54 protein-coding genes, 2 tRNA genes and 1 pseudogene (2 of these 57 only partly in view) are annotated in these 56,458 nt (G+C 61.0%); 41 read left to right on the top strand and 16 right to left on the bottom strand.

What is annotated here, in order from left to right; genetic code table 11:
* Window positions 1-1,594: the 5' portion of a methionine--tRNA ligase gene (gene metG / locus ACUN9V_RS09845; protein ID WP_445511266.1), read on the bottom strand. The gene continues 470 nt to the left of window position 1, outside the view; only the first 1,594 of its 2,064 coding nucleotides appear in the window; its start codon is at window positions 1,592-1,594; the stop codon falls past the left edge of the window.
* Between the two features lie 292 nt (window positions 1,595-1,886).
* On the opposite strand from metG, the gene ACUN9V_RS09850 reads away from it, so the two are divergent.
* From ACUN9V_RS09850 to dcd, 9 genes and pseudogenes are all read left to right on the top strand, one after another.
* A complete protein-coding gene (locus ACUN9V_RS09850; RefSeq protein WP_247643204.1) occupies window positions 1,887-2,120 on the top strand; it encodes a DUF2845 domain-containing protein in 234 nt (77 codons plus the stop codon).
* A gap of 109 nt (window positions 2,121-2,229) precedes the next feature.
* Window positions 2,230-3,159, top strand: coding sequence for an AEC family transporter (locus ACUN9V_RS09855; RefSeq protein WP_445511267.1), 930 nt, complete (start codon window positions 2,230-2,232; stop codon window positions 3,157-3,159).
* Between the two features lie 41 nt (window positions 3,160-3,200).
* Window positions 3,201-5,600, top strand: coding sequence for a DNA polymerase II (locus ACUN9V_RS09860; protein WP_445511268.1), 2,400 nt, complete (start codon window positions 3,201-3,203; stop codon window positions 5,598-5,600).
* Between the two features lie 168 nt (window positions 5,601-5,768).
* The gene (locus ACUN9V_RS09865; protein ID WP_110691654.1) at window positions 5,769-6,038 is read left to right on the top strand and encodes a hypothetical protein; all 270 of its coding nucleotides are present in this window, start codon (window positions 5,769-5,771) and stop codon (window positions 6,036-6,038) included.
* A 229-nt stretch (window positions 6,039-6,267) separates the two neighbouring features.
* Complete coding sequence (locus ACUN9V_RS09870) at window positions 6,268-6,996, top strand: glutathione S-transferase (RefSeq protein WP_445511269.1); 729 nt, start codon at window positions 6,268-6,270, stop codon at window positions 6,994-6,996.
* A gap of 103 nt (window positions 6,997-7,099) precedes the next feature.
* Window positions 7,100-7,615 carry an S-ribosylhomocysteine lyase gene (luxS, locus tag ACUN9V_RS09875; RefSeq protein ID WP_075561992.1) on the top strand — a complete coding sequence of 172 codons (516 nt, stop codon included), beginning with the start codon at window positions 7,100-7,102 and terminating at the stop codon, window positions 7,613-7,615.
* A gap of 181 nt (window positions 7,616-7,796) precedes the next feature.
* Window positions 7,797-8,258 carry a tellurite resistance TerB family protein gene (locus ACUN9V_RS09880; RefSeq protein ID WP_445511270.1) on the top strand — a complete coding sequence of 154 codons (462 nt, stop codon included), beginning with the start codon at window positions 7,797-7,799 and terminating at the stop codon, window positions 8,256-8,258.
* Between the two features lie 170 nt (window positions 8,259-8,428).
* A pseudogene (apbC, locus tag ACUN9V_RS09885) lies at window positions 8,429-9,244 on the top strand (iron-sulfur cluster carrier protein ApbC); the annotation flags it as partial.
* 252 nt (window positions 9,245-9,496) lie between these two features.
* A complete protein-coding gene (gene dcd, locus ACUN9V_RS09890) occupies window positions 9,497-10,063 on the top strand; it encodes a dCTP deaminase (protein ID WP_075561995.1) in 567 nt (188 codons plus the stop codon).
* Between the two features lie 138 nt (window positions 10,064-10,201).
* On the opposite strand, the gene ACUN9V_RS09895 is transcribed toward dcd, so the two are convergent.
* The 3 genes from ACUN9V_RS09895 to purM form a co-directional block, all read right to left on the bottom strand.
* Window positions 10,202-11,290: an aldo/keto reductase gene (locus ACUN9V_RS09895; RefSeq protein WP_075561996.1), complete on the bottom strand. Its 1,089-nt coding sequence runs from the start codon at window positions 11,288-11,290 to the stop codon at window positions 10,202-10,204.
* A gap of 196 nt (window positions 11,291-11,486) precedes the next feature.
* Window positions 11,487-12,251, bottom strand: a complete 765-nt coding sequence (gene purN, locus ACUN9V_RS09900) for a phosphoribosylglycinamide formyltransferase (RefSeq protein ID WP_445511271.1) — start codon at window positions 12,249-12,251, stop codon at window positions 11,487-11,489.
* Window positions 12,248-13,342 carry a phosphoribosylformylglycinamidine cyclo-ligase gene (gene purM / locus ACUN9V_RS09905; RefSeq protein WP_445511272.1) on the bottom strand — a complete coding sequence of 365 codons (1,095 nt, stop codon included), beginning with the start codon at window positions 13,340-13,342 and terminating at the stop codon, window positions 12,248-12,250. Before purM ends, purN begins: the two co-directional genes overlap by 4 nt.
* A gap of 104 nt (window positions 13,343-13,446) precedes the next feature.
* Between purM and ACUN9V_RS09910 the strand changes: the two genes are divergently transcribed.
* Complete coding sequence (locus tag ACUN9V_RS09910) at window positions 13,447-13,698, top strand: hypothetical protein (protein ID WP_445511273.1); 252 nt, start codon at window positions 13,447-13,449, stop codon at window positions 13,696-13,698.
* Window positions 13,695-14,396 carry a DnaA regulatory inactivator Hda gene (gene hda / locus ACUN9V_RS09915; protein WP_445511274.1) on the top strand — a complete coding sequence of 234 codons (702 nt, stop codon included), beginning with the start codon at window positions 13,695-13,697 and terminating at the stop codon, window positions 14,394-14,396. The genes ACUN9V_RS09910 and hda overlap by 4 nt, the downstream gene beginning before the upstream one ends.
* A gap of 54 nt (window positions 14,397-14,450) precedes the next feature.
* Here hda and ACUN9V_RS09920 read toward each other — a convergent pair whose 3' ends face one another.
* On the bottom strand, window positions 14,451-15,464 hold the full coding sequence (locus ACUN9V_RS09920; protein ID WP_083627756.1) for a LysR substrate-binding domain-containing protein: 1,014 nt from the start codon (window positions 15,462-15,464) through the stop codon (window positions 14,451-14,453).
* A 186-nt stretch (window positions 15,465-15,650) separates the two neighbouring features.
* On the opposite strand from ACUN9V_RS09920, the gene ACUN9V_RS09925 reads away from it, so the two are divergent.
* The 6 genes from ACUN9V_RS09925 to ACUN9V_RS09950 all read left to right on the top strand — a co-directional run bounded on the left by ACUN9V_RS09925 (window position 15,651) and on the right by ACUN9V_RS09950 (window position 24,436).
* Entirely contained in the window at window positions 15,651-16,907 is a 1,257-nt protein-coding gene (locus ACUN9V_RS09925) for an aldose epimerase family protein (RefSeq protein WP_445511275.1), read from the top strand.
* Between the two features lie 437 nt (window positions 16,908-17,344).
* Window positions 17,345-18,289 carry an arabinose ABC transporter substrate-binding protein gene (locus ACUN9V_RS09930; RefSeq protein WP_245392121.1) on the top strand — a complete coding sequence of 315 codons (945 nt, stop codon included), beginning with the start codon at window positions 17,345-17,347 and terminating at the stop codon, window positions 18,287-18,289.
* A gap of 48 nt (window positions 18,290-18,337) precedes the next feature.
* Window positions 18,338-19,831: an L-arabinose ABC transporter ATP-binding protein AraG gene (gene araG, locus ACUN9V_RS09935; protein WP_110691662.1), complete on the top strand. Its 1,494-nt coding sequence runs from the start codon at window positions 18,338-18,340 to the stop codon at window positions 19,829-19,831.
* Between the two features lie 68 nt (window positions 19,832-19,899).
* The gene (araH, locus tag ACUN9V_RS09940) at window positions 19,900-20,901 is read left to right on the top strand and encodes an L-arabinose ABC transporter permease AraH (protein ID WP_075562002.1); all 1,002 of its coding nucleotides are present in this window, start codon (window positions 19,900-19,902) and stop codon (window positions 20,899-20,901) included.
* A 220-nt stretch (window positions 20,902-21,121) separates the two neighbouring features.
* Window positions 21,122-22,522, top strand: coding sequence for a GntP family permease (locus ACUN9V_RS09945; RefSeq protein ID WP_445511276.1), 1,401 nt, complete (start codon window positions 21,122-21,124; stop codon window positions 22,520-22,522).
* Window positions 22,523-22,642: 120 nt separating this feature from the next.
* Window positions 22,643-24,436: an IlvD/Edd family dehydratase gene (locus ACUN9V_RS09950; RefSeq protein WP_075562004.1), complete on the top strand. Its 1,794-nt coding sequence runs from the start codon at window positions 22,643-22,645 to the stop codon at window positions 24,434-24,436.
* 35 nt (window positions 24,437-24,471) lie between these two features.
* Here ACUN9V_RS09950 and ACUN9V_RS09955 read toward each other — a convergent pair whose 3' ends face one another.
* Window positions 24,472-24,891: a secondary thiamine-phosphate synthase enzyme YjbQ gene (locus ACUN9V_RS09955; protein ID WP_110691665.1), complete on the bottom strand. Its 420-nt coding sequence runs from the start codon at window positions 24,889-24,891 to the stop codon at window positions 24,472-24,474.
* Between the two features lie 254 nt (window positions 24,892-25,145).
* Here ACUN9V_RS09955 and ACUN9V_RS09960 point away from each other — a divergent pair, with 254 nt between their 5' ends.
* Together ACUN9V_RS09960 and ACUN9V_RS09965 are read left to right on the top strand one after the other, a co-directional pair.
* Entirely contained in the window at window positions 25,146-26,273 is a 1,128-nt protein-coding gene (locus tag ACUN9V_RS09960; protein WP_110691666.1) for a zinc-dependent alcohol dehydrogenase family protein, read from the top strand.
* 114 nt (window positions 26,274-26,387) lie between these two features.
* The gene (locus tag ACUN9V_RS09965; RefSeq protein ID WP_445511277.1) at window positions 26,388-27,767 is read left to right on the top strand and encodes a class II fumarate hydratase; all 1,380 of its coding nucleotides are present in this window, start codon (window positions 26,388-26,390) and stop codon (window positions 27,765-27,767) included.
* A 164-nt stretch (window positions 27,768-27,931) separates the two neighbouring features.
* On the opposite strand, the gene ACUN9V_RS09970 is transcribed toward ACUN9V_RS09965, so the two are convergent.
* The 3 genes from ACUN9V_RS09970 to ACUN9V_RS09980 all read right to left on the bottom strand — a co-directional run bounded on the left by ACUN9V_RS09970 (window position 27,932) and on the right by ACUN9V_RS09980 (window position 31,739).
* Complete coding sequence (locus ACUN9V_RS09970; RefSeq protein WP_075562008.1) at window positions 27,932-29,008, bottom strand: endonuclease/exonuclease/phosphatase family protein; 1,077 nt, start codon at window positions 29,006-29,008, stop codon at window positions 27,932-27,934.
* Between the two features lie 125 nt (window positions 29,009-29,133).
* Window positions 29,134-30,660: a glycerol-3-phosphate dehydrogenase gene (glpD, locus tag ACUN9V_RS09975; protein ID WP_083627758.1), complete on the bottom strand. Its 1,527-nt coding sequence runs from the start codon at window positions 30,658-30,660 to the stop codon at window positions 29,134-29,136.
* A gap of 272 nt (window positions 30,661-30,932) precedes the next feature.
* Window positions 30,933-31,739 carry a DeoR/GlpR family transcriptional regulator gene (locus ACUN9V_RS09980; RefSeq protein ID WP_075562010.1) on the bottom strand — a complete coding sequence of 269 codons (807 nt, stop codon included), beginning with the start codon at window positions 31,737-31,739 and terminating at the stop codon, window positions 30,933-30,935.
* Between the two features lie 331 nt (window positions 31,740-32,070).
* Between ACUN9V_RS09980 and ACUN9V_RS09985 the strand changes: the two genes are divergently transcribed.
* The 9 genes from ACUN9V_RS09985 (at window position 32,071) to ACUN9V_RS10025 (ending at window position 39,784) form a co-directional block, all read left to right on the top strand.
* Window positions 32,071-32,147: transfer RNA gene (locus ACUN9V_RS09985), tRNA-Val, on the top strand.
* A 61-nt stretch (window positions 32,148-32,208) separates the two neighbouring features.
* Window positions 32,209-32,285, top strand: a tRNA-Val gene (locus ACUN9V_RS09990).
* A 475-nt stretch (window positions 32,286-32,760) separates the two neighbouring features.
* Window positions 32,761-33,870, top strand: a complete 1,110-nt coding sequence (locus ACUN9V_RS09995) for an ABC transporter ATP-binding protein (RefSeq protein ID WP_445511278.1) — start codon at window positions 32,761-32,763, stop codon at window positions 33,868-33,870.
* Entirely contained in the window at window positions 33,871-34,983 is a 1,113-nt protein-coding gene (locus ACUN9V_RS10000) for an ABC transporter ATP-binding protein (RefSeq protein ID WP_445511279.1), read from the top strand.
* Entirely contained in the window at window positions 34,970-35,833 is an 864-nt protein-coding gene (locus tag ACUN9V_RS10005) for a carbohydrate ABC transporter permease (RefSeq protein ID WP_445511280.1), read from the top strand. Before ACUN9V_RS10000 ends, ACUN9V_RS10005 begins: the two co-directional genes overlap by 14 nt.
* Window positions 35,834-35,840: 7 nt before the next feature.
* Window positions 35,841-36,641 (top strand): carbohydrate ABC transporter permease, encoded by an 801-nt coding sequence (locus ACUN9V_RS10010; RefSeq protein WP_075562014.1) that lies wholly within the window; start codon window positions 35,841-35,843, stop codon window positions 36,639-36,641.
* Window positions 36,642-36,669: 28 nt separating this feature from the next.
* On the top strand, window positions 36,670-36,942 hold the full coding sequence (locus tag ACUN9V_RS10015) for a DUF2160 domain-containing protein (protein ID WP_075562015.1): 273 nt from the start codon (window positions 36,670-36,672) through the stop codon (window positions 36,940-36,942).
* An 82-nt stretch (window positions 36,943-37,024) separates the two neighbouring features.
* A complete protein-coding gene (locus ACUN9V_RS10020; protein ID WP_075562016.1) occupies window positions 37,025-38,773 on the top strand; it encodes an ABC transporter substrate-binding protein in 1,749 nt (582 codons plus the stop codon).
* Window positions 38,774-38,950: 177 nt separating this feature from the next.
* Window positions 38,951-39,784: an HDOD domain-containing protein gene (locus ACUN9V_RS10025; protein ID WP_445511281.1), complete on the top strand. Its 834-nt coding sequence runs from the start codon at window positions 38,951-38,953 to the stop codon at window positions 39,782-39,784.
* A 44-nt stretch (window positions 39,785-39,828) separates the two neighbouring features.
* Here ACUN9V_RS10025 and ACUN9V_RS10030 read toward each other — a convergent pair whose 3' ends face one another.
* From ACUN9V_RS10030 to ACUN9V_RS10045, 4 genes are all read right to left on the bottom strand, one after another.
* Window positions 39,829-40,302, bottom strand: a complete 474-nt coding sequence (locus ACUN9V_RS10030) for a GAF domain-containing protein (RefSeq protein WP_075562104.1) — start codon at window positions 40,300-40,302, stop codon at window positions 39,829-39,831.
* A gap of 120 nt (window positions 40,303-40,422) precedes the next feature.
* Window positions 40,423-41,223, bottom strand: a complete 801-nt coding sequence (locus ACUN9V_RS10035) for a MetQ/NlpA family ABC transporter substrate-binding protein (protein ID WP_445511282.1) — start codon at window positions 41,221-41,223, stop codon at window positions 40,423-40,425.
* Between the two features lie 138 nt (window positions 41,224-41,361).
* Window positions 41,362-42,015, bottom strand: a complete 654-nt coding sequence (locus ACUN9V_RS10040) for a methionine ABC transporter permease (protein WP_075562019.1) — start codon at window positions 42,013-42,015, stop codon at window positions 41,362-41,364.
* Window positions 41,996-43,039, bottom strand: coding sequence for a methionine ABC transporter ATP-binding protein (locus tag ACUN9V_RS10045; RefSeq protein WP_439286638.1), 1,044 nt, complete (start codon window positions 43,037-43,039; stop codon window positions 41,996-41,998). Before ACUN9V_RS10045 ends, ACUN9V_RS10040 begins: the two co-directional genes overlap by 20 nt.
* 266 nt (window positions 43,040-43,305) lie before the next feature.
* Here ACUN9V_RS10045 and ACUN9V_RS10050 point away from each other — a divergent pair, with 266 nt between their 5' ends.
* From ACUN9V_RS10050 to ACUN9V_RS10100, 11 genes are all read left to right on the top strand, one after another.
* The gene (locus ACUN9V_RS10050) at window positions 43,306-43,914 is read left to right on the top strand and encodes a riboflavin synthase subunit alpha (protein ID WP_075562021.1); all 609 of its coding nucleotides are present in this window, start codon (window positions 43,306-43,308) and stop codon (window positions 43,912-43,914) included.
* 144 nt (window positions 43,915-44,058) lie between these two features.
* Window positions 44,059-44,610, top strand: a complete 552-nt coding sequence (locus ACUN9V_RS10055) for an adenine phosphoribosyltransferase (RefSeq protein WP_075562022.1) — start codon at window positions 44,059-44,061, stop codon at window positions 44,608-44,610.
* Window positions 44,611-44,713: 103 nt separating this feature from the next.
* Window positions 44,714-45,202, top strand: a complete 489-nt coding sequence (gene gpt, locus ACUN9V_RS10060; protein ID WP_075562023.1) for a xanthine phosphoribosyltransferase — start codon at window positions 44,714-44,716, stop codon at window positions 45,200-45,202.
* Window positions 45,203-45,220: 18 nt separating this feature from the next.
* Window positions 45,221-45,910, top strand: a complete 690-nt coding sequence (gene ung, locus ACUN9V_RS10065) for a uracil-DNA glycosylase (RefSeq protein WP_445511283.1) — start codon at window positions 45,221-45,223, stop codon at window positions 45,908-45,910.
* 57 nt (window positions 45,911-45,967) lie between these two features.
* Window positions 45,968-46,597 carry a uracil phosphoribosyltransferase gene (gene upp, locus ACUN9V_RS10070; protein ID WP_075562025.1) on the top strand — a complete coding sequence of 210 codons (630 nt, stop codon included), beginning with the start codon at window positions 45,968-45,970 and terminating at the stop codon, window positions 46,595-46,597.
* Window positions 46,594-47,223, top strand: a complete 630-nt coding sequence (mobA, locus tag ACUN9V_RS10075; protein WP_245392122.1) for a molybdenum cofactor guanylyltransferase MobA — start codon at window positions 46,594-46,596, stop codon at window positions 47,221-47,223. Before upp ends, mobA begins: the two co-directional genes overlap by 4 nt.
* Window positions 47,224-47,270: 47 nt before the next feature.
* Entirely contained in the window at window positions 47,271-47,846 is a 576-nt protein-coding gene (mobB, locus tag ACUN9V_RS10080) for a molybdopterin-guanine dinucleotide biosynthesis protein B (protein WP_445511341.1), read from the top strand.
* Between the two features lie 132 nt (window positions 47,847-47,978).
* Entirely contained in the window at window positions 47,979-48,761 is a 783-nt protein-coding gene (gene moaC / locus ACUN9V_RS10085) for a cyclic pyranopterin monophosphate synthase MoaC (protein ID WP_075562026.1), read from the top strand.
* A gap of 13 nt (window positions 48,762-48,774) precedes the next feature.
* Entirely contained in the window at window positions 48,775-49,236 is a 462-nt protein-coding gene (moaE, locus tag ACUN9V_RS10090) for a molybdopterin synthase catalytic subunit MoaE (protein ID WP_075562027.1), read from the top strand.
* Window positions 49,233-50,222 carry a GTP 3',8-cyclase MoaA gene (moaA, locus tag ACUN9V_RS10095; protein ID WP_075562028.1) on the top strand — a complete coding sequence of 330 codons (990 nt, stop codon included), beginning with the start codon at window positions 49,233-49,235 and terminating at the stop codon, window positions 50,220-50,222. The genes moaE and moaA overlap by 4 nt, the downstream gene beginning before the upstream one ends.
* Before the next feature lie 161 nt (window positions 50,223-50,383).
* On the top strand, window positions 50,384-50,674 hold the full coding sequence (locus ACUN9V_RS10100) for an H-NS family histone-like protein (protein ID WP_075562029.1): 291 nt from the start codon (window positions 50,384-50,386) through the stop codon (window positions 50,672-50,674).
* 135 nt (window positions 50,675-50,809) lie between these two features.
* Here ACUN9V_RS10100 and ACUN9V_RS10105 read toward each other — a convergent pair whose 3' ends face one another.
* Window positions 50,810-52,498, bottom strand: a complete 1,689-nt coding sequence (locus ACUN9V_RS10105) for a ribonuclease J (protein ID WP_445511284.1) — start codon at window positions 52,496-52,498, stop codon at window positions 50,810-50,812.
* Window positions 52,499-52,976: 478 nt separating this feature from the next.
* Between ACUN9V_RS10105 and purU the strand changes: the two genes are divergently transcribed.
* Window positions 52,977-53,825, top strand: coding sequence for a formyltetrahydrofolate deformylase (gene purU / locus ACUN9V_RS10110; RefSeq protein WP_110691680.1), 849 nt, complete (start codon window positions 52,977-52,979; stop codon window positions 53,823-53,825).
* 90 nt (window positions 53,826-53,915) lie between these two features.
* Here the strand turns inward: purU and dinB are convergent, their stop codons facing one another.
* Together dinB and lexA are read right to left on the bottom strand one after the other, a co-directional pair.
* Window positions 53,916-54,986, bottom strand: coding sequence for a DNA polymerase IV (dinB, locus tag ACUN9V_RS10115; RefSeq protein ID WP_445511285.1), 1,071 nt, complete (start codon window positions 54,984-54,986; stop codon window positions 53,916-53,918).
* 18 nt (window positions 54,987-55,004) lie between these two features.
* Entirely contained in the window at window positions 55,005-55,652 is a 648-nt protein-coding gene (gene lexA, locus ACUN9V_RS10120; RefSeq protein ID WP_075562032.1) for a transcriptional repressor LexA, read from the bottom strand.
* A gap of 347 nt (window positions 55,653-55,999) precedes the next feature.
* On the opposite strand from lexA, the gene ACUN9V_RS10125 reads away from it, so the two are divergent.
* Window positions 56,000-56,458, top strand: the 5' portion of a protein-coding gene (locus tag ACUN9V_RS10125) for a TetR/AcrR family transcriptional regulator (protein ID WP_445511286.1). The gene runs 210 nt beyond the window's last position; 459 of the gene's 669 nt are visible here — the first part of the coding sequence; it begins with the start codon at window positions 56,000-56,002; the stop codon falls past the right edge of the window.

Below are 56,458 nucleotides of genomic sequence, written 5' to 3' on the forward strand. Positions count from 1 at the left end.
GCTTGAACTTGCCGATGACGTGGCCTTCCAGCACGTGCTGACGGCTCTCCCAATCGAGGCTGTCGACCTGCAGGAAGACGCGCGCCTGCTCGGCCATGGCCGGCACCACCGGCTGCAGGTAGACCATCAGGGTGCGGAACAGGTTGATGCCCACCGAGCAGATGTCGATCACTTCCTGCTCGCGACCGCCTTCCTTCGCCAGCACCCACGGTGCCTTGTCGGCGATATAGGTGTTGGCTTCGTCGGCGAGTTCCATCACCTTGCGCATGGCGCGGCCGAACTCGCGCGCCTCGAAGTCCGCCGCGATCTCGTCACCGGCGTGGATGAATCTGGCGACCAGTTCCGGCTCGGTGCAGGTCGCGGAAAGCTGGCCGTCGGCGAGCTTCTTGATGAAGCCTGCACAGCGGCTGGCGATGTTGACCACCTTGCCGACCAGGTCCGAATTTACGCGGGCGGCGAAGTCCTCGAGGTTGAGATCGAGGTCGTCGACGCGCGAGGTCAGCTTGGCGGCGAAGTAGTAGCGCAGATACTCCGGGTTGAGATACTCGGCGTAGGTCTGGGCCTTGATGAAAGTACCGCGGGACTTGGACATCTTGGCGCCGTTGACGGTGACGAAGCCGTGGCAGTTGACGCCGGTCGGCGTGCGCATGTTGGCGCCTTCGAGCATCGCCGGCCAGAACAGCGCGTGGAAGTAGACGATGTCCTTGCCGATGAAGTGGTAGACCTCGGCGTCGGAGTCCGCCTTCCAGTAGCTGTCGAAATCGAGGCCTTCGCGGTCGCACAGGTTCTGGAAGCTCGCCAGATAGCCGATCGGCGCGTCCAGCCAGACATAGAAGTACTTGCCCGGCGCGTCGGGAATCTCGAAGCCGAAGTAGGGCGCATCGCGGGAGATGTCCCACTCGTTGAGACCGGCCTCGAACCACTCCTGCAGCTTGTTGGCGATCTGCGGCTGCACGCGGCCCGAGCGTGTCCACTGTTTGAGAAAATCCTCAAAATTGGGCAGCTTGAAGAAGTAGTGGGTCGAAGTCCGCACTTCCGGCGTGGCGCCGCTGATCGCCGAGACCGGGTTGATCAGTTCCGCCGGCGTGTAGGTTCCGCCGCACGCTTCGCAGTTGTCGCCGTACTGATCCTCGCTGCCGCACTTGGGGCAGGTGCCCTTGATGAAGCGGTCGGCCAGGAACAATCCCTTGACCGGATCGTACATCTGCTCGATGTCGCGGGTGCTGATATGGCCGGCATCGCGCAGCGCGGTGTAGATCCGCTCGCTGTGGATTCGGTTCTCTTCCGAATGGGTCGAATGGTAATTGTCGAACGCGACGCCGAACCGGGCGAAATCCGCCTGATGCTCTTCGCTGACCTTGGCAATCAACTGCTCCGACGTAATGCCTTCCTGCTCGGCACGCAGCATGATCGCGGTGCCGTGGGCGTCGTCGGCGCAGACGTAATGACATTCGTGGCCGCGACTTTTCTGGAAGCGCACCCAGATATCGGTCTGGATATACTCCAGCAGGTGACCCAGGTGGATCGAGCCGTTGGCATAAGGCAGAGCGCTGGTGACGAGGATCTGGCGCGAAAGCGAGGCGTTGTTCGACATGGCGACTGGAACATTCCCGTAACGGAACCCGAGGTGGCGCAGTATCGATGGCCCCACGGGATGGATAGGCTGAAAACGTTCGACACTGGGTCGACGATAAAACTTGGTCGACGATTGTAGCATCGCTGGGCTGGATTCGCGCTGATGTGTCCGCGTAAGCCAGGATAAGCGCATCATCGGTACGGGGATTTTATCCAAGGGAGGTACTGAAATGCGCATGTTGGCTCGAAGAAGCCATAGGGTATTGATAGGGACGCTGCTTCTTGTGAGTGTGGCAAACCCCGCTAATGCAATGCGTTGCGAAAATGGGCTCACCGCCAATGGCGATTCACCTGAGCAGGTGCTAAGAAAATGCGGCCCGCCCGACTCTCGAGTGGTCGAACTACCGCAGCGGCGCGGTGGTCATGTCATCGAGGGCGCCGTCACGGTCGAGCGCTGGATTTACAAGAGTGTCCATGGGGCTCGCTATCGTCTGCGTTTCGTGGCGGGGAAGCTGGTCGACGAAGATACGGAGCTATTCCCCTGATAGGTACGGAAGTCAAGTTGTCGGGGTTTGTAGAATACCGGCTAGTACCGTGTTCGGGTGTTACAGTTAGCGCCCAAATCACTACAACCTGTCGCTTTAGGAGCCCGAGATGGCCGATGTCGATCTTTCGCAGTCACTATGGATGCTGCTGTTCTTCGTGGCTCTGGGCTGGGTCGCATCGCGGCATCTCAAGATCGATCCGCGGCCGATCGCGACATTGCTCGTCTACATCATCTCTCCGCTGACCTTCTTCAACGGCCTCACCCAGGGGCATCCGACCCCCGACAAGCTTTTGTTGACGGGGAGCGTGCTGCTGCTGGCGGCGCTGCTCTGTCTGGCCGTCAATGCCCTGGCCGCACATTTCTTCGGTGATCAGGAACGGGCGCTACTTGCCTTTTCGGCGGGCACGGGCAATACCGGTTATTTCGGCTTTCCGATCGCGCTGGTGCTGCTGCCGCCGGAAGGCGTGACCCTCTATCTCTTCTGCATGTTGGGCATCTCGCTGTATGAATTCACGGTCGGCTTCTACGTCAGTGCCCGCGGACGTTTTTCGGTCAGGGAGAGCCTCGTCAGACTGGCGAAGTTGCCGCTGATCTACGCGTTCCTGGCCGGCATGCTGATCAGCGCACTCGATTGGCACGTTCCCGAGGTCGCCGCAGAGGGGCTCGACTACTTCAAGTACTGCTTCACCGTACTGGGCATGATGATCATCGGCATGACGCTGGGGCGGGTCACGTGGCGAGCGTTCGATGGCCGTTTCGTGGCCGGCTGCGTGCTGGTGCGTTTCGTCGTCTGGCCGCTGGCGACGCTGCTGATGGTGATTCTACTGCGAGCGAGCGTGGGCATTTCGGATTCGCTGGTGCTGGCGTTTCTGCTGATCGGCGCGGTACCGATGGCCGCCAACGTGGTGGTCATTGCCATGGAACTGGAGATTCGCCCCGAGAAAGGAGCCATCGCGGTTTTGATTACCACCCTGGCCGCGCCCTTGTTGATCCCGATCTACCTCGGGTACGTACTGCCCTGGGTGCTCACTTTCTGAAACGAGCGGGATGAGTGTCCACTATCGTGCAAGAGACTTCCGTGGAAAGGAATTTCGTCGAAAGGCAGGGCTTCATCTTGACCCGTCACTGGCAGGACACGCCGGCCGGTACGGATGTCTCGCTGTGGCTGGCTACCGACGATGGGCCGCGGCTGGCGCACTTGCCGCCTCAGGTTTCGGTGGCTTTCTTTCCGACAGATCAGCGCGAGGCCGTCGAGCGCCTGATCCGCGCCGAACGCGATGTCGAACTGCGTGAGCTGGAGCTGAAGGACTTCGATCAGCGGCCGGTGTCGGGGCTGTACTGTCGGTACCATCGTCAGCTGATGAATCTGGAACGGCGTCTCGGCGAGGCGGGTATCGACGTGTTCGAGGCCGATGTCCGGCCGCCGGAGCGCTACCTGATGGAGCGTTTCATTACCGCGCCGGTCACCGTCAGCGGCCGCGAGGGAATCGATGGCACGATCCTGGACGCACAGCTGAAACCGGCGCCGGACTATCGCCCGGCGCTGAAGCTCTGCTCGCTGGATATCGAGACCAGCGAGCGCGGCGAACTCTATTCGATCGGTCTGCACGGCTGCGGTCAGCGGATCGTCTACATGCTGGGGCCGCCGGCGGGAGAGGGCGGCAAGGCGGATCGCGAGCGCGACTTCGAGCTGGTCTACTGTGACTCTCGCGCCGAGCTGCTGCAGGCGCTCAACGCCTGGTTCGCTCGTTTCGACCCGGATGCGATCATCGGCTGGAGCGTGATCCAGTTCGATCTGCGTCAGTTGCAGCGTCACGCCGAGCGCTTGAACGTACCGCTGACGCTGGGCCGAGGCGGCGCGGCGATAGAGTGGCGTGCCCATGGCCGCAGTTCCGGCACCTCGTCCAGCCACCATTTCGTCACCATTCCCGGGCGACTGGCCATCGATGGCATCGAGGCGCTGCGCTCCGCGACCTGGCGCTTCTCGTCTTTCAGTCTGGAAAATGTGGCGCAGACGCTGCTCGGCGAGGGCAAGGCGATCGACAACCCCTACCAGCGCATGGCGGACATCAACCGCATGTTCGCCGAAGACAAGCCGGCGCTGGCGCGCTACAACCTGAAGGATTGCGAGCTGGTCACGCGGATCTTCGATCATGCCCGGATCATGGACTTCCTGCTCGAGCGGGCGAGCGTGACGGGCCTGGCCGCGGATCGCAGCGGCGGCTCGGTGGCGGCCTTCTCCCATCTCTACCTGCCACGCATGCATCGGCTCGGGTTCGTCGCCCCGACGCTGGGCAGTCGCGACGGCGAGGACAGCCCCGGCGGCTATGTCATGGACTCCCGTCCGGGGCTCTACGACTCGGTGCTGGTGCTCGATTTCAAGAGTCTGTATCCGTCGATCATTCGTTCGTTCCTGATCGACCCGGTGGGCCTGGTCGAGGGGTTGCGTCAGCCGGACGACGCGCACGCCGTGCCGGGTTTCCTGGGAGCGAGGTTCTCTCGCACGGCCCATGCATTGCCGGCGATCGTCGAGCAGGTCTGGAAGGGGCGCGAAGCCGCCAAGCGGGAAGGCAACGCGCCACTGGCCCAGGCGCTGAAGATCATCATGAACGCATTCTACGGCGTGCTTGGCTCGCGGGGTTGCCGCTTTTTCGATCCCCGCCTGGCTTCGTCGATCACCATGCGCGGTCACGAGATCATGCGCCGCACCCGCGAATTGATCGAAGCCGAAGGTTATACCGTTATCTACGGTGATACCGACTCGACTTTCGTGTGGTTGGGCGGGGCGCACGAGGCCGAGGCAGCGAATGCGATCGGGCAGCGGCTGGTGGCGCTCGTCAATGACTGGTGGCGCCGGCATCTGCGCGAGACGTTCGATCTGGAAAGCGCGCTGGAGTTGCAGTTCGAAACGCATTTCGCCCGCTTTCTGATGCCGACCATTCGCGGCGCGGAGGAGGGTAGCAAGAAGCGCTATGCGGGGCTGGTGCGAGGCGAGGACGGCAGCGAACGGCTGGTATTCAAGGGGCTGGAATCCGTACGGGCCGACTGGTCGCCGCTGGCGCAGCAGTTCCAGCGCGAGCTTTATCGCCGGATTTTTGCGGGTGAAGCCTATCGCGACTACGTGTGCGAGACCGTCCGGGATACGCTGGCGGGTGCGCATGACGACGATCTGGTTTACCGCAAGCGATTGCGCCGCAAGCTCGACGATTACCAGCGCAACGTGCCGCCCCACGTTCGCGCCGCGCGACTGGCCGACGACTTCAATCGACAGATGAAACGCCCGCTGCAGTACCAGAACGGTGGCTGGATTCGCTACGTGATGACCGTCGCCGGTCCCGAGCCGCTGGAAAATCGGCGCTCGGCGATCGATTACCAGCACTACGTAAGCCGCCAGCTGGCACCTGTCGCCGACGGCATTCTGCCGTTCGTGGGCGATGACTTCGCCAGATTGACCGATCAACAACTGGGGTTGTTCTGACACCTGTCGAGGTCGTCAGGACGACGCGGCCGGCCTGACGCGAAAAGGCGTTGACGCCCCATCGAAGCGGTGATATCTAGCCGCTGCCGGCAATCGTGCCGGTGTTGCGCCAGTGCGACCGGCCACGTTCGTGAGCGGTGTCAGGCGCTTTTCGAGGACTTATTCACGATGGCATTGCGCCGTATGCTGATGGTATCTGGTTTGGTCGTGGCGATGGCCGGCTGCGCCTCCAACACTTTTGCGCCCAATTACCAGTCGAACAACACCGATGTTCTGCGTATTGGCGGAGAGCGCCCGGAAGCGGCCGCGCCGGCGGTGGAGAATCTCGGTTCGTTCTGCGTCCAGACCACGCAGCAGTGGAATGATCAGGGTAGAACGCCGGATGATCAGCGGTTGTGGGTGAAGAGCACGCTGCGTCAGGCCGTGGCATGTCGGTGATTGAGCATCGGTGACCCACGCTTCACGCAGAATGGATCGAGCCGAACCGGCCATGGCCGGTTCGGCTTTTTGACGACCGCTAGGCTCACAAAAGCGGCAACGCGTCGATCCCGGGCGGACTCATCGCCACTCCCGACTGAACTGCTACGCTGAAACGAGTAGCAACCATTGCAAGGAACAGCAAGCAGGGAGTCTCCAGGACGAGTCTCATTCAACCAGGGAGAGAGCGATGCAATACGAACTTTATTACTGGCCAGGCATTCCCGGCCGCGGTGAATTCGTCCGTCTGGCGCTCGAGGATGCCGGGGCCGAGTATACCGATATCGGTAAAACGTCGGAGAGCAACGGTGGCGGTGCCGGCGCAGTCAGCGAATTTCTTCACGGGGGGGACATCGGCCAACCGCATTTCGCGCCGCCGATACTCAAGGCCGACGAATTCGTGGTCTCCCACGTTGCCAATATTCTGCAATTTCTCGGCCCCCGGTTAGGTCTGATACCGGAGGACGAGGGAAGTCGTGTGTGGGCCAACGGGTTGCAGCTGACGCTGACGGATTTCGTCGCCGAAATTCACGACACGCACCACCCGCTCGGTGCCTCGCTCTACTACGAGGATCAGCAGGCGGAAGCGAAGCGACGCGGCGCGATCTTCGTCCAGGAGCGGCTGCCCAAGTTCCTCAATTATTTCGAACGGGTGCTGGCCGTCAACGCGGGCAACGAGGCCTACCTGGTGGGTACGACCCACAGCTACGTGGACCTGTCGCTATTCCAGGTGGTAACCGGGCTGCGCTACGCCTTCCCCCGCGCCATGGAGCGACTGGAGCCGGAGCTGCCGGAAGTGACGGCACTGGTCGATCGTGTCAGCCAGCGCGATCGGCTCGCGGCCTATCTGACTTCGGATCGCCGCCTCGACTTCAATGAAGGGGGAGTTTTTCGTCACTACCCGGAACTGGATGGGTGACGATCCAGAGCTCCATAGGCTGCTACCGGGACGCCGGCGGATGACAGTGCCGATTAGCGTGCTAAAGTAGGTACACGTTCGAACATACGAGAAGGAGACGAGCATGCCATTACTCGATAGTTTCATGGTCGACCACACCAAGATGAATGCACCCGCGGTACGCGTCGCCAAGCAGATGAAAACCCCGGCTGGCGATAACATCACCGTCTACGACCTGCGTTTTTGCATTCCCAACGAAGAGATTCTGTCCGAGCGCGGCATCCACACGCTCGAGCATCTGTTCGCCGGGTTCATGCGTCAGCATCTCAACAGCGACGGCGTCGAGATCATCGATATCTCACCGATGGGTTGCCGTACCGGGTTCTACATGAGCCTGATCGGTCAGGTTGATGAGCAGACCGTGGGTACCGCCTGGAAAGCGGCGATGGAAGACGTGCTGGAACTCACCGATCAGAAGTCGATTCCTGAGCTCAACGTCTACCAGTGCGGCACGGCGGAGATGCATTCGCTGGACGAGGCGCAGCAGATCGCGCGCAACGTCACCACGCGCGGCATCGGCGTCAACTCCAACAGCGAACTCAAGCTGACGCCGGAGTTCCTCGCCGCCCACGGCGCTTGATCACCGGCTTTCTCAGTCGGTCGTGAGTAGCCGCTGCTCGCCTGTCGAACCCGCAACCTCGGTTGCGGGTTTTTTCGTTGCAGTGATCCGGTTTCCCGGAACCGCCTAGAGTGAACCTTTAGCGCTTTCGGTGTCGAAACGTTACCCATTTTTTTGCCGATTACCGCAAGGGGATTTATCCATGCTCGATACCGTTCAGCATTTCTTCCAGCGTGTTCTGACCGCGCCGGAATCCGGTGACTCTGACGCCGTCACGCCGCAGCTGGCAGTGGCGGCGCTGTTCAGCGAAGTGCTGCGCGCCGATTATGAAGTGGACCCTCAAGAACTGGCCACGCTGCGTCGCATTCTGATGTCCCAGTTCTCGCTGGACGAAGCGGCTGCAAAGGCGTTGATTCAGGAGGCCCAGCAGCAGGTCGAGCAGGCGGTGGACCATTTCCAATACGTTTCTCTGCTCAACGAACGTTACGACTACGATCAGCGCGTCGAGCTGATCGCGGCCATGTGGCGGCTGGCCTACGCCGACCACGAACTCGCCGCGCTTGAGGAACATCGCATCCGGCGCCTGGCTGACCTGCTCTACGTGACCCACAGCGATTTCATTCGTACCAAACTGGCCGTGCAGGACGAACTCGCTCGTCGCTGACCGGCTGAACGCGCTGTGCGGTGGACGCATTAGTGGCCTCGGCGCGCGGGCGGCTTGTTGCGGTCGTTCTGCCGGACATGCGCCTTTCCTGATCTGTGACAGGGGGATTGTGGTTAGGGGTTTGGCGGCGTGGCTCGTTATACTGATTCCAGTCAGTTTTTGAACGTTGCAAGGAGTGGTTCGTGATCGAGGGCATCAAGCATATCGTGGCCGTGGCGTCCGGCAAGGGTGGCGTCGGCAAGTCCACCGTCACCGCCAATCTGGCATTGGCAATGGCGGCGGAAGGGTACCGCGTGGGTCTTCTCGACGCCGATATCTACGGGCCCAGCCAGGCCCGGATGCTGGGGCTGCCCGAGAATACCCGGCCCGAGGTGATCGACGAGAAGAGCATGAAGCCGGTGATGGCGCACGGCATCCAGGCGATGTCGATGGCGTTCATGGTCGATATCAATCAGCCAATGGTGTGGCGTGGGCCGATGGTCTCCGGTGCTTTCCAGCAGCTGCTCAACCAGACGCTGTGGGACGATCTCGATTTTCTGTTCATCGACATGCCGCCGGGCACCGGCGATATCCAGTTGACGCTGGCGCAGAAAGTGCCGGTCGACGGTGCGGTGATCGTCACCACGCCGCAGGACATCGCGCTGCTCGACGCGCGCAAGGGCATCGAGATGTTTCGCAAGGTCAACGTGCCGGTGCTCGGTGTGGTCGAGAACATGAGCCTGCATATCTGCTCGAACTGCGGTCACAGCGAGCCGATCTTCGGTGCCGGTGGCGGCGAGAATATCGCCGAGCAGTACGACACGCAGTTGCTGGGGCAATTGCCGCTGCAACTCTCGATCCGCGAGCAGGCCGATGGCGGCACGCCCAGTGTCGTCGCCGAACCGGACGGCGAAATCGCCGCCACGTTCCGGGCCATGGCGCGCGCCGTCGCCAGTGGTGTCGCCGAGCAGGACACCGCGGGCCCGTCGATTTCATTCAGCGACTGAACTCGCCCGGCGCGGGCTGTCGTTCGATGCCGGGTTTCGCTCAGAAAGGGGGCCAGAAAGCGCAGAGTGCGGTTCTCTCGCCGTATTCTGCGCGGCATTGCCAGCGCAGCCGTGTCACTCGGGTCCTTTTTTCTTTTCCTTCATGAAATCGGGTCGCTATCATGACGCCTCGATCAGATCGACCCGATCAGATCACTCCTATCGAATTCGTGGCGTCGAGATGACGTCAGTTTCTGTCTCAAGGACGCCTGCATGAGCATTAAATCCGACAACTGGATTCGCCGGATGGCGGAGCGGGAAGGCATGATCGAGCCGTTCGAAGCCGATCAGGTCCGCCACGTGAACAATCAGCGCGTGATCTCCTACGGGACTTCCAGCTACGGCTACGATGTGCGCTGCGCCGACGAGTTCAAGGTGTTCACCAATATCCACTCGGCGATCGTCGATCCCAAGGCGTTCGACGAGAAGAGCTTTGTCGATATCAAGGGCGACGCCTGCGTGATTCCGCCCAACTCGTTCGCCCTGGCGCGCACCGTGGAATATTTCCGTATTCCGCGCAGCGTTCTGACGATCTGTCTGGGCAAGTCGACCTACGCGCGCTGCGGCATTATCGTCAATGTGACGCCGCTGGAGCCGGAGTGGGAAGGGCACGTGACGCTGGAGTTTTCCAACACCACCAATCTGCCGGCCCGAATCTACGCCAACGAGGGTGTGGCGCAGATGCTGTTTCTGGAATCCGACGAAGTCTGCGACGTCTCCTACAAGGATCGTGGCGGTAAGTACATGGGGCAGCGCGGCGTAACGCTACCGCGCACCTGAAAGAACTACCTGCGTTGACAATACTGCATCAAAAACGGCCTTAAAACGCTCATTTACAAACTCGTAAACTGCGCTTTTTCGGCCGTTTTTTCCTTGTCTTGCCTGCCTCGCTTACGTTCTTCGGTAGTTAGTTGATTGTCATGAGGCCGAGCGGTCATCGGTGCGGTTCTTGATGGTTTCGCCGAATCCGTCCAGAAACGGCTTTTCTGCCGGATCCAGACGATCCATTCCGGAAACCACGCGATGCCAGTAAGGATAGAGCGGGGCCGGGCGGGTCAGTTTTTCCAGCCGCTGATGCTCTTCCTGGCTCAGTTCGAGATCGGCAGCCGCCAGATTGTCACGCAGATGCTCTTCGGTGCGGGCGCCGACGATCAGCGAGGTCACGCCCGGGCGATCCTTCAACCAGGCCAGGCAGACTCGCGGGATGGAACAGTCGTGGGCCTCGCCGATGGCGGCCAGGGCCTCGATGATGTCGTAGGCGCGTTCCATGTCGTGAACGTAGGGTTCCGGCCAGCCGTTGCCCTGACGAGTGTCCGGCGGTGTCTTCTGGCCGCGACGTACCTTGCCGGTCAGGAAACCCTCGCCCAGCGGCCCCCAGATCAGCGACCCCACGTTCTGATCGATCGCCAGCGGCATCAACTCGTATTCCGCCTCGCGGGATTCCGGGGTGTAGTAGATCTGCTGGCTGATCGGTTTGATCATGTTGTGCGTCTCGGCCTTGCCGAGCGTCTTCATCATCTGCCAGCCGGTATAATTGGAGGTACCCCAGTAGCGAACCTTGCCGCTGGCGACGAGTTGGTGCATGGCCTCGAGCGTCTCCTCGATCGGCGTGACGCCGTCCCAGTTGTGCAGCTGGTAGAGATCGATATGATCGGTGCCGAGGCGCTTGAGACTGGCTTCGACGGCACGGATAAGATGGTACCGCGAGGCGCCGGAGGCATTGGGATCGTCACCCAGCGGGCTTCGACCCTTGGTGGCGAGAATGATGTCGTTGCGTTTATTGCCCAGCGCCTTGCCGGTGATCTCTTCGGCCAGGCCGAGAGAGTAGAGGTCGGCAGTGTCGACCAGATTGACGCCGGCGTCGAAGGCGATGTCCAGCAGCTTCTTGGCGCCCTTGGCGTCGACACTGGCAGCTTTCTCGAAACCGTTGGCGCCACCGAAGGGCACCGTGCCCAGGGTCAGCGTCGATACCATCAGGCCTGAATTGCCTAGCGGACGATAATCCATATCGCTTGTCCTCCTTGCTGATTGAAGCATCGCCGGTAAAGATCATTCGCCCGGCGATGCGTCGGGCGATTACGTGATCTCAGTCTGGCAAAGATTGCGGTCAGGGCAAGTGGAGGACGAGCCTCAGATCAATATCCGAGGCAATAACGAGGCCGGCTATGCTGCCGGCCGAGGGTCTGGATGGAAAGTCTGGATGTCAGCCGTCGAGATCTTTGTCCAGATCTTCATCCAGCTCTTCGGCGGCGTCGGCATGGGACATGCGCAGACCCGTTGCGGGCAGCGGCATGTTGTCCAGCGTCACCTGGCCCTCGGGTGACAATTTGACGCGGCCTTCGAGGAACCAGCGCACGGCGATCGGATAGATCAGGTGCTCACGAGCGTGGACCTTGTCGATCAATTCGTCGATATCTTGATTCGGCTCGACGTTGACCACCGCCTGGATGACCACCGGCCCACCGTCGAGCTCTTCGGTGACGAAGTGCACGCTGACGCCGTGTTCCGAGACGTTGTCGGCCAGCGCCCGTCGATGCGTGTCCAAGCCCTGATAGGCAGGCAGTAGCGACGGGTGGACGTTGAGCATGCGCCCCCGATAACGATCGACGAAGGATGGCGTCAGGATGCGCATGAAACCGGCAAGCACCAGCAGGTCGGGTTCATGACGGTCGATCACTCTGATCAGCGCGGCATCGAAGGCTTCGCGCGAATCATACTCGCGATGGGGCAGCGCGACAGCGTCGACCCCGGCGTCCTTGGCCCGTTTGAGCCCGTAGGCATCGGCCTTGTTGGAAACCACGGCGACGATTTCGCCGCCGCCCAGCTCACCATGTTCCTGGGCGTCGAGCAGCGCCTGCAGGTTACTGCCGTTCCCGGAGATCAGCACCACGACCCGCGGCTTTTCGGCCGTATCGGCCTCGAAGTCGTTCAGCGTATCGTGCTGCTGAGAAGGATGGTCGTCGCTCATGTCGGGAGATTCTCCAGCAGGACGGATTCCGTATCGCCTTCGCGAGCGACGATATCGCCCAGGCGATAAACGGTCTCGCCGGCAGCTTCGAGATGCGCGATCGCCTGATCGGTCTGATCGGCAGCGACCACGACCACCATGCCGATGCCGCAGTTGAGTACGCGGTACATCTCGCGCTCTTCGACGTTGCCCTGCTGCTGCAGCCAGTCGAACACGGCGGGGCGCTGCCAGCTGGTGACGTCGATGCGTGCCGCCAGGTTGTCGGGCAGCACACGAGGCACGTTCTCGAGCAATCCGCCGCCGGTAATGTGGGACAGCGCATGGACATCGACGGTGCTGGACTTGATCAGCGACAGCAGCGGCTTGACATAGATGCGGGTGGGCGCCATCAGCAGGTCGGCCAACGGCTTCCCGTCGAGGCTCTCGTCGAGCTTGGCACCGCCGACCTCGAGGATCTTGCGGATCAGCGAATAGCCGTTGGAGTGCGGGCCGGATGAGGCCAGGCCCAGCAGCACGTCGCCTTCAGCGACCTTGCTGCCGTCGAGGATTTCCGACTTCTCGACCACGCCCACGCAGAAACCGGCCAGATCATAGTCGCTGCCCGCGTACATCCCGGGCATCTCCGCTGTCTCTCCGCCGACGAGGGCGCAACCGGCCTGGCTGCAACCCTCGCCGATGCCGGTTACCACGTCGGCGGCGATATCGATATCCAGCTTGCCGGTGGCGTAGTAGTCGAGAAACTGCAGCGGCTCGGCACCGGCGACGACCAGATCGTTGACGCACATGGCGACCAGATCGATGCCGATGGTGTCATGCCGGCCCAGGTCCATGGCCAGACGCAGCTTGGTACCCACGCCATCGGTGCCGGAAACCAGCACCGGCTGGCGATAGCCGCTGGGCAATTCGCACAGCGCACCGAAACCGCCGAGCCCGCCCATCACTTCCGGTCGCGCGGTGCGCTTGGCGACACCCTTGATTCTCTCGATCAGCGCGTTGCCGGCATCGATGTCGACGCCCGCGTCGCGGTAGGTCAGGGAATGGGGGGCTGGCGAACGGGGCGCATTCGGGGTGTCGGAAGAGGAGCGCGTCATAGGAGGACCTTTCTCGCGGAGCCAAGGAATAAGGATGATGTTAAGCGGGGCGCATTGTAGCATTGCCTTCATTGAGGGGGCAGCCGAAGGGCGACGAGAGCATCATGACAAAACTGCAAATCTGGAGCGTGCTGGGCGTGGCGTTGACGGTCTGGCTGCTGACCGAGGCGGTGCCGAGCGCGTTCAATCGGATGCAGGTGACGATCTCGCCGCCAATCCAAGCGCTGTCGGTGGCGGCCGGGATCATGGTATTGCTGCGCGGTGTCTACAACCGCTACCGTGGCAGCCAGCTCCACGATCGTTCGCCAGGCGGCGAGCATCCCCTAAACCCGCGTCAGGAGGATGGTTCAACATGAGTCCGGGGCCGTCTCAACTGCCACTCGGCATCGGGCTGCGCGATGACGCCACCTTCGCCAACTACCTGCCGGGTAACAACGCCTCGCTGGTGTCGCATTTGACCGAGCAGCTGGAGGAGGGAGGCGAACCCTTTCTCTATCTGTGGGGCGGTGAAGGCGTGGGCTGTAGCCACCTGCTCCAGGCGGCCTGTCACAACGCGGACGCGCAGGGCAAGCGCGCACTCTATCTGCCACTGCAGACGCTGGGGCATTTCCCGCCGGACATCCTCGAAGAGCCGGAGCGCCTGGATCTGCTGGCGATCGACGATCTACAGCTGGTGACGGGGCGCAAGCGCTGGGAGGAGGCGCTGTTTCACGGCTTCAATCGCCTGCGCGACGCCGGAAAGCGCCTGGTGATCGCTGCCGACCGTTCGCCGCGCCAGCTCGAGGTCAAGCTGCCGGATCTGGCTTCCCGGCTGAGCTGGGGCATGGTGTTTCACGCCCAACCGCTCGATGATACGCAGCGCCTGGCCGCGCTTCAGCTGCGAGCGCAGGTCCGAGGTATGGAGCTGCCGCCAGAGGTAGGGCGCTATATCCTGCATCGTGGTCCCCGTCAGCTGGACCCGCTGTTCGATCTCCTGCGTCGGCTCGACAGCGCATCGCTATCGGCCAAACGCAGACTGACCATTCCGTTCGTCAAGCAGGCGCTGGAGTGGTAGACGCCCGAGCCGCTTGGGGATTGTGGCAGGTGGCAAGTTCAGGCCCCCGAGATCTTAGAGCGTGATGTCCTTGTAGGCGGGCGGCTCGGTTGGCGTCACCTTCGACTCGAGCGCTCGGCGTTCACGAATCATCTGATGCAGGGTGCTCATCAATTTGGCGGCGCCCGGTGACATGCGACGCTCGCGCAGGCTGATCAGGCCGAATGGCTGGACGCTGAGGGCATCCGTCGACGGCAGAATCACGAAACGCGGCTGCGTGCAGAGGAGTTCGGCGACCTCCCGCGTCGTGACCGTGACCGAATCCGACTTGTCGACCATCGCCAGGGCCATATAGATATCCGGCGTATTGATGATTCGCTGCGGTGGCGCCACCTTGTGATGCAGGAACAGATGCTCGACGCGTTGCCGCATCAGCGCCCCCGGGGGTTGCAATACCCAGGGATAATCCAGCATCGCAGTCAGGTCGAACGTCTCCTGCGCTGCGAGAGGATGGCCTGCGCGGCAGACGAAACAGAGCGCCTCCTCTCCGATCTCCTCGAACACGAAGTCGCCGGCCGGCATGCCGCTGGGAATTCGAGCAATGGCGAAATCGAACTCACCGTCGCGTAGCCGCGGCACCAGATTGCGACTGACATCGACATCGATATTGACCTCCAGATGGGGGCTGTCGCGATGCACGCGTTCCACGGCGCTGGCGAGCAGCGTCACCGCCGGTGCCAGCACGGTACCGATCGAAACCGTTCCGGCATTGCCTTCGCTGAGCGCATTGATCTCCTCGCTGGCCTGCGCGAGCGAGGTCAACATGCCGCGAGCGTGTCGAATCATGCTTTCGCCATACCAGTTGGGCGTCACGCCACGAGAGTGACGATCGAAAAGCGAGACCCCGAGCAGATGCTCCAGATCTCCCAGCAGCTTGGAGGCCGCCGGTTGACTCATGCCCAGTTTGGTCGCGGCCCGATGGAGATTGCGGCACTCGTCCAGCGCCACGAACAATTGAAGATGGCGAAGCTTGAGCCGGACGCGGAGGAACCAGTCGGGGGACAGCAGATCGGTGGGTTGGGATTTCATGATGTTGTCTCTGGCGAATATTCGACGTTTTTATGAGGCGTGTCGTGCGGTTCTCGTATAGTCAGATCGGTGCCGGCGGTCTACGGTTTAGACGGACGTCATTGGCGGCAACCGATTGGCGCTGACGTCGAGATAAACAGAAATAATAACCAAAACGTATAGCTAAACGAAAAACAGGAGCTTGCGATGACACGCCATGTCTTTTCTTTTCCTCGCTATCTCGGCGTCGGGCTGTTCGGGTTGATGATCGGCCAAGCCTTTTTACAAGCCCAGGCGCAGACGATGCCGATCGATTCATCATCCTCCAGTGCCCTGCCACCGGGCATCGAGCGATCCGCCTTCGGCCAGTTGCCGAATGGACGCGAGGTCGACTGCTATCGCATCACCAACGACAACGGTATCGAGATGCGGGTCATCAACTACGGTGGCATCATCGTGTCGTTGAAGACCCCTGACCTGCAGGGCCAGATGGATGACATCGTGCTCGGCTTCGACTCGCTCGACGATTATCTCTCGGATGCCTATCGGCGGGCCAATCCCTACTTTGGTGCCTTGATCGGTCGCTATGGCAATCGTATCGCCAATGGCCGTTTCAGCCTCGACGGCGAGACCTACCAGCTGCCGACCAACGATGGTCCCAATACCCTGCACGGCGGCGACGTCGGCTTCAATCAACGCCTATGGCATGCCGAGCCGTTTTCCTCGAGCGAAGGACGCGGGCTGGTACTGACCTACACCAGTGAAGACGGCGAGGAAGGCTTTCCCGGCCGACTCTCGACCCGGGTCAGCTACACGCTGACCAACGACAATGAGCTCGCCATCGACTATCGCGCAAAGACGTCCCGCGCGACGCCGGTCAATCTGACCCAGCACAGCTACTTCAATCTGCAGGGCGAGGGCCATGGCAGCATTCTGAATCATGAGTTGACGATCAATGCGAGCGGGTTCACGCCGGTCAACGAAACCTTGATTCCGACCGGCGAGATTGCCGATGTCAGCGGCACACCGTTCGATTTTCGCCGGCCGACCGCGATCGGCGCGCGGATGGGAGAGAAGAATACCCAGCTGGCCTACGGCAAGGGCTACGATCATAACTTCGTGCTGAGCAAGAATCCGGGCGCGGCAGGCCATCTGGCGCTGGCAGCAAGAGTGACCGAACCGCAAAGCGGCAGAGTGCTCGAAGTCTCTACCACCGAACCGGGGCTGCAGTTCTACTCGGGTAACTTTCTCGATGGCAGCCTGACCGGCAAGAGCGGCCGCGCTTATACCCATCGCTCGGGGCTCGCGCTGGAGACCCAGCATTTTCCCGATTCTCCCAATCAGTCCAATTTTCCGTCGACGATCCTGAAGCCAGACGAGACCTATCACTCGCGGACCGTCTATCGCTTCTCGACCACACAGTCGGAGGGCCAATCACGTTCCACCCAGTCCCACTCTTCATAGGTCGCACGACTGAGCCCGTCGCGTATTGGTTCGCCACGAATCAGGTCGCCACGGGCATCCCGATGGCGGCAGGCTTCGATGCCGCTCCCGGCAATCGCCTTGTCCAAGGCACGCTCAGGGCCGCCACCATGGCGGCCCTGATGGTTATGAAACGCCTGTTTTAACCAAAGTCTTAAAACGACTTTAGTCGTGGCGGGGCGTTGTCTCCGGGAGGCGATGCCCGCCTGCTGGTTATCTCCGCGATTTGCTGATAGCAAATCATGTATCGCTTTGTGTGAGTGTGCGTATTAGTCGGTTATTGACTTACGGCTTACTGTCATTTCTGCCGTGACGTGACACGGGCTATCTAATAACAACCCCAATGCCCCCGACGGGGCTGGAGGCCGCCAGTGATTCGCTTTGTTAAATCATCGTTACTCGTACTCGGTGTATCGAGCTTGGTTTTGGGTTCCGCGCCACTTTACGCCCAGGATGACGTCAAGATCGGTTTCATCGTCAAGAAGCCGGAGCAGGCGTGGTTCATCAATGAGCAGGATGCCGCGAGCGCACTCGGAAAGCAGAAGGGGTTCGAGGTGGTGCGTCTCTCCGGTGAAGACGGTCAGCAGGTGCTCAGCGCGATCGACAACCTGAATTCCCAGGGCGCCCAGGGCTTCGTGATCTGTCCGCCGGACGTTCGTCTGGGGCCGGCGATCGCCAATCGTGCCAAGCAGTATGGGATGAAGGTGGTAACCGTCGATGACCAGTTCCTCGGCGCAGATGGCAAGCCGATGGACTCCGTGCCACATCTTGGCATGTCGGGTTACAAGATCGGGCAGCAGGTCGGTGAAACGATCGCCAAGGAGATGAAGGCTCGAGGTTGGGATCCACAGAGCGTGGCGGCGTTGCGCATCAGCAACAACGAACTGCCGACCGCCAAGGAGCGCACCGACGGCGCCACCGATGCTCTCTTGGATGCCGGGTTCGTCAAGGACAATATCTTCGACGCTCCACAGCAGAATACCGACACTAGCAGCGCGTTCGCGGCGGCATCGCCGGTGTTGTCGAAAAATGGTGATTTCGAACACTGGGTCATCTACGCGCTGAATGAAGAGAGCGTGTTGGGAGGCGTTCGTGCCAGCGAGCAGTACGGTCTGGCCCCGGACCAGGTCATCGGCGTAGGTATCAATGGCTCGGGCGCGGCGTTTGCCGAGTTCTCGCGCGAGAAAGCGACCGGTTTCTACGGCACGATCGCCGTCAGTTCGACCATGCACGGCCGCCAGAGTGCCGACAATCTCTACACCTGGATCACCGAAGACAAGGAGCCGCCTGCCAACACGCAAACGACAGGCACGCTGATGACGCGCGACAACTGGGAACAGGTTCGCAAAGATCTGGGGCTTTGAATCCTGGCAGCCGTGGTATCGGATCCGTGAGGGATTGAGGAGAGCGGGATGGCGGAACCTTATCTGCGTGTCGACGGCATTACCGTTGAGTTCCCTGGCGTTCGCGCGCTGGATGGCGTCAGCTTTTCGGCGCGAGGCGGGGAAGTCCATGCCTTGATGGGCGAAAACGGCGCCGGCAAGTCGACACTCTTGAAGGTATTGAGCGGTGTCAATCGGGTGACCAGTGGACAGCTGTGGATCGGTGACGAGCCGATCGTTTTCGCCAATTCCCGCGAGGCGTTGCGTCAGGGTATCGCGATCATCTACCAGGAATTGACGCTATCGCCCAATCTCTCGGTGGCCGAAAACCTGCTGTTGGGGCAACTGCCGGTCAAGCATGGCTTCCTCGATCGGCGTCGGCTGCGCGAGCGTGCGACGACGATTCTGGAGGAACTGGGTGAGGGAGATATTCATCCCTCGACCAAGGTGCGGGATCTATCGATCGGCCAGCAGCAGATGATCGAGATCGGGCGAGCGCTGTTGCGCGACGCCCGGATCATTGCCTTCGACGAACCCACCAGCTCGCTCTCGGTTCAGGAAATTCGGCATCTCAAGCGGATCGTCTCGCGTCTTCGCGACGAGGGACGAGTCGTGCTCTATGTGACCCATCGCATGGAGGAGGTGTTCGAGATGTGCGATGCGGTGACCGTGTTTCGTGATGGTCGCCACATTCGCACCCACGACACCCTGGAGGGGCTCGATCACGACATCCTCGTCAGCGAGATGGTGGGGCGCGAGATCGAGGACGTCTACGGATATCGGTCGCGCCAGCACGGCGAAGTGCTGATGCGGCTGGAGGGTATCGAGGGGCGCGGCGTCAGCGCGCCGGTCAGCCTCGAAATACGTCGTGGCGAGGTGCTGGGATTATTCGGTCTGGTCGGCGCCGGACGCAGCGAACTGATGCGCCTGGTGTGCGGCGTCGAGCGAGCCACCGCCGGTCAGGTCACCTTCGACGGCACGCCCCGCCGATTCGGCTCTCCTCAGGCGGCAATCCGTGCTGGCATCGCGATGTGTCCGGAAGATCGCAAGTCGCAGGGAATTTTCCCGGTGGCCAGTGTCTCGGACAATCTCAATATCAGCTGTCGGCGTTTCTTCAAGCGCTGGGGCGGCTTCCGCAACCCGCGACGTGAAACTCAGAATACCGAGGAGTACATCCGCCAGTTGCGAATCCGGACGCCGGGGCCGAAAACGCCGATCGCCAACCTGTCCGGCGGCAATCAGCAGAAGGTGATTCTGGCCCGCTGGCTGTCGGAGGAGATCGACCTGTTCGTGATGGATGAGCCGACACGGGGCATCGATGTTGGCGCACGTCGGGATATCTATTCGCTTCTCTACGATCTTGCCGAGCAGGGGAAAGGGGTCCTCATTATCTCCAGCGACCTGGCTGAGGTCAGCTCGATCTGCGATCGCATCGGCGTGATGCGAGACGGCGAGCTGATCGACATCGTGTCTCGGGACGCCGCCACGCCCGAGCGATTGCTGGGGCTTGCACTGCCGGCCTGATACGGCTCCAACATCAATTTCGGCATCGACTGTTACAACAGCTGTGAATCGCGAGAGGGTTCAGAATCATGAATGACAAAGTTGCCACGCCGACGGCAGTGCCGGCCGAGGAACGTCGAGGGCTCCCCAAGCCGTTACGGACGCTGCTCGACACTTCCGGCCTGATTGCCGTTTTCATCTTGCTGTTCATCGGTCTTGCCGTGATGGTGCCGTCGTTTTTGACCGAACGTAACATTGTCGGCTTGCTGCTGTCGGTGACGCTGATCGGCACCATTGCCACCACCATGATGATGGTGCTGGCATTGGGAGAGGTCGATCTGTCGGTGGCGTCCATCGTCGCCTTTTCCGGTGTCGTTGCCGCCATGGTCACCTCGACCAGCGGCAGCGTGATGATCGGCGTGCTGGTGGGGGTCGCGGCTGGCGCGGCGGTGGGAGCCTTCAATGGATTCGTGGTTGCCCGTTTCGGGATCAACTCGCTGATCGCGACATTGGCCGCGATGGAGTTCGTCCGGGGGCTGGCCTATATCACCTCCGGTGGTGACGCGGTGATGATCACCGTGCCGGGCTTCTTCGATCTGGGTAGCGCCGCGTTTCTGGGGCTGACGCTGCCGGTTTGGACGATGATCGCCTGCTTCCTGATATTCGGCGTCGTGCTCAACATGACCGCTTTTGGCCGCAACACGCTCGCGACCGGGGGAAACTCGGAAGCGGCCAGCCTGGCGGGGGTCAATGTCCGTCGCCTGAAGATCATGGTTTTCGCGCTGCAAGGTCTGGTCGCCGGTATCGCCGGGGTGCTGCTGACCTCGCGCATGGGGTTGGGCGATCCCAATACGTCTCAGGGGCTGGAGCTGGCCGTCATTTCGGCCTGCGTATTGGGCGGCGTATCGCTTTCCGGCGGGGTCGCATCGATCACCGGGGTGCTGGTCGGGGTGCTGATCATGGGCTGCGTACAGAACGCCATGGGGCTGCTCAACGTCCCCACGTTCTATCAATACCTGGTGCGTGGGGCGATCCTGCTGCTCGCGGTCATGTTCGATCGCTGGAAGCAGACCCGTCGGGCGGGCGGTTGACGTCACCGAAAGCCGGCATTTTTCAACTTTGGTCGGGTAGCGGATTACGCCGTGGATGACAGAGACGTGACTCGCTGCACGGTGCGCCGTCACCGATACTCGTATTGGCATCGATCGGCACAAGAATTGGCATTATGTGGTTATTGGTATTGGCGCTAACGTAGCGACACCCCACGGCAGCTAGTCAAGTCGAAGCCGTGGCGGCCGTCAGGAGGACGCCATGCAAGACACCACACAAGCGGCAACCGGTCTCTCGACATTGGGATTGATGGGGATTGCCGCCGCCGCTATCGCGATTCTACTGGTTCTGATCATCAGGGTCCGATTGCATCCGTTCTTTGCGCTGGTGATCGTCAGCATCGGCACCGCGCTGGCCACCGGCATTTCGGTGGCCGAACTGCTGCCGACATTACTGGGCGGCTTCGGCAAAACGCTGGGCAACGTCGCTTTGCTGATCGGTTTCGGGGCGGTGCTGGGAAGACTGGTCGCCGTTTCGGGCGGGGCACGCGTACTGGCCGATACGTTGATTCACTTCTTCGGCAGCAAGCGAGCACCGTTGGGACTGTCGATCGCCTGTCTGCTGTTCGGTTTTCCGATTTTTCTGGACGCCGCCTTCGTGGTGATGCTGCCGGTGATCTACTCGGTGGCGCGCGAACTCAAGGCGTCGTTGCTGCTCTACGGTCTGCCGGCTGCCGGTGCGTTTCTGGTCATGCACGCCTTGATGCCTCCGCACCCGGGCCCGGTGGCGGCCGCGGTCTTCCTGCATGCCGACATCGGCCAGGTGCTGTTCGTGGCGCTGCTGGTGGGGCTGCCGACCTGGTACGTGATGGGCTACCGGCTGTCGCTGATACTGGCCAAGCGGTCACCGTTTCAGCCGGTACCGAACCTGATGGGGGATGAAAGCGAGGAGGTCCCGCCCGAGAAACGCCCGGCGTTCGGTACGGTTTTATTGGTGCTATTGCTGCCGCTGGTGTTGATCTTTCTCAACACGGGGCTATCCACGCTGGGCCAGAGTGGGGCCATCGACGGCGACAATCCACTGGTAGCCGCGCTGATGGTGATCGGCGAGACGCCGATTGCTCTGTTGATCAGCACCTGTATTGCCATGTGGCTGCTGGTCATTCGCCGCGGTGAGCGCGGGGCGATGGATTCCATCAACGAGATCGTCGAACAGGCGTTGTCGCCCGTCTGCAGCATCATTCTGATCACCGGTGCCGGCGGCATGTTCGGCGGTGTGCTGACGGCCAGTGGCATCGGCGATGCGCTGGCGGACAGTCTGCAGGCGTTCGGACTGCCGGTGATCCTGGCCGGCTACGTGATCGCCTCGGTGATTCGTGTGGCTCAGGGCTCGGCTACGGTTGCCGGTACCACGGCAGCCGGCATCATGGCCCCGGTGGTGCTGGGAGATCCGTCGCTTGCCGGATTGCCTGCAGCCTGCATTACCGTGGCTATCGTGGCGGGTGCCATCGGCTATTCCCACGTCAACGATTCCGGTTTCTGGCTGGTGGGTCGATTCCTCGGTGTCGATACCAAGACCATGCTCAAGACCTGGACGGTGATCTCCATCGGTATCTCGCTGATGGCGTTTGGCCTGGCGTGGTTGGTGTTTTCCCTATTGTGATTATCGAGAGTGACTGTCGATGGTGCCGAGTAGATGGCGACAGGCGAAGGCAACTTTCGATGACACGTTTGATGACTGCCGTGACCGCCACCGTGATGACGGTGGCTCGAGGAGAAAAAGATGAGTGATTCATCGGACAAGTCCCGACAAGCCGAGCCCCAAGGATCTGAGCCCCAGAAGAAACGCCAGCTGCGTTCCGCCGAATGGTTCGGCTCCGCCGACAAGAACGGCTTCATGTACCGCAGCTGGATGAAGAACCAGGGTATTCCCGACCATGAGTTCCAGGGCAAGCCGATCATCGGCATCTGCAATACCTGGTCGGAGCTGACGCCGTGCAACGCGCATTTCCGTAAGCTCGCGGAACACGTCAAGAAAGGCGTGCTCGAAGCCGGCGGCTATCCGGTGGAGTTTCCGGTGTTCTCCAACGGCGAGTCCAACTTGCGGCCGACGGCGATGTTCACCCGCAACCTGGCCAGCATGGATGTCGAGGAGGCCATTCGCGGCAACCCCATGGACGCCGTGGTACTGCTGGTGGGCTGTGACAAGACGACACCGGCGCTGTTGATGGGCGCGGCGAGCTGTGACATCCCGACGATCGTGGTGACCGGCGGGCCGATGCTCAACGGCAAGCACGAAGGCAAGGACATCGGCTCCGGTACCGTGGTGTGGAAGCTCTCGGAAGAGGTCAAGGCCGGCAAGATATCGATCCACGACTTCATGGCCGCCGAGGCCGGGATGTCGCGCTCCGCCGGTACCTGCAACACCATGGGAACCGCCTCGACCATGGCCTGCATGGCTGAATCGCTGGGCACCTCGTTACCCCACAACGCGGCGATTCCGGCGGTCGATTCGCGCCGCTATGTCCTGGCGCATCTCTCCGGCAACCGTATCGTCGAGATGGTCCACGAGGACCTCAAGCTCTCCAAGGTGCTCACCAAGCAAGCCTTCGAGAACGCCATTCGCACCAACGCCGCGATCGGCGGCTCGACCAACGCGGTCATTCACCTGAAGGCGATCGCCGGACGCATTGGCGTCGACTTGCCACTGGATGACTGGACTCGAGTTGGCCGAGGCACGCCGACCATTGTCGATCTGCAGCCCTCCGGGCGCTTCTTGATGGAAGAGTTCTACTATGCCGGTGGCCTGCCCGCCGTATTGCGTCGATTGGGCGAAGCCGATCGGTTGCCGCACAAGGATGCGTTGACCGTCAACGGCAAGACGATCTGGGAAAACGTGCAGGACGCGCCGCACTATAACGACGAGGTGATCCGGCCGCTGGATAACCCGTTGCGCGAGGACGGCGGGATGTGCGTGCTACGCGGCAATCTGGCGCCCAACGGGGCGGTGCTCAAACCGTCGGCGGCGAGTCCCGAATTGATGAAGCATCGCGGCCGCGCGGTGGTGTTCGAGAATTTCGACGACTACAAGGCGCGGATCAACGACCCCGATCTCGAAGTCGATGCCAACGATATCCTGGTGCTGAAGCACTGCGGGCCGCGTGGCTATCACGGCATGGCCGAGGTCGGCAACATGGGGCTGCCGCCGAAGATTCTCGAGCAGGGCATTACCGACATGGTGCGCATCTCCGACGCCCGCATGAGCGGCACCGCCTACGGTACCGTGGTATTGCACGTGGCGCCGGAAGCCGCCGCCGGCGGCCCGTTGGCCGCGGTTCACAACGGCGACTGGATCTCGCTCGACTGCGACAACGGTGCGCTCGAACTGGAAGTCGACGATGCCGAAATCGCCCGTCGCCTGGCCGAGGTCGATCCGATGGCGGCCTCGAACCAGATCGCCAGCACCGGCGGCTATCGTCAGCTCTATATCGAGCGCGTGCTGCAGGCCGACGAGGGCTGCGACTTCGACTTCCTGCGCGGTTGCCGAGGAAGTGAAGTGCCGCGTCATTCGCACTGAGGTGGCGGCGAGGCGGCCTCAGTGAGAGACGTTCGTCATTCGCCCATCAATGTGGCGGTGACCTTCCGGGTGCCGCCATGTTGCCGATGTTCGCCCAGCCAGATGCCTTGCCAGGTGCCGGTGAGCAGCCGGCCGTTGTCGATGGCGACGGTCAGCTCGGTGCCGAACAGACTGGCGAGAACATGGGCGGGCATGTCATCGGGGCCCTCGAGCGTATGTCGCATGCCGGACAGGTTTTCCGGCGCCAGTTTGCTGGCGAACAGGGCCATGTCGTGGCGCACGTCCGGATCGGCGTTTTCGTTGAGTGTCAGCGAGGCGGAAGTGTGCATCAGTTGAAGATGTAACAGGCCGGTTCGGATCTCGTTGATGCCGGCAAGGGCGCCGATGATCTCGTCGGTGACCAGGTGAAAACCGCGTGAGCGGGGTTTGAGTGAAAACTGGTGGCGGTGCCACATGACGCGGGCTCCTTCAGGAATCTGTGCATGTCGCGTTCATCGTAGATGACGGCTGCGGCACTGTCTTTTTGTAGTTCCCTTTTCCCGTGATTCTCTTTTCCTGTAGCTCCCTTTTCCTGCAATTCCGAATTGATGACGGTGAATAGGTAGGGAGAGACCAAAGTCGCAGTCCCTGCGTCGTTGTTTGCGCATAGGCTAAAGAGCTGCCGCCCCGTTGGCAGTCGCTCCAGGCGATCCAGAAACAGGAGGTGTTCGTGAAAATTCGTGCCGCCGTGATTCATGAGATGAAAAAGCCCCGTCCGTATCGGGAGTCACTGCCGATGTCGATCGAGGAAGTCGAGCTGGATGGGCCGGGCCCGGGCGAAGTGTTGGTCAAGATGCGTGCCGCCGGCTTGTGTCATTCGGATCTTTCGACGATCAACGGGGATCGGCCGCGCCCGCTGCCCATGGTGCTGGGACACGAGGCGGCCGGGGAGGTTGCCGAGGTGGGCGAAGGCGTGACCGATCTCGCGCCGGGCGATCATGTGGTGTTCTCTTTCGCACCCAGTTGCGGCGCGTGCTCGTCGTGTCTTTCCGGGCGCGCAGCGCTTTGCCAGCCCGGGGCGGCAGCCAACACCGCCGGGCATCTGCTGGGTGGGGGAATGCGGCTGCACAAGGGCGGGGAGAAGATCTATCATCATATCGGCGTCTCGGGCTTTGCCGAGTACACGGTCGCCTCGCGGCGCTCCCTGACCAAGATCGATTCCAGTCTGCCATTTCACATCGCGGCGCTATTCGGTTGCGCGGTACTGACGGGCGTCGGTGCGGTGGTACATACGGCAGGGTTGCGGCTGGGGCAATCGGTGCTGGTGGTCGGGCTCGGCGGGGTAGGCCTCGCGGCAGTGATGGGCGCGGTCGGCGGTGGCGCGCGCCAGATCATCGCCGCCGATATCGCGCCGGACAAGCTGGAGACCGCCAAGGCGATGGGGGCGACGCATATCGTCAACAGCGGGGATCCGGATGCGGTGGCGCAGGTGCGCGAGATCAGTGGCGGCGGCGTGGATATCGCGGCCGAATTCGCCGGCGTTGCCAAGGCGCTGGAGTTCGCCTACGAGTCCACCGCGCGTGGCGGCACGACCGTGACGTCCGGCTTGCCGCATCCCGATGTGCGCTTCGCCATCAGTCCGACCCGAATGGTCGCCGAGGAGCGCACGCTCAAGGGCTCCTATCTGGGCGGTCATGTGCCGTCGCTGGATGTGCCCGAGTACATCGCGCTTTATCAGGCTGGCCGACTGCCGGTGGACCGGCTGCTGACGCATCGACTGACGCTGGACGAGATCAACCTCGGCTTCGACCGTCTGGCCGATGGTCAAGCCATTCGTCAGATCATCGATTTCGATTGAGTCGCGAGCCGGTCAGGTTACGGATCGACTGCTAGTCTTGAAGGAGTCTCGGAGAGGTGGCCGATGTCTTGGCTGCCTCTTTCGCATTTCATCCGTCACCGACAGGAGAAAGTCATGGCTCAGACACGAGTCGAGCGCGATAGCATGGGCGAACTGGAAGTCCCCGAGAGCGCGCTCTATGGCGCTCAGACGCAGCGTGCCATCAACAATTTTCCCATCAGCGGTCGGCCATTGCCGGCTGCATTCATTTCAGCGGTGGCGCGGATCAAGCAGGCGGCCGCCGAGGTCAATCTGGAGCTGGGCCTGCTCGATGAGGATCGTGCCAAGGCGATCGTCGCTGCGACCGACGAGATCATCGCGGGCAAACATCCGGATCAATTCCCGATCGATGTCTTTCAGACGGGGTCCGGCACCTCGACCAACATGAACGTCAACGAGGTGATCTCCCACCTCGCAAGCCGCGCTGGGCTCGAGGTGGGTCCCAATGATCACGTCAACATGGGCCAGTCGAGCAACGACGTGATTCCCACCGCCATTCATCTGGCGGCGGCGATCGAGGTCAACGAGCGTCTATTGCCCGCTCTCAATTATTTGCGTTCGGCCATCGACGACAAGGCGGCCTCCGTCGACGACGTGGTCAAGACCGGCCGCACGCACTTGATGGATGCGATGCCGGTTCGGCTGAGCCAGGAGTTGGGCGGCTGGTCGAGCCAGATCGGACAGGCCGTCGAGCGTCTCGAGGACGGCTTGAAGCGGATTACCCGGTTGGCGCTGGGCGGTACTGCGGTGGGCACGGGCGTCAATGCGCATCCCGATTTCGCGGCGAAAGTCGCCCAGCGTCTGGCCAGCGCCACCCGCCTCGAATTTCGTCCCAACGACAGTTTCTTCGCCAGCCTAGCTTCCCAGGACGCTGCGGTGGAACTTTCCGGTCATCTCAAGTCCTACGCCGTTGCCGTGATGAAGATCGCCAACGACCTGCGCTGGATGAACTCCGGACCGCTGGCAGGGCTAGGCGAAATCGAGCTCGAAGCGTTACAGCCGGGCAGTTCGATCATGCCCGGCAAGGTTAACCCGGTCATTCCCGAATCGGCCGCCCAGGTCGCCGCTCAGGTGATCGGCAACGATGCCGCGGTCACGGTGGGCGGGCAGAGCGGCAACTTCCAGCTCAACGTGATGCTGCCGATGATCGCTAACAACGTGCTGGACTCCATCACGCTGCTGACCAATGTCAGCCGGCTGCTGGCGGATAGCGCCATCGCCACTTTCAATGTCCGTCGCGACAACATCGAGACGCCGCTTTCCAGGAATCCGATTCTGGTGACGGCACTCAATTCGGTGATCGGCTACAACGCCGCTGCGGCAGTGGCCAAGAAGGCCTATCAAGGCGGAAGACCGATTATCGATGTGGCCGAAGAGGAAACCGATCTTTCTCGTGAAGAACTCGAACGGCTGCTCGATCCGACCAAGCTGACCCAGGGCGGCATACCGGAGTAAACCGGGCTTGACTGTACGGAAGGCTGTTTCTGCAGTGACCCACAACAAAACGCCACCCGATCGGGTGGCGTTTTTGTCGGATGCCTCGGTCGGGCGAATCCCTTTTGCTTTGGGGCTTTCTATACAGTCGTTTCCTACACTGTCTTTTTCTACACCGTCCTTCCCTATACCGGTGCTTCGCCGTGCCGATCCTGCGCTTCTTCGATGGTGTCCTCGGCATCTTCGCGTTCTTCACCGTCCGCTTTTTCCGGCTCGTTTTCATCGGCGCGGGAGGGGTCGTAGGAGAGCGTGACCAGGATCGGAAAGTGATCGGATCCGACTTCCGACAACCGCTGCATATGCACCAGCGTGAAATGCTCGGTGACGAAGACGTGGTCAAGAGGCCAACGCAGGATCGGATATTTAGCGTGAAAGGTGCTGTACTGCCCGCGGCCTCGGCGCAGATCGAGCATTCCACTGATCTTGCAGAACAGTTTGGTCGTCGGTGACCACGCGACGTCATTGAGGTCTCCGGCCACGATCGTCGGCAGCTTTTTCTTGGCGATAGCCTCGCCGACCAGCAGCAGTTCGGCATCACGCCAGAGTGATTCGTCGCTCTCCGATGGCGCGGGCGGGCGCGGGTGCAGCGCATGAAAGCGAACTCTTTCGCCGCCGGGCAAGCGTACCCAGGCATGAATCGAGGGAATGTCATCCTGGATCAGCCACTTGACCTCGACATCTTCCAGCGGCACCCGTGAGTAGAGGTGCATGCCGTACAGATTGTCCAGCGGGATACGGATCGCCTGCGGCATCATCTCGCCAATGGCGGCATCCAGCTGATCACCCCACCACTGGTCCGATTCCAGCGTCAGCAGCATGTCGGGCTGGTGCTGCTTGACCAGAGCGATCAACTTGTCGGCTTGTCGGTTCGGCGTTAGCACGTTGGACACGAGCAGCCTGAGCTGGCGGTCAGGGGTGTGGGACTCTGCCTCGACCACCGTGCAGCGAGCCAGACGCGTCCAAGGATAGATCCGCGTCCATTGAATGCCGGCAGCAATCACGCTGGCGGCTATTCCGGCCCAATGCCACCAGGCGCTGGGTCCGAATGCCAGCTGGGCCAGTGCCAGAACGGTGGCGGCGATCGCGATCTGCAGAAGCGGGAAATCGAAGCTACGAATGGTCCAGTGTCGAATCCTCAGATAGGGCGCGAGGGTGATCAGCAAGACGAGGCAACCAAGACAGGTAAACAGGAGCTGCAGCAACGGGTCATTCCTTGTATCGGGATAGGGCACCTTGCCGGGTCAAGAGTAGCAGAAATGCGTCCTGACAATGATACCGTGGCCTTGGGGCGATTCACGCTACTTGGCAATGCAGCCGGCGACAGTTTTCAGCGGGCTTTCGATGATGCCACCGATGTGACGAAAGCCGGGAGCTGATCGAGATAGTCCGCCAATGCCTGCTGATCTTCACTCGTCAGTCGCAGCCCGAGTTTGCTGCGCCGCCAGAGAATGTCTTCGCTGGTACGTGCCCATTCGTGTTCGATCAGATAGTCGACCTCGGCGCGAGTCAGCCCGCCGCCAAAATGCTGGCCAAGTGCTTCCTGACTCTGCTTGCCATTCAGAAAACGCAGACACAGCGTGCCGTAGCTGGAAGCGAAACGCTCGGCCCGTTCCCGACCGAGGAACGGATAATCGCGCAGCAGCTGCAGGACAAAGGCCTCCCGCGATTCGATATCCCCGCCGGGGAGACGAGCCTCGGCCGTCCAGGCCTGGCCCATGTCCGGCATCAGCGGTTGAAGCTTGTGCAGCGCCGCTTCCGCCAGCTTGCGATAGGTGGTGATCTTGCCGCCGAAGATCGACAGCATCGGCGCGCCATGACTGTCGAGATCGAGCGTGTAGTCGCGTGTCATGGCCGAGGGATTCTCGGACTCGTCGTCACACAGTGGCCGAACACCAGCGTAGGTCGAGATGACATCCTCGCGGCTCAGCTGCTTGACGAAGTGAGCGTTGAGTACCTCGAGCAGATAGTTGATCTCCTCGTCGTTGACGCTGACCTGGGAAGGGTCGCCCTGATAGCGGCGGTCGGTGGTGCCGATCAGGCTGAAGCGCTGCTGATAAGGCAGCACGAAGACGATACGGCCATCCTGATTCTGCAGGATGTAGGCGCGATCATCCTGATTGAGGCGCGGCACGACCAGGTGGCTGCCCTGGATCATGCGGATGCCGTAGCGCGATTCCCGCTTGGCATTGTTCTTGACGAAAGACTCCACCCACGGCCCGGCGGCATTGACCAGAACCTTGCCACGGCACTCCTGGCGCTCGCCGGTATCGCGGTTCTCCAGGCTGACCCGCCACTGGCCGTTCTCCTCGCGGGCCTGGGTACAGCGCGTTCGTACCCGTATATCTGCCCCTTTCTCCTGCGCCTGCAAGGCGTTCAGTACCACCAGGCGTGCGTCGTCCACCCAACAGTCCGAGTACTCGAACCCTTTCCTGATCGCCGGCACCAACGGACTGTCGGGACCGAATCGCAGAGTCCTGGCATTGGCCAGACTGTCACGATGGCTCAGATGATCGTAGAGAAACAGACCGGCGCGAATCATCCAGCCTGGGCGCAGATGTGGCTGGTGCGGAAGAATGAAGCGTAGCGGCCAGACGATGTGTGGCGCCTTGCGCAGCATGACTTCGCGCTCCCTCAGCGCTTCCCGGACCAGCCTGAACTCCCGGTGTTCGAGATAACGGAGGCCACCATGGATCAGCTTGCTGCTGGCCGACGAGGTGGCGCTGGCAAGATCGGACTGTTCGCACAAAAGCACGGAAAGGCCACGTCCAGCGGCATCATTGGCGATCCCGGTACCATTGATGCCGCCGCCGACAACGATGAGGTCGTAAACGTGTTGCGGGGTCGCAGAAGCCATGCCGTTCTCCCGAAAGCGTGATGACATCGAATATGTTCGTTTACGAAAATAAATTAATCACTTTCGAACATCAAGCGTGTCATTGCGCCTGGAAGAGTCCAGTGGTCGTCCATTGGTCATGGTTGGTGATTTATCATACGACCGAATTGCCCAAGAGAAAGAACCGACACGAGGTCGGCTTTCCGAGAGCGACGGTCAACAGCTGGCGCGGAAGGTGAGGGGAGAGTTCGTCAAGTGCGCTTGACGATAGCGTCACTTCAATTCAGTCGGAGTCAGTTCGCGTCGGCGGTTAAGGCCTCCGCTTCGACCGTTATCAGAGGATCCGCGACGTACAATGCCACGTCATGTTCACGCATCAGGCGGCACAGAACGTCAGGCGGCTGGCGGTCGGTGAAAAAGGCGTTGATCTGGCTGAGGTTGCCCTGTCGTACCACGGCATTGCGGTGGAACTTCGAATGGTCCGCTGCCAGAAATACCTGGCGGGAGTTGCGCAGGATGGCCTGCGCCACGCGAACTTCCTGATAGTCGAACTCCAGTAGAGAGCCGTCACCGTCGATACCGCTGATGCCGATGATGCCGTAGTCCACCTTGAACTGATTGATGAAATCGATGGTCGCCTCGCCGATGATGCCGCCGTCCCGCGAGCGAACCTGCCCCCCGGCAACGATGACGTTGAAATCGGTCTTGTGCTGAAGAATGGCGGCCACGTTCAGATTGTTGGTAATGACTTCCAGCCCACTATGCTGGCACAGCGCTTCGGCAATGAATTCGTTGCTGGTCCCGATATTGATGAACAGCGATGAAGAGTCGGGAATCTGGGCAGCCAGCATCTCGGCAATGCGGCGCTTGGCATCGAGATTGAGCGTCTTGCGCGTGTGATAGGCGGTGTTGACCGTACTCGATTCGAGCCCGGCCCCGCCGTGCACGCGCTTGACGATGCCTTCTTCCGCGAGTTGATTGAGATCCCGGCGTACCGTCTGGGGCGTGACGTCGAAATCCTTGGCAAGCTGTTCGATCGAGGCATAACCCTGGCGCTTGACCAGCTCGACGATGGCTTCGTGACGTTCCTGCTGGGTCATGTTGATTTCCTGCCGCGGTTCGATGGCTATTGTTGAAATGACGTCATGGCGAGAGTTTATCAAACCCTTACCCGGAACCGGGGTTTCAGTAGGGCCATCAGGTGCATCGGGCCATAGACCATGGTCTATGGTGTCAGCAATCGAATTCAGGTCGTTGTCGATTGAAGGTGATAGCGAGGGTGAAAGTGAGGATGAACAGTGGGGGCGAAGAAGAATAGTGCCGACACGACAGGCAGTTGGCGTCGAATTTTTGTTGTCGAAGGGTTGCATTCCGCGTCTGCCCGGGTAGAATTCGCATCCGTTGTCACGGCAAGCCCAGCGCAATGTCTGTAGGACCGTAGCTCAGTTGGTTAGAGCGCCACGTTGACATCGTGGAGGTCAGCGGTTCAAATCCGCTCGGTCCTACCAAAGTCAGACCTACCAAGTCAGATGACGCTGCAGATGAAAGGGTTTTGCGACAATGTATTTCAGGACCATAGCTCAGTTGGTTAGAGCGCCACGTTGACATCGTGGAGGTCAGCGGTTCAAATCCGCTTGGTCCTACCAGATTCGAACCTCGAGCCACGGCTCGGGGTTTTTTTATGGTCGAGTCTTTTTTCCTGTCCCTGTCCCTGTCCCTGTCCCTGTCCCATTTCACTTTCTATTTCTTCTCGGTCCCTTTTCGCTGGTGTGATCCGATGGCGCCTGCCGGGGCGTACGTTGCGTGGAAGTTGCTTCCCGGGCCGAATGACAAAGTCTTCAGACGCTACTCGACGTCAAGATTCGTTTTCAGTCGTCGATGTTGAAATGCGAACGGCAGGTGAGTCAAACCGACTCGTTTGTCAGGATTTCCTGTCTGCCAGCACCGTCGAGTGTAGGACATTGGTGGTTGAGACTAAGGTTGCAGCTTTTTTAAACGTAATAAAATCAATTAAATAGAAGCCTGTTTTTGCGAAACTCGTTTTCTGCTTTTTTCGTCGTATAGCTTTATAAAACGGCTGTTCTAGGATGCTCGGAAGAGAAAACGGGAACGGCGCCACTCATGTCATTACAACTCCACAATGTGACACTGTCGGTGCGGGGCGAGACTTACATCGATGACGCCAGTCTGACGCTGGAGCCGGGGTCGTTCAACGTGTTGCTGGGACACACGTTGGCGGGCAAGACGACATTGATGCGACTGATGGCGGGCCTGGACAGGCCTGACAAGGGCTCGGTACATCTCGATGGCCGAGACGTGACCCATGTGCCGGTTCGTCAGCGCAACGTCTCGATGGTTTATCAGCAATTCATCAACTACCCCACACTGACTGTCTTCGACAATATTGCCTCGCCGCTCAGGCAGGCCAAGATGTCCCGCCAGGAGATCACCCGTCGAGTCGAGGAAACGGCTGCAATGCTCGGGATTCAGCACCTGCTGGGACGCTATCCGCAGGAACTCTCCGGTGGGCAGCAGCAGCGCACGGCGATGGCCCGAGCATTGGTCAAGGACGCGGATCTGGTGTTGTTCGATGAACCTCTGGTCAATCTCGATTACAAGTTGCGCGAAGCGCTGCGCGTCGAGATGCGCAAACTGTTCGAATCGCGCAATACCATCGCGGTCTACGCCACCACCGAGCCCGCGGAGGCGCTGGCACTGGGCGGCACGACGACCCTGCTGCACCAGGGCCGGATCGTTCAGAGCGGGACTAGCGGCGACGTCTATCGCCATCCGCGTAACCGTGAGGCTGCCACGCTGTTCGGCGAACCACCGATCAACTTGATGCCGATGACGGTCGACGGATGCGAGTGCCGGATCGCCGATCAGCGCCAGCCGCTGCCAGAGGAGTGGCGCAATCTCTCCGACGGCGACTACCAGGTCGGTATCCGGCCTCATCACTGGTCGCTTCAGCCGCTCTCGGAAGCGGCGTTACGTCTGCCGGCCGTCGTGCGCGTAGCGGAGATCAGCGGCTCCGAAACCTTTCTGCATCTGTCGCATGATCGGATCGACCTGGTCGCGCACCTGACAGGGATTCACGAGTTCGGCGTCGATCAGGCGCTGGACATTCACGTCGCGTGCCAACAGCTGTTCGTATTCGAGCCAGGTGGCGATCTGGTGTTGTCGCCATCCTCGTCGCGATCGACGCTTGCGAGCGTTCGAGGAGAACTCTAGATGGCAGAAATTCGCCTCGAACAGCTGGCGCACAGCTACCATAGCGCCCCTTCGCAACCCGGCGATTACGCACTCCGGCCGATAGACCACGTCTGGGAGCAAGGGGGCGCCTACGCCTTACTGGGCCCCTCGGGCTGCGGCAAGAGCACGCTGCTCAACATCATCTCCGGTCTGTTGGCGCCCTCGGAAGGCCGCGTGCTTTACGACGGCAAGTCGGTCAACGATCTCAGTCCGCAGGATCGCAATATCGCCCAGGTTTTCCAGTTCCCGGTGGTCTACGACACCATGACCGTTCACGAGAACCTGGCGTTTCCACTGCGCAACCAGGGACAGCCACGCGAGCGCATCGATGCCCGAGTGAGAGAGGTGGCCGAGGCGCTGGAGATCGAGCCCCTGCTGAACCGCAAGGCGAAGAACCTGACGGCGGACGAGAAGCAGAAGGTGTCGATGGGACGCGGCCTGGTGCGTGACGACGTGGCGGCGATCCTGTTCGACGAGCCGTTGACGGTGATCGATCCCCAGCTCAAGTGGCGGCTGAGGCGCAAGCTCAAGGAGATCCACCAGCGCTTCAACGTGACGATGGTTTACGTCACCCACGACCAGCTGGAGGCGTCCACCTTCGCCGACAAGATCGCGGTGATGTACGAAGGCCAGATCGTTCAGTTCGGCACGCCGCGAGAGCTGTTCGAGAACCCGCAGCATACCTTCGTCGGCTACTTCATCGGCAGCCCCGGCATGAATCTGCTGGATGTCGCCCTGGGCGAGACGGGTATCGAGTTCGACGGGCGAACGCTGGCGGTGGCCGACGCGATCGTCGCCCAGCTCCGGCAGCGCGAAGGCGAGCGCCTGCAGCTCGGCATCCGGCCGGAATTCGTGCAGCTGGTGGCGCCGGAGAATGCGGTACTGCACGGGTATGTCGATCTGGTTCAGGACCAGGGCACCTTCAAGATCGTCGATGTGCGCCTCGATACGCCATCGGCACCGGTGGTCAAGGCGCGCCTGGGAGAAGAGGCCAGCGTTCCCGAGGGGCGAACCGGCGTGCACTTCCCCGAACCCTGGCAGCGCTTCTATATCGACGACCATCTGGTGGGAGTGGCTGATGAAAACCTATAACAACAAGGCCTGGTGGCTGGTACTGCCGGTGTTCGTGCTGGTGGCCTTCAGCGCCATCATCCCGATGATAACGGTGGTCAACTATTCGGTACAGGACATCTTCGACCCGAGTACGCGCTACTTCGTGGGCACCGAGTGGTATCGCGAGATCCTGGCGGATCCGAGGCTGCACGATTCGCTGGTGCGGCAGTTCATCTACTCGTTCTGCGTACTGGCCATCGAGGTGCCGCTCGGCATCATCGTCGCGCTGTCGATGCCTCGGCGAGGGTTGGGCGTGCCGGTCAGCCTGATTCTGCTCTCTCTACCGCTGCTGGTGCCGTGGAACGTGGTGGGGACGATCTGGCAGATTATCGGGCGAGAGGACATCGGGCTGTATGGCTGGATTCTCAACAGCCTGGGGCTCGACTACAACTACGCCTCCAACCCACGGGACGCCTGGATCACGGTGCTGGTGATGGACGTCTGGCACTGGACCTCGCTGGTGGCGCTGCTGTGCTACTCCGGGCTGCGCTCGATTCCCGATGTCTACTACCAGGCGGCCAGAATCGATCGCGCCTCTCACTGGGCGGTATTCCGCTTCATCCAGTTGCCGAAGCTCAAGAACGTGCTGTTGATCGCGGTCATGCTGCGCTTCATGGACAGCTTCATGATCTATACCGAACCGTTCGTGCTCACCGGTGGCGGGCCGGGCACGGCCACGACATTCCTCAGCCAGACGTTGACCCAGATGGCGCTGGGCCAGTTCGATCTGGGCCGGGCATCGGCGTTTTCGCTGATCTACTTCCTGATCATTCTGCTGGTGACCTGGGTGTTCTATACCGCCATGACGCATAACGACAACAAGGAATGACGCCGCCATGAGACTGCGCAAGAGTCTGGTGATGCTGATCTATCTGCTGTTCGTGCTGGTGCCGATCTACTGGCTCGTCAACATGTCGTTCAAGTCGAACCGGGAAATCCTCGGCGGGCTGACGCTATGGCCGACCGCCCCGACACTGGACAACTATCGTGTCATTTTCACCGAGCCGACCTGGTACACGAGTTATCTCAACTCTCTCAGCTATGTCTCGATGAACATGCTGATCTCATTGCTGGTCGCGTTGCCGGCCGCCTATGCGTTCTCGCGCTATCGCTTTCTGGGCGATAAACACATGTTCTTCTGGCTGCTGACCAACCGGATGGCGCCGCCTGCCGTGTTTCTGCTGCCGTTTTTCCAGCTTTACTCGGCGGTAGGGTTGTTCGATACGCCGATCGCGGTGGCACTGGCGCACTGTCTGTTCAACGTGCCGCTGGCGGTATGGATTCTCGAGGGTTTCATGTCGTCGGTGCCCAAGGAGATCGATGAAACCGCGTATATCGACGGTTATACCTTTCCCAAGTTCTTCATCAAGATTTTCCTGCCGATGATTCGGCCCGGCATCGGCGTCACGGCGTTTTTCTGCTTCATGTTCTCCTGGGTCGAACTGTTGCTGGCGCGAACGCTGACCTCGGTCGATGCCAAGCCGATCGTGGCGCAGATGACCCGTACGGTCTCGGCATCAGGCATCGACTGGGGCGTGCTGGCGGCTGCAGGCGTCGTTGCGCTGCTGCCTGGCATCGCCGTGATCTATTTCGTGCGCAACCACGTGGCCAAGGGCTTCGCCCTGGGTCGCGTCTGATCCGTCTGGCCAAAGAGGGGGAACCACTATGGGTTGGATGGCCTGGACACTACCGACGACTCTGTTCTTTGCCGGGATCGCGGCACTGCTGGTCGCGATGACGGTATGGCAGACCGTATCTCCGGGGCGAGAACGCAAAGGCTTTCTGCCACTGACGACATCGCGCGGCGATCGGCTGTTCATCGGCCTGCTGGCATCGGCCTACGGCCATTTGCTGGTTCTGGCACTCACCGACTGGCCGCTCTGGATCGCGACCGCGATCTGTGTGGCAGCCATGGCAATCATCATGAAATGGGGGTAACGCATCGACCAGGGATCATCGCTCTTCATCGGATAGCGCCACGACAGCAAACGAAGTAAGGATAACAAAGAGGGTTAACGCTATGTTCGATATCAAGCACGCCAGATCGCGACGCCGATTGCCACTGAGCATCGGCATCAGCCTTGCCGGTTTGATGGCCGTCTCGGGAACCGCGATCGCCGATCAGTATCAGGATGCCGCCAAACGCTGGCTGAGTGACGAGTTCAAGACCTCGACACTCACACCCGAGCAGCAGATGGACGAGATGCAGTGGTACATCGATGCCGCCAAGCCGTTCCGTGGCATGCAGATAAACGTCGTTTCGGAGACGCTCACGACGCACAAGTATGAATCCGAGGTTCTGGCCCGCGCGTTCAGCGAGATCACCGGCATTCAGCTGAAGCACGATCTGATCCAGGAAGGGGACGTGATCGAGAAACTGCAGACGCAGATGCAGTCCGGTCGCAACATCTACGATGCCTACGTCAACGACTCCGATCTGATCGGCACGCATTTTCGCTACGGCAAGGTGGTGCCGATTTCCGACATGATCAAAGGCGACGCCGCCGAGGTGACCTCGCCGACACTGGATCTCGATGACTTCATCGGCCTCTCGTTCACCACCGGACCTGACGGCAAGGTCTATCAGCTGCCGGATCAGCAGTTTGCCAACCTTTACTGGTTCCGCGCCGACTGGTTCGACGATCCCGATCTCAAGGCGCGTTTCAAGGAAAAGTACGGCTACGACCTGGGCGTGCCGGTGAACTGGTCGGCCTACGAGGATATCGCTGACTTCTTCACCAATGACGTCCACGACATCGATGGCCAACGGGTGTACGGCCACATGGATTACGGCAAAAAGGATCCCTCGCTGGGCTGGCGTTTCACCGATGCCTGGTTCTCGATGGCCGGGGCCGGCGACAAGGGCATCCCCAATGGTCTGCCAGTGGACGAGTGGGGGATTCGGGTGGAGGATTGTCGGCCGGTGGGCTCGAACGTTACCCGCGGTGGCGCAACCAACGGCCCGGCCGCGGTATTCGCAACCCAGAAGTACATCGACTGGCTGCATGCCTATGCGCCCCCGGAAGCCCAGGGCATGACGTTCTCGGAAGCCGGGCCGGTGCCGGCGCAGGGTAATGTCGCTCAGCAGATCTTCTGGTACACCGCCTTCACCGCCGACATGACTCAGAAGGGGCTGCCGGTGGTCAACGAGGATGGCACGCCCAAGTGGCGGATGGCGCCATCACCGGTGGGGCCGTATTGGGAAGACGGCATGAAGAAGGGCTATCAGGACGTCGGATCCTGGACCTTCATGAAATCGACCCCCGAGAAGAACCGTCTCGCCGCCTGGCTCTATGCGCAGTTCGTGACCTCGAAGACGGTCTCGCTGCAGAAGACGCTGGTGGGGCTGACGCCGATCCGGGAATCCGACATCCAGTCCCAGGCGATGACCGACGCCGCGCCGAAACTGGGTGGCCTGGTCGAGTTCTATCGTAGCCCGGCGCGACTGCAGTGGTCACCGACCGGCACCAACGTGCCGGACTATCCCAAGCTGGCGCAGCTGTGGTGGCAGTATATTTCCCAGGCGGTCAGCGGTGAAACCAGCGCGCAGCAAGCCCTGGATGGGTTGGCGGACGCCCAGGATCGGATGATGGAGCGCCTGGAGCGGGCCAATGTCCAGCCAAACTGCGGGCCCAAGCTGAACGAACCTCGCGATGCGCAGTATTGGCTGGATCAGCCCGGTGCGCCCAAACCCAAACTCGACAACGAGAAACCTCAGGGCAAGACCGTCCCTTACGACGAGATGGTGAAATCCTGGCAGAAGAGCTGAGCGACTGACTCGGCAGTCACCTGCAACATCAACTTATCGCGTCGCCAAGGCGACGACCTCCCCGCCGGTTTACCGGCGGGGTTTTTGTTTGTCATTCCGGCCATTGGGTTAACTTATGCCGGCCTCAGGACTTTTCGTGGAGCGACAGATAATATTGGGGAATAGCTGGAGTGAAACATGTCATTGAATTCGCTTTTCGAACATATTCATCAGTTACCTAGCGTACCCGCCGTGGTCACCGAGCTGATCGCCAGTCTGGACAATGACCGGATCAGCATTCATCGGGTGTCGTCCATCATCCGCAGGGATCCCAGCCTCAGCCTGAAACTATTACGCTCCGCCAACTCCGTGCGCTATGGCGTGGGGCGAAACGTGGCAACGATCGACGATGCCTTGCTGCTGCTGGGCTTCGACCGTGTACGCACGCTGGTGATCGCTTCGGGCCTGGTATCCATGCTCAGAGAGGTGCCTGGACTTGACCGCAAGGCTTTCTGGCGCGAGTCGTTCATGGTCGCCAACTTGAGTCGTACGATCGTCCAGCACAGCAAACTGGGGGAATTGGCGCCGGAGACCGCGTTCACCTGTGGCATTCTGCATCACGTGGGCTCCGCGCTGATGCATATCGGCCACCCGGAAACGATGCAGCGGATCGATGCACTGGTCGAGCAGGGCGCGCCGCGGATCGAGCTGGAAGCCAACCAGTTCGGCTACACGTTCAGCGAAGTGGGTGCCGAGCTGGGGCGCCGCTGGCGCTTCCCGCAAACGATCTGCAATGCTCTGACGTATCAGGGAAAGCCACTGGAGGCCGTGCCTTTCTCGCCCTACGCCGCTGCCGTCCATCTGGCGATCGGCCTGTACCGGAATATCGCCGGCGGGCGTCGTGAAGAGCACGCCCTGGGAGAAATGCCGCGCGAGGTTCGTCGTCCGCTGGCGCTGGATCTGCTGTCGCTCTATGAAGATATCCTGCAGATAGTGCGTACGGATGACGAGCTGGGCGTGTTTCTGGATTGAAGCCGACATCGTGCGCTCGATAGTCCGACTCCGGTTTCAGGATTTCAGTCTTGTCCGACGCTCTCGTGGAGGTCGCTGGCGGCGGCGAAAACATGACACAGCCGCTCGATACCCGCTTGATCCTCGGCCGTGAATCGAGCCGGTTCGGGGCTGTCGATATCCAGCACGCCCCAGACTTCGTCGTCGATGATGATGGGAACGACCAGCTCCGAACGCGACGCCGCATCGCAGGCGATATGATCGGGGACGGCGTGAACGTCGTCGACGCGCTGAGTCCGGCGCGAACGTGCGGCGGCGCCGCAGACGCCTTTGGAGAACGGAATCGGGTTGCACGCCGGCTGGCCCTGGAACGGGCCCAGAATCAGCGTCTCCGGTTGGCGCTGCAGATAGAAGCCGACCCAGTTCAGCTTCTCGAGTGTCTGCATCAGGAAGGCGCTGGTCTGGGCTGAGTTGGTCAGCCAGTCGCGCGTATCCAACAGCGCTGTCAGCTGGCGCTCGAGGGAATCGTAGTCGGTCATCGTGGTCTCCTCGAAAAATGAACGAAAAAAGGTCAACTGAAAAACGAAAACCAGCGCCTCGGGCGCTGGTTTCGTGATGATCATGATGTCTGGCTCGTCACATTGGTGACGCCGCCGCGATCACTTCCAGCCGGGAACGGCGCCGCCCTGGAACAGTTCCTGGGCCTTGTCGGCAACGGCATCGGACTGATAGGCCTTGACCAGTTCCTGAATCTCCTTGCGATCCTGATCGCCACCCCGAACTACGATCAGATTGACGTAGGGCGAGTCCGGGCCTTCCTTGATCAGCGCATCGTCCAGTGTCAGACCGGCGGGCTGCGTGAAGGTGCTGTTGATGAAGGCCATGTCGACGTCCTGCAGTACGCGCGGCATCTGGGCGGCCTCGATCTCCTTGAACGAGTAGTCGTGCGGGTTCTCGGTGATGTCGATCGGCGTCGCTTCCAGATTCTCGTCATCGTCGAGCGTGATCAGGCCCTGCTTGTCCATCAGGATCAGCGAGCGACCTTCGTTGGTCGGATCGTTGGGAACGGCGATAGTCGCGCCATCCGGCAGATCGTCGATGCTGTCGTACTTGGTGGAGTAAGCGCCGATCGGGTAGACGAAGGTTTTGCCGGCCACGGCGAAATCATAACCGCGGTCGTTGACCATCGAGCGCATGTACGGCTCGTGCTGGTAAGCGTTGGCATCCAGGCTGCCGTCCGCCAGTGCCGCATTGGGCGTGACGTAGTCGGTGAACTCGATGATCTCGACATCGAGGCCGTACTTCTCCTTGGCCACCTGTTTGGCCACCTGCATGACATCGGTCTCGGGACCGGCCATGGTGCCGACCTTGATGGTGTCATCGGCGGCATGAGCGCCACCGGCGACCAGGCCCAGACTCAGCGCGGCAGCGCCCAGCGTGCGTGTGATTGAAATCGGCATTGGCGACTCTCCCTGAGGATATTGCTATCGATGATTGAGGCCGACGCTCTTGTCGGCGTCTGACGACCGCTGAAATATAACGGAATAACAACGACCGCGGTAATTCATTCTGGTTATTAATCTAGTGGCCGTCGGCAATCACTTGTGATCGCTCTTGCGCACCAGATAATCCCCCAGGCTCTGAAACAGCTGCACCATGACCACGAGCACGACCACGGTGATCAGCATTACGGTCGGGTTGAAGCGGTTGTAGCCGTAGCGGATACCCAGGTCACCCAGCCCGCCACCACCCACCGCGCCGGCCATGGCGGAATAGCTGACCAGGGCGACGACGGTGATCGTCAGACCGTTGATGATGCCGCCCCGGGCTTCCGGCAGGAGCACCTTCATGATGATCTGCATCGGCGTCGCGCCCATCGACTGCGCGGCCTCGACCAGGCCGGGAGAAACCTCGTTCAGCGCACCCTCGACCAGCCGGGCGACGAACGGAATGGCGGCGATGGTCAGCGGTACCGCGGCGGCATTGGTGCCGATGGAGCTGCCGACGATCATGCGGGTGAACGGAATGATCGCCACCAGCAGGATGATGAACGGTACCGAACGGCCGACATTGGTGACGATACCGAGGAGGGTGTTGATGATCGGCTGGGCCAGAATCTGGCGTGGCCGAGTGACGTAGAGCAACACGCCGAGCGGCACGCCGATGAGCGTGGACAGGATGCCGGCGACGGCAACCATGTAGAGCGTCTCGAGCGTGGACTGCCAGACGAGATCAATCAGGGCGCTGGACATGACCCATTACCTCCACTTGCAGATCAAAGGATTCGAGCGTTGCCAGCGCTTGCCGGGTCTGCGAGGCGCTGCCCATCAATTCGGCGATCATCAGGCCCAGCGTGCGGCCCTGAATGGATTCGACCTTGGCCTGCAGAATGCTGACGTCGATGCCATGTTCACGGGCCAGCCGCGAAATCAGCGGGGTGGCCACGCTGTCGCCGGAGAACGTCAGTCGCACCACTGGGTGGGTGTTCGCTCCCGCTTCCGGTTCCAGGCGTTCGATCAGGGCCTGGGGGGCTTCCAGCTTGAGGAAGTCATTCAGAAATTCCCGACCCAGCTGCGTGCTAGGCGAGGTGAAGAAGTCACCGACATCCGCGTCCTCGACCAGGCGGCCATCGGAAATCAGCCCCACTCGATGGCAGATCGTCTTCACGACTTCCATCTCGTGGGTGATCAGCAGAATGGTCAGCCCAAGCTGCTGATTGATCTCCTGCAACAGCGTCAGGATCGAGGCGGTGGTCTGCGGATCGAGCGCCGACGTCGCCTCGTCGCAGAGCAGCACCTTGGGCCGGCTGGCCAGGGCGCGGGCAATGGCCACGCGCTGTTTCTGGCCGCCGGACAGCTGCGCCGGATATTGCGTCGTCTTGTCGGCGAGGCCCGTCATCTCGAGCAGCGGCGTGACGCGTTCGCGAATGGCCTGGCGCGACTGGCCCATCAATTCCAGCGGCAACGCCACGTTGTCGTAGACGGTACGATTGGTCAGCAGGTTGAAGTGCTGGAAGATCATCCCGCACTGGTGGCGCGCCTGGCGCAGCGCGGCGGCGTCCATGGCGGTCAGTTCCTGCCCGTCGATGATGACGCGACCGGCGGTCGGCCGCTCGAGCAGATTGACGCAGCGGATCAGGGTTGACTTGCCGGCGCCGGAAAGGCCAATGACGCCGTGAATCGTGCCTTTCGGCACCTGCAGGTCGATGTCCTTCAGCGCCTGCACGGCGCCGGGCCCGCTGCCGTAGGTTTTGGAAACGTTGTCCAGTGAGATCATTGGGCGTGTCGAAAGCGTCTGGCTGAGAGTCGGAAAAGCGGGGCGTCGTCTACCGCGCCGATAGGGCGCCAACGGCGTCAGACCCGCGTCGATGAGCGCAGTAGTATACGGATCTCGCCGGGTCGGAGCGACCGCGGGATGTCGTACAGCAAGCGCGCCGATTTCCTGGCAGGCATCGCCAGCGTGCTAGAATTCTCGTTCTTGTTGCCCGCCGAGCGTGTCTGTCATCGGCGGCTAGCTATCCGTTCAGGCCAGGAGTGAGGTTCATGTTTACCGGGATCGTGCAGGATGTGGGTACCGTGATAGCGATCGAGGAGCGTGAGCAGTTGCACACCCATGTGGTGGCGATGTCGGCGGCGATGCGCGAAGGCCTGACGTTGGGGGCCTCGGTATCCCATAACGGTTGCTGTCTGACGGTGACGGCGATCGACGAGGAAAACGTCAGTTTCGATCTGATGCGTGAAACGCTGCGGCTGACCAATCTGGGTGATCTCGGTGTCGGAGGCCGGGTCAACCTCGAGCGAGCCGCGCGCTTCGGCGACGAGATCGGCGGGCATGCCATGTCGGGCCATATCATGGGAATGGCCAAGCTGGTGGAAATCGACGAAGCGCCCAACAATCGGCGGCTGTGGTTCGAGCTACCGCAGGATCTGGCTCGCTTCGTGTTCGACAAGGGTTATATCGGTGTCGACGGCATCAGCTTGACGATCGGTGCGGTGGAAGCCGGGCGGTTTTGCGTCAATCTGATTCCGGAAACGCTGGTCAGAACGACCATCGGCGAACGAGTGCCGGGGGATCGCGTCAATCTGGAGATCGACCCGCAGACCCAGGCGATCGTCGAGACCGTGGAGCGGGTAATGGCGTCGCGCAGCTGATCGTCGAGGACAGGCCATTCCATGCCGGCCACGGCTCGCGCCATGGCCTCGGCTTGGGTAACATATGCGCCTTTGCGCCAAGAATCATCGTTGCAGGACTGACTGTTTACGGCGCGCCGTGTCCGGCCAATGGAGTTTCCCCTGATGAGTAGCAGTATCTACGGCGACTATATCAAGTCGGTCATTCGCACCGTGCCCGACTGGCCGCACGCCGGCGTCAACTTCCGCGACATCACGCCGCTGCTTCAGAACAGCGCCGCGTTTCGCAAGCTGATCGACAGCTTCGTGCATCGCTATCAGGAGCTCGAAGTCGATGCCATCGCCGCCATCGACGCGCGCGGCTTCATCGTCGGCGCACCGCTGGCCTACGAGCTGGGCTGCAGCTTCGTACCGGTTCGCAAGAAGGGTAAGCTTCCGTTTCGAACGATCAGCGAGACCTATACGCTCGAGTACGGGGAGTCGACGGTCGAACTCCATGCCGACGCGTTTCGCGAGCATGATCGCATCGTGCTGATCGACGATATCATCGCGACGGGCGGGACCATGCTGGCGGCGGCGTCGCTGATTCAACGCAGCGGCGGCCACATCGTCGAGACAGCGACCATCCTCGACCTGCCGGAACTGGGTGGCTCGGCCAAGATCCGCGAGGCCGGCTATAGCGTCTTCGCGGTCTGTAGCTTTACCGAAGACGAGTAAACGTCTCGGAGCCGTTATTCGAAAAGGCCTCCATTCGAAACGATAGAAGAGGCCTGCCGCCGCCATCTGCCGATGGCGGCCCGATCCACAGGTTGGATACGCCATGACCGCCAATCGTTATCAGCACCATTTCACCGTGTCTTGGGACCAGCTTCACCGCGATGTCCGGGCGTTGTGCCATCAGCTCGTCGAACGTGATTTCCAGGGGATCGTCGCGATCACCCGCGGTGGACTGATCCCGGCTGCGCTGATCGCCCGCGAGCTCGATATCCGCTTGATCGACACGGTCTGCATCAAGAGCTACGACGAACAATTCCAGGGCGACCTTGACGTGATGAAAGGCGTCGATCACGACGGTGACGGCTGGCTGCTGGTCGACGACCTGGTCGATACCGGCAAGACGGCGCGGGCCGTGCGCGACATGCTGCCCAAGGCCCACTTCGTCACCGTCTATGCCAAGCCGGAGGGACGCCCGCTGGTCGACCAGTGCCTGACCGAAGTGGCTCAGGACTGCTGGATCCAGTTTCCCTGGGATCTTGGCCACGCCTACGTCGAGCCGCTGGTGGACCAGATGCGCTCACCCAAACCCTGACTGACGCGGAGCTCTTCGATGTCTCAGTCGCCGTTACCGGACAGCTGGAACGCCTATCTCGGCGATGAATTCAGCGCTCCCTACATGCTGAAACTGCGCGAGTTTCTGGCTGAAGAGAAGGCCGCGCACAAGGTTATCTATCCGCACTCGTCGCACTGGTTTCGCGCCTTCGAGCTGACGCCGCTGGATCGGGTCAAGGTGGTGATACTGGGCCAGGACCCTTATCACGGCCCCCATCAGGCCCACGGCCTCTGCTTTTCGGTGCGCCCTGGCGTGCCGACGCCACCCTCGTTGCAGAACATCTACAAGGAGCTGGCCACCGACGTCGCCACGACTCCGGTCAATCATGGCTTCCTCGAAAGTTGGGCCGAGCAGGGTGTGATGCTGTTGAACAGCGTCCTGACGGTGGAGCAGGGCAATGCCGGTTCACACCGCAATCGCGGCTGGGAGACGTTCACTGATCGCGCCATTCAGGTCATCAACGAGCACTGCGACGGCGTGGTATTTCTGCTGTGGGGCAGCTATGCCCAGAAGAAAGCGAGCTTCGTCGATCGCGGCAAGCATCTGGTCCTGCACGCGCCGCATCCCTCGCCCTTATCCGCCCATCGAGGGTTTTTCGGTACGCGCCACTTTTCCCAGGCCAACGCCTTTCTCGCCAATCGTGGGCTGACGCCGATCGAGTGGCAATTGCCGGCCAGCGTCGCCTGAATCCGGCTCCTCGCGTACAATATCGGCGTTTCCTCCATTATGACGAAGGCGCCGATCATGAGTGTGCATCCCATCTCCCATCCCCTGGTCAAACACAAGCTCGGACTGATGCGGGCGGCCGATATCAGCACCAAGAGCTTTCGTGAACTGGCTTGCGAAGTGGCCAAGCTGCTGACTTACGAAGCGACCCAGAATCTGGAGATGGAACCGGCGACGATCGAAGGCTGGGACGGCTCGCCGATCGATGTCGAGCAGATCAAGGGCAAGAAAGTCACCATCGTGCCGATTCTACGTGCCGGTCTGGGCATGCTAGATGGCGTCACCGACCTGATTCCCAGTGCGCGCATCAGCGTGGTGGGGCTCTATCGGAACGAAGAGACGCTGGAGCCGGTGCCCTATTTCGAGAAGTTTGTCAGCGACCTGGACGAGCGTCTGGCGATCGTCATCGACCCCATGCTGGCCACGGGCGGCTCGATGGTCGCGACGCTGGACATGCTCAAGGAGCGAGGCTGCCAGCAGATCAAGGTGATCGTGCTGGTGGCGGCGCCGGAAGGGATCGAGCGGGTGCAGCAGTCCTATCCCGATGTCGAGATCTACACCGCGGCCATCGACGAGCGACTCGACGAGAACGGCTACATCGTCCCGGGTCTGGGCGACGCCGGCGACAAGATCTTTGGCACGCGGTGATCGAACGTTCCGATGTGACGGGCGTACTGCTTGCCGGCGGTCGCGGGCGGCGCATGGGCGGCGTCGACAAGGGCTGGTTGTCTCTCGACGGGGAGCCGCTGGTCGAGCGTGCGCTGCGCCGGCTGGCGCCTCAGGTCGATCGGATCGTCATCAGTGCCAATCGCCACGTCGACGACTATCGACGCCTGGGCCATGCCGTCGCCACCGACTCGCTGCCTGACTATCCCGGCCCGCTGACCGGCCTTTCGAGTGCGTTGCCGCTCGTCTCCACGCCCTGGGTTCTGTTGACGCCGGTGGATATGCCTTGGCTGCCGTCCGATCTGGTACCTCGACTGTCGAGTTCGATGGGCGAGGCGGACGTCGTCGTCGCGCATGACGGACAGCGGCTCCAACCGCTGGTCGCATTGATCCGCAGTTCGCTTCACGAGGACCTGGCGGAATGGCTGGAGGCCGGCGGTGGCAAGGTGATCGGCTGGTATGATCGGCACCGTTGGTGTCGGGTCGAATTCTCCAACCGGGAGGCCGAGTTCACCAATCTCAACACCCCGCAGGAGCACGAGTGGGCGGACCGCGCGGGCAAAGCGCCAACCGGCTCATCAGGATGCGACAGAGAGACACGCCGATGAATCAGCCGGACGACGCTGCGCCCGGCAATGACAATCCGGGTGCTGTCATGCCTCATGACGTCATCCTTGCCAAAGGCTCGATTCCGCTGCTCGGCGTTGCTGCCTGGAGCGGTACCGGCAAGACGACGCTGCTGGAAGCCTTGCTGCCAGGGTTACGCCAGCGTGGTTGGCCGGCGGCGGTGATCAAGCACGCCCACCATGAATTCGACATCGATACGCCGGGTAAAGATAGCCACCGCCTGCGAGAGGCCGGTGCGGCGCCGATGGTCGTGGCCTCCGGACGGCGCTTCGCGCTGATGATGGAAACCCCCGGCCAGCAGGAACCAGACCTGCCGGCGCTGGTGGCGCAGGTCGCGGCCCTGAAACCCGCGTTGATTCTGGTCGAAGGGTTCAAGACGTGGCCGATTCCCAAGCTGGAACTGTATCGCGGCGATGATGGCCGACCGCTGCTGGCCGAGCACGATGCTTGGGTCGAAGCGATAGCCTTCAAATCCGCGGACACACCGCCGCAGATTCTGGCGCGATTGCCGGCGAAAGTGGCCCGGCTCGAGCTGGACGATCGCGAGGCGATTCTCGACTGGATCGTCGATTGGGCGATCCGTGAGCAGGCCGAGCGAAATTGAACGATCCGCTCCGGAGTCGGCCTTTCTATCGATCTGTCATGATGTGTGCCATGTGAATGACAGGCATCAACGCGCCAGCCACACTACACTGTCCGTTTGATCTCACACGATTAGAAGCGAGGCGAAATCCGCATGACGCTCACGCATCTCAACGCGCGAGGCGAAGCGCATATGGTCGATGTCGCCGATAAACAGGAGACGCGACGTGAAGCGCGTGCCTGTGGTGCGATTCACATGCAGGCTGCGACTTTGGCACTGCTGGCCGAAGGCGGACTGCCAAAGGGAGACGTCCTTGCGACTGCCCGAATTGCCGGCATCCAGGCCGCCAAGCGAACCCACGAACTGATCCCGCTGTGTCATGCACTGGCACTATCGAAAGTCAGCGTCGAATTCAGGCTGGATACGTCGCAAAACTGCGTGCATGTCGAGGCGTTCTGTCGTCTCAATGGGCGCACGGGTGTCGAGATGGAAGCACTGACAGCGGTCTCGGTCGCGTGCCTGACGCTTTATGACATGTGCAAGGCGGTCGACAAGGGGATGACTATCGACGGCGTCCGCCTGGAAGAAAAACGCGGCGGACGCTCCGGTGACTGGTCGCGTGAATCAGGGCCTGAATCGGACGAGATTGCGGCATTCAATGAGGAGGCGTCATCCGTCGCGAACACCGTCACGATACACTTTCTCGCCGAGCTTCGGGAACGCTTCGCCATCGCCGAATTGACGCTGGATTGGGAGCGGATTCCGTCTCGCGATATCGCGGGCATCAAGCTGGCATTGATCGACCGGGATCCCAAATTCAAGGCATTGCTGCATCAGCGCGTTCTTTGCGCGCTCAATCAGGCCATGAGTCAGGATGATGCTCCGATAGCGCCGAGTGACGAAATCGCTTTCTTCCCGCCGGTCACCGGTGGTTGAACGGAGGGGACACATGACGATAGCGATAAGGGTTCAGCAGACGACTTTCGACGTTGGCGCTGAACAGCTCGCACTGACAGAGAGTCGTTGCGACATCGGCGCCGTGGTCAGTTTTACCGGATGGGTGCGCGACTTCAACGAGCGTCCCGACGTGACGGCGCTGACCCTGGAACACTTTCCGGGGATGACCGAGAAGGCGCTTCACGCGATAGCTCAGGAAGCCAGTGACCGCTGGTCGTTACAGGGCGTCACCATCATTCATCGCATTGGTCGTCTAGAGCCGGGAGAGGCCATCGTTCTCGCGATGGCGGCTAGCGCACATCGTCACGCGGCTTTCGAGGCGTGTGACTTCATCATGGACACTTTGAAAACGCGGGCCCCTTTCTGGAAAAAGGAGCACACCGAGAGTGGCTCCTATTGGGTCTCGGAACGGCAAAGCGACCGCGAAGCTGCGGATCGCTGGGAGCATTCATGACCGCTTTGATCGACAAGTTTTCGCGTCAGGTTCGGTACGTACGAATTTCGGTCACCGACCGCTGTGATTTTCGCTGCGTTTACTGCATGAGCGAAGAGATGACATTCCTGCCGAGAGCCCAGGTCCTGACGCTCGAAGAATTGCATCAGGTCGCGCGCGCTTTCACTGAGCTGGGCGTCGAAAAGATACGGCTCACCGGCGGCGAACCGCTGGTACGCAAGGGGATCGATGATCTGGTGGCAGACATCGGTGGCCTGCCGGGTCTGAAGGATTTTGCCATGACCACCAACGGGGCCAGCCTGCCCCGTTACGCGCGGTCGCTGAAAGCGGGTGGCATGACTCGTCTCAATATCAGTCTGGATTCTCTCGATCCCGAACGGTTCAAGCGGCTGACCCGAACCGGAGATCTGGGCAAGGTCATAGACGGTATCCACGCCGCGCAGGATGCCGGCTTCGAACGTATCAAGCTCAACGCCGTCATTCTGCGTGGACGCAATGACGATGAAGTGCTGGATCTGGTCGACTTCGCCCGCACCGAGCAGCTGGATATCAGTTTCATCGAAGAAATGCCGTTGGGGGATGTCTCGGATCACTCGCGTGGAGAAACCTTTTACTCGAGCGATGACGTACAGTCCCGCATCGAGTCTCGCTACGCTCTCATGCCGTCGACGGAATCGACTCTGGGGCCGTCGCGCTACTTCCGCATGCCCGGCAGCGAGAGTCGTGTCGGCTTCATTTCTCCCCATAGCCACAATTTCTGCAGCACTTGCAATCGTGTGCGCGTCACGGTCGAGGGCAGGTTGTTGCTCTGCTTGGGTAACGAGCACTCGGTGGATCTGCGCGATACCTTGCGTCGCTATCCGGGCGAACTGGAACCTCTCAAGGAGCAGATTATCGAGGCGATGGATTTGAAGCCGGAGCGTCATCATTTCTCGACGGACGGAGACGTGCAAGTTGTTCGCTTCATGAATATGACGGGTGGTTGAAGCGCTTTACCATTAACCCCGGAAAGTATTTGAATCAAAAAAGGCACGCTTAATAGGCGTGCCTTTTTTGATTTAATTTCTTGCCAAAAGGGGTGGTGAGAATATACTTTCAACAAAACATCCGGCCTAATGTCGTGTCGAAATCTAGCAAGGAGAGGACGATGTCCACCGAGTCTCTGGAACGCATCGCTCGTAATAAAAACGTTGCGCGTGCCGCTGCACGTCAACTGAGCATGGAGCAGTTACATAAGCTCTCCGAAGTCATCGTCGAAGTGATCGAACAGAAGCAGGAAGAAGATCACGAGCGTCTAAAGGAAGAGGCTGACAAGCAGAAGAAGCTGGCCGAAATCCGCGAGGCGATGAATAGCGCTGGATTGTCGATGGATGATCTGGTGGGAGAGCAGCCGCGCAAGCGTCGCGGCCGCCCGCCGAAGAATGCCAACAAAGGCTGAATCGGATCGCGATGTCCGGAACCTTATTCGCTATTGTCGCTAGCGGTAAGGTCATCTAGGTCAGACCGGGTGGGTGCTGGCCAGTCGAAAGAAGCGCGTTCGTTATACAACGGACGCGCTTTTTCTATCGATGATTCAGCGAGAAGATACCGAGCGCACTTCATATTCCGGCTGAGGGTCCGCAGGCATCAACTGCAGGTGGATTTCCGGCAGCGCCGGCAGTCGTTCGTGCAACCACTCGCGTAGAGGGCCAAAGAGCTGCTGGCGCAGTTGTAATAGCGTTTCGGCCGGAATCATGTCGATTCGATCATCCAGCCAGTCGGCCAGCGCCTCTTCGTCGAGCGGTAGCGCAACTTCGCTATCCCACAGCAGTCGGCCGATGCGGGTCCAACCGGTTTCGGTCGGCAGCACGTTGAGCGCCAGCGACAATGTCAACGCATGCTGGCGGGCCGATACCGGCGACGTTCGTTCACCGGGTCGCATGCGTGAGGCGATCAACTGAGGTCGCAAATGATGCTGGTCTTTCATTACCAGCGTCTCGGATTCCAGCGCCAGCACGTTGCCGTTATTGACCAATTGGGGGACATGGATGCCGAGCGCCGTAGCCAGTTCGCGATGGGCTTCCTGGTGTGTGGCTTCGCCATGGACCGGCAGCAACATCTTCGGCTGCAGCCAGGCATAGAGTTGGCGCAGTTCCTCGCGAGCCGGGTGCCCAGAGGCATGGAGCGCGGGGTCCGTGTGTTCGTCATGGATGTTGACGCCGATTCGCTTGAAGCCGGCCTTGAGGCGACCGATGAGTCGCTCGTTGCCGGGAATGGCGCGAGCCGAAAAGATCACGTCGTCCTGGGGCTGTAGATCGACGGCAGAGTGTCGGCCCTGCGCCATCCGCGATAGCGCCGAACGCGGCTCGCCCTGACTGCCGGTGGCGATGATCAGCACTTCCTCGGGTAGCAGATAACCCAGATCATGCGCCGGGACCCGAGGGGGAAAGTCGTCCAGATAGCCGAGCTGGAGCGCAATCGCGACCATGCGCTCCATCGAGCGGCCGAGCAGCGCGACTCGTCGCCCAGTGTGTTCTGCGATCTTCCCCAGCGCCTTGATCCGCGCAATGTTGCTGGCGAAGCAACTGACGATGACACGCCCGCGACAATTCTCGATGACCGCTTCCAGCGCGCTGGCAGCTTCCGTTTCGCTGCGTGAATGCCCTTCGACATCGGCGTTGGTCGAATCGGCCACGACCAGGTCGACCGGCGCCAATGCCTTGAACTGGGCAGCGGAGAGCGGCGCGCCGATGAGCGGTCGCTCGTCCAGTTTCCAGTCGCCGGTGTGCAGGATGCGGTGGCGGGGCGTAATGATCGAGAGCGCGCAACTCTCCGGTATCGAGTGCGTTACCGGCAGGAAGGTTACCTCGAACGAACCGATGGCGACGCAGGCGCCGGGTTGAATCGGCTTGAGGGCATCGGTCCTGAGGCCCTGTTCGAGAAATTTGCTACGCAGCATTTCGATCGCGAACGGAGTGGCATAGACCGGGCAGTTCCAGCGCGGCCAGATCCAGGCGAGAGCGCCCAGATGATCCTCATGGCCGTGGGTGATGAAGACCGCCGAGGGCACCATGGCATTGGTCGCCAGATGTTCGATATCGGGAATCTGCAAAGGCTGATCCGGCAGGTCCTGGCGGATCATCATCCCGCAATCGACGCCAATCCAGTTGCCGTCATAGCCGTAGAGCGACAGGTTCATGCCGATTTCACCGCAGCCACCCAGGGGATGGAACAGCAGCGGTGGGTAAGAGCGGGGGCGTATCTGCGCGCGCGGACGGAACATCGGCATCCTTAAAGGGTGAAATCTGGTTTCACTATAAGTCATGCCTCTCGGCCCGCTCAAACCTCGCGTTGCGCTGGCCGTCATCGAGGGATCGGGTACAATGCGGCCCGGCGAGGTGTCAGGCGGGCCACAGCGACGTTATACCCTGCACGTCTGTCAGGCGTTTATAGTCGGCGCGTCGGCCGGGATTGCGTTTCTGCGTCAGGCAGAGCGCCCTCGTTTTACCAAGCAGTCTCGGCGATGCCTGTGGCAGCTTCCCGATTGCCGAGCCACTCGATGTGCATCGGGGTTTTATGGAGAGGTTTCACGGGAAGGTTTCATGGTGAGCTGCCATGACGTTTGGCCATACCCGAATCGTGACCGTTTCGCGTCGTGTCCTGATCCCGTCGTATGTTTATATTTCGAATTTCTCTGATCTGAATTTCCCTGACTCGAGTTTTCTGCATTCGAGCCACCCAGCAGGAGTCGCGCGAGAGTTATGTCGCACCATTATCGTCTGATCGTCTCATGCCCCGATCGCGTCGGGATCGTCTCTCGCGTGGCAGGATTCATCGCGGCACAAAACGGTTCGATCATCGAAGCCAACCAGCACTCCGACCTGGACGTCGGACGCTTCTTCATGCGTTACGATATTCAGTCGGACACCTTGAGTGCCGAGGCCTTTCGGCAAGCGTTCGCGCCCATTGCCGAAGCGTTCGAGATGACCTGGCGGCTCACCGATTCCGCCCGCCGTCAGCGCGTGGTCATCATGGTCTCGCGAGAATCCCACTGTCTGGTCGATCTGCTCTATCGCTGGTCGGTCGGGGAGCTCGACTGCGATATTCCCTGCGTGATCTCCAACCATGAGGCGTTGCGCTCGCTGGTGGAGTGGTACGGGATAGCGTTTCATCACGTCCCGGTGGATCCCGACGACAAGGCTCCCGCCTTTGCCGAGACCGAACGTCTGATCGAGGCCGCACAGGCCGATAGCGTGGTACTCGCCCGGTACATGCAGATCCTGCCACCCGATATCTGCCAGCGCTATGCGGGCCGGGTGATCAATATCCATCACAGCTTCCTGCCGTCCTTCGCCGGCGCCAAACCGTACCACCAGGCGTTCGAGCGCGGCGTCAAGCTGATCGGAGCCACCTGTCACTTCGTCACCGAGGATCTGGACGCCGGGCCGATCATCGAGCAGGACATCCAGCGCGTGTCGCACTGCCACACGCCCCAGGATCTGGTGCGCCTGGGCCGCGACGTGGAAAAGGCCGTGCTCGCCCGCGGCTTGCGCTGGCACCTGCAGGATCGGGTGCTCATTCAGGGTAACAAGACCGTGGTTTTTTCCTGACGCCGCTAGCGCCGAGAACGGTCGCCCGACGCGAGGAGACGAGCGACGGCGGGCTGCGAGGTGGCAGCGAGAGACGCGAGGCGATAACGCTCAGACCGCGTCCGTCGGGTCGATGTCCTCGAACAGCGTCAGCTGACGTTGATCCTGCTCCGGAAGCAGGCGCACGCCGACGCCCAACAGTCTGACCGGCCGTTCCCCGCGATGCCAGGCGCTCTCGAGCAGCTCGTGAAATCGCGCGTCGATAATCCCGCTGGCGCCGGTTTCCTGGGTGGTGCTGGCGAAGTCGTTGAAACGTACCTTGATGAACTGCTTGTTGATGGCGGGATCGCCGTGCCTCGCCAGCCGTTCGTGCAGTTTCTCGATCAGCGGTATCAGCGCCTGATGGCAACTGGCCAGCGCCGGTAGATCGCGATCATAGGTGGTTTCCACGCTGACCGACTTGCGTTCGCGGGAGACATTGACCGGTCGCTCGTCGATACCTTGGGCCAGTTCGTGAAGGCGCTGCCCGAACTTGCCGAACTGATCGAGTAATCGGTCCAGCGGCTGGGCGCGTAAATCGGCGCAGTTGGCGATGCCCAGCGAGTCGAGCTTGGCGGCGGTGGCCGGCCCGACGCCGTGGAGTTTCTTGACCGGCAGGTCGGTGATGAAGGACTCCGTCTGCTCGGGGGGAATCACGAACAGGCCGTCGGGTTTGTCCCAGTCGCTGGCTATCTTGGCAAGAAACTTGTTGGGCGCGACTCCGACCGAGATCACGATGCCGGTTCTCTCCAACGCTTCCTGCTTCAGCCACTGGGCCATCCAGGTAGCACTGCCTTGAAATCGGGTGACCTCGGTGACGTCGAGGTAGGCCTCGTCGAGAGACAGCGGTTCGACCCACGGTGTCAGTTCATGGAAGATGGCCTGAATCTGTTGGGAGACATCTCGGTACTTGTTGAAGTCTGGCGGCAGAATTTTCAGCTGAGGGCAGAGTCGCAATGCTCTGGCCGTGGGCATGGCCGAATGCACGCCGTAGTGTCGAGCGGGATAGTTGCAGGTCGCCACAACACCACGACGATCGGCGCTGCCGCCGATCGCCAGAGGGACTTCCTTCAGCGCGGGATCGTCGCGCATTTCGACAGCGGCGTAGAAACAGTCGCAGTCGGCGTGCAGAATCTTGCGCATGTCGCTAGAAGAGCACGATCAATGCAGGCCGGCGCCGTTGCCGCCACGGATGACGCCGACGCCAAGCCCTTCGATTTCGAGATGCTGATGCTCGAGGTCGATCACGATCGGTTCGAAGTCGGGATTCTCGGCGAGCAGCGTGACGCGGCGCCCTTCACGCTGGAAGCGTTTGACGGTGACATCGTCCTCGAGCCTTGCGACGACGATCTGGCCATTGCGAATCTGCTGAGTACGGTGAACGGCGAGCAGGTCGCCATCGAAAATACCGGCGTCTTTCATGGAGAGACCGCGAACTCTCAGCAGATAGTCCGCGCTCGGCGAGAAATAGTCAGCCGGTAGCGGGCAGTAGCGATCGATATGTTCGGTGGCGAGCATCGGGCTACCGGCGGCTACGCTCCCGATGATCGGCAGGCCGAGGGGGGAAGCCTCCTCCGGTTCGGGCTCGACGGCACTCGCCGGCAGACGAATGCCGCGGGAAGTGCCCGGGATCATCCGAATCACGCCTTTGCGATCCAGTGCGCGCAGATGCTCTTCCGCGGCATTGGGGGACCGAAATCCCAGTGCGCGGGCGATTTCGGCGCGCGTCGGTGGGTAACCGAATTCGCTCATTGTCTTGACGATAAAGTCATAGACATTCTGCTGCCGTGCGGTGAGGGGTCTCGCCATCGGTCTCTCCCTTGCCCGTGTCGCTATGTCAGTCAGGCGTGTGCGGGCCTGTTGAATTGCCAGGCATGTGCGGGCCTGTCGAATTGCCAGGCATGTGCGGGCCTGTCGAATTGCCAGGCATGTACTGGCCTGTTGAATCGCCAGGCGTTTCGAACCTGGCATGCGACCAGGCGTGTTCATGTATACAGCCTGGAATTGTATCCAGTCATCTTCGATGAGGGAAGGGGCTTTATCGCTCCAGACTGGACCTGGCGATGGGCTGGCCGAATGCCTGATTGTGCGGGCTGTCCCCGAATGATTAGAATCATGACCGTTCTAAGTCGTTGTTCTCAGGCGCGAGGTATGAGATGGCTCCACCCGATACCGTTACTCGCATTCTCGATACGGCGGAGATCCTGTTCGCCGAGAAGGGTTTCGCAGAAACCTCGCTGCGCAACATCACTACCCGGGCCAAGGTGAACCTGGCTGCGGTGAACTACCATTTCGGATCCAAGAAGTCGCTGATCCAGGCGGTATTCGCCCGCTACCTCGATCCGTTCGCGGCGCGTCTCAATACGGCGCTCGATGAACTGGAGTCCCGCTATCGAGGTAAGCAGATCCCGCTCGAGGTCCTGCTCGAGCAGCTCGCCACCAGCGTTCTGGAGGTGCCCGCCGAGCGCAATAGCCTCAAGATATTCATGAAGCTGCTCGGGCTCGCCTATACCCAGGCTCAGGGGCATCTGCGGCGTTATATTCAGGAGCACTACGGCGAAACCTTTCATCGCTTCGTCGAGTGCCTGCGCCTGGCAACGCCGGATTTACCGGAC

It is taken from the genome of Salinicola sp. V024 (assembly GCF_052645315.1).

Bases quoted from the DNA above. Each gene is read 5' to 3' on its own strand.
- ACUN9V_RS09950 (WP_075562004.1), top strand. From the start codon at position 22,643: ATGAGTGATTCATCGGACAAGTCCCGACAAGCCGAGCCCCAAGGATCT.
- moaE (WP_075562027.1), top strand. From the start codon at position 48,775: ATGACGATAGCGATAAGGGTTCAGCAGACGACTTTCGACGTTGGCGCT.
- ACUN9V_RS10045 (WP_439286638.1), bottom strand. From the start codon at position 43,039: ATGATCTCACTGGACAACGTTTCCAAAACCTACGGCAGCGGGCCCGGC.
- ACUN9V_RS09895 (WP_075561996.1), bottom strand. From the start codon at position 11,290: ATGGATTATCGTCCGCTAGGCAATTCAGGCCTGATGGTATCGACGCTG.
- purN (WP_445511271.1), bottom strand. From the start codon at position 12,251: ATGAGCGACGACCATCCTTCTCAGCAGCACGATACGCTGAACGACTTC.
- ACUN9V_RS09850 (WP_247643204.1), top strand. From the start codon at position 1,887: ATGCGTTGCGAAAATGGGCTCACCGCCAATGGCGATTCACCTGAGCAG.
- ACUN9V_RS09865 (WP_110691654.1), top strand. From the start codon at position 5,769: ATGGCATTGCGCCGTATGCTGATGGTATCTGGTTTGGTCGTGGCGATG.
- ACUN9V_RS09870 (WP_445511269.1), top strand. From the start codon at position 6,268: ATGCAATACGAACTTTATTACTGGCCAGGCATTCCCGGCCGCGGTGAA.
- ung (WP_445511283.1), top strand. From the start codon at position 45,221: ATGTCTCAGTCGCCGTTACCGGACAGCTGGAACGCCTATCTCGGCGAT.
- ACUN9V_RS09880 (WP_445511270.1), top strand. From the start codon at position 7,797: ATGCTCGATACCGTTCAGCATTTCTTCCAGCGTGTTCTGACCGCGCCG.
- ACUN9V_RS10035 (WP_445511282.1), bottom strand. From the start codon at position 41,223: ATGCCGATTTCAATCACACGCACGCTGGGCGCTGCCGCGCTGAGTCTG.
- hda (WP_445511274.1), top strand. From the start codon at position 13,695: ATGAGTCCGGGGCCGTCTCAACTGCCACTCGGCATCGGGCTGCGCGAT.
- glpD (WP_083627758.1), bottom strand. From the start codon at position 30,660: ATGGCTTCTGCGACCCCGCAACACGTTTACGACCTCATCGTTGTCGGC.
- purU (WP_110691680.1), top strand. From the start codon at position 52,977: ATGTCGCACCATTATCGTCTGATCGTCTCATGCCCCGATCGCGTCGGG.
- ACUN9V_RS09910 (WP_445511273.1), top strand. From the start codon at position 13,447: ATGACAAAACTGCAAATCTGGAGCGTGCTGGGCGTGGCGTTGACGGTC.
- ACUN9V_RS09945 (WP_445511276.1), top strand. From the start codon at position 21,122: ATGCAAGACACCACACAAGCGGCAACCGGTCTCTCGACATTGGGATTG.
- ACUN9V_RS10000 (WP_445511279.1), top strand. From the start codon at position 33,871: ATGGCAGAAATTCGCCTCGAACAGCTGGCGCACAGCTACCATAGCGCC.
- ACUN9V_RS09965 (WP_445511277.1), top strand. From the start codon at position 26,388: ATGGCTCAGACACGAGTCGAGCGCGATAGCATGGGCGAACTGGAAGTC.
- dinB (WP_445511285.1), bottom strand. From the start codon at position 54,986: ATGCGCAAGATTCTGCACGCCGACTGCGACTGTTTCTACGCCGCTGTC.
- dcd (WP_075561995.1), top strand. From the start codon at position 9,497: ATGAGCATTAAATCCGACAACTGGATTCGCCGGATGGCGGAGCGGGAA.
- ACUN9V_RS10030 (WP_075562104.1), bottom strand. From the start codon at position 40,302: ATGACCGACTACGATTCCCTCGAGCGCCAGCTGACAGCGCTGTTGGAT.
- ACUN9V_RS09955 (WP_110691665.1), bottom strand. From the start codon at position 24,891: ATGTGGCACCGCCACCAGTTTTCACTCAAACCCCGCTCACGCGGTTTT.
- ACUN9V_RS09920 (WP_083627756.1), bottom strand. From the start codon at position 15,464: ATGAAATCCCAACCCACCGATCTGCTGTCCCCCGACTGGTTCCTCCGC.
- ACUN9V_RS09855 (WP_445511267.1), top strand. From the start codon at position 2,230: ATGGCCGATGTCGATCTTTCGCAGTCACTATGGATGCTGCTGTTCTTC.
- moaA (WP_075562028.1), top strand. From the start codon at position 49,233: ATGACCGCTTTGATCGACAAGTTTTCGCGTCAGGTTCGGTACGTACGA.
- ACUN9V_RS10040 (WP_075562019.1), bottom strand. From the start codon at position 42,015: ATGTCCAGCGCCCTGATTGATCTCGTCTGGCAGTCCACGCTCGAGACG.
- ACUN9V_RS09925 (WP_445511275.1), top strand. From the start codon at position 15,651: ATGACACGCCATGTCTTTTCTTTTCCTCGCTATCTCGGCGTCGGGCTG.
- araH (WP_075562002.1), top strand. From the start codon at position 19,900: ATGAATGACAAAGTTGCCACGCCGACGGCAGTGCCGGCCGAGGAACGT.
- moaC (WP_075562026.1), top strand. From the start codon at position 47,979: ATGACGCTCACGCATCTCAACGCGCGAGGCGAAGCGCATATGGTCGAT.
- luxS (WP_075561992.1), top strand. From the start codon at position 7,100: ATGCCATTACTCGATAGTTTCATGGTCGACCACACCAAGATGAATGCA.
- lexA (WP_075562032.1), bottom strand. From the start codon at position 55,652: ATGGCGAGACCCCTCACCGCACGGCAGCAGAATGTCTATGACTTTATC.
- ACUN9V_RS10050 (WP_075562021.1), top strand. From the start codon at position 43,306: ATGTTTACCGGGATCGTGCAGGATGTGGGTACCGTGATAGCGATCGAG.
- ACUN9V_RS10015 (WP_075562015.1), top strand. From the start codon at position 36,670: ATGGGTTGGATGGCCTGGACACTACCGACGACTCTGTTCTTTGCCGGG.
- ACUN9V_RS10010 (WP_075562014.1), top strand. From the start codon at position 35,841: ATGAGACTGCGCAAGAGTCTGGTGATGCTGATCTATCTGCTGTTCGTG.
- ACUN9V_RS09980 (WP_075562010.1), bottom strand. From the start codon at position 31,739: ATGACCCAGCAGGAACGTCACGAAGCCATCGTCGAGCTGGTCAAGCGC.
- gpt (WP_075562023.1), top strand. From the start codon at position 44,714: ATGACCGCCAATCGTTATCAGCACCATTTCACCGTGTCTTGGGACCAG.
- mobB (WP_445511341.1), top strand. From the start codon at position 47,271: ATGCCTCATGACGTCATCCTTGCCAAAGGCTCGATTCCGCTGCTCGGC.
- ACUN9V_RS10055 (WP_075562022.1), top strand. From the start codon at position 44,059: ATGAGTAGCAGTATCTACGGCGACTATATCAAGTCGGTCATTCGCACC.
- ACUN9V_RS10105 (WP_445511284.1), bottom strand. From the start codon at position 52,498: ATGTTCCGTCCGCGCGCGCAGATACGCCCCCGCTCTTACCCACCGCTG.
- ACUN9V_RS09995 (WP_445511278.1), top strand. From the start codon at position 32,761: ATGTCATTACAACTCCACAATGTGACACTGTCGGTGCGGGGCGAGACT.
- araG (WP_110691662.1), top strand. From the start codon at position 18,338: ATGGCGGAACCTTATCTGCGTGTCGACGGCATTACCGTTGAGTTCCCT.
- upp (WP_075562025.1), top strand. From the start codon at position 45,968: ATGAGTGTGCATCCCATCTCCCATCCCCTGGTCAAACACAAGCTCGGA.
- ACUN9V_RS10020 (WP_075562016.1), top strand. From the start codon at position 37,025: ATGTTCGATATCAAGCACGCCAGATCGCGACGCCGATTGCCACTGAGC.
- ACUN9V_RS10100 (WP_075562029.1), top strand. From the start codon at position 50,384: ATGTCCACCGAGTCTCTGGAACGCATCGCTCGTAATAAAAACGTTGCG.
- ACUN9V_RS10005 (WP_445511280.1), top strand. From the start codon at position 34,970: ATGAAAACCTATAACAACAAGGCCTGGTGGCTGGTACTGCCGGTGTTC.
- ACUN9V_RS10025 (WP_445511281.1), top strand. From the start codon at position 38,951: ATGTCATTGAATTCGCTTTTCGAACATATTCATCAGTTACCTAGCGTA.
- purM (WP_445511272.1), bottom strand. From the start codon at position 13,342: ATGACGCGCTCCTCTTCCGACACCCCGAATGCGCCCCGTTCGCCAGCC.